47 protein-coding genes and 1 pseudogene (1 of these 48 only partly in view) are annotated in these 57,671 nt (G+C 43.4%); 21 read left to right on the plus strand and 27 right to left on the minus strand.

The genetic code is table 11. From position 1 onward, the window contains the following. Positions 1–175: the 3' end of a lactate oxidase gene (locus C5469_RS15605; RefSeq protein ID WP_166308528.1), read on the plus strand. Its footprint begins 1,016 nt before the window's first position; the window shows 175 of its 1,191 coding nt (coding positions 1,017–1,191); its start codon lies beyond the left edge, outside the window; its stop codon occupies positions 173–175. A 102-nt stretch (positions 176–277) separates the two neighbouring features. Beyond that, a complete protein-coding gene (locus C5469_RS15610; RefSeq protein WP_166308531.1) occupies positions 278–841 on the plus strand; it encodes a YceI family protein in 564 nt (187 codons plus the stop codon). 75 nt (positions 842–916) lie between these two features. Here the strand turns inward: C5469_RS15610 and C5469_RS15615 are convergent, their stop codons facing one another. Further along, positions 917–2,059: a DUF1266 domain-containing protein gene (locus C5469_RS15615; RefSeq protein WP_166308534.1), complete on the minus strand. Its 1,143-nt coding sequence runs from the start codon at positions 2,057–2,059 to the stop codon at positions 917–919. Between the two features lie 219 nt (positions 2,060–2,278). Between C5469_RS15615 and zur the strand changes: the two genes are divergently transcribed. Further along, complete coding sequence (gene zur, locus C5469_RS15620) at positions 2,279–2,788, plus strand: zinc uptake transcriptional repressor Zur (RefSeq protein ID WP_166308537.1); 510 nt, start codon at positions 2,279–2,281, stop codon at positions 2,786–2,788. 414 nt (positions 2,789–3,202) lie between these two features. Here zur and lexA read toward each other — a convergent pair whose 3' ends face one another. Continuing rightward, positions 3,203–3,808, minus strand: coding sequence for a transcriptional repressor LexA (gene lexA, locus C5469_RS15625; RefSeq protein WP_166308539.1), 606 nt, complete (start codon positions 3,806–3,808; stop codon positions 3,203–3,205). A gap of 119 nt (positions 3,809–3,927) precedes the next feature. Beyond that, complete coding sequence (locus C5469_RS15630; protein ID WP_166308541.1) at positions 3,928–4,299, minus strand: diacylglycerol kinase; 372 nt, start codon at positions 4,297–4,299, stop codon at positions 3,928–3,930. Positions 4,300–4,427: 128 nt separating this feature from the next. Here C5469_RS15630 and plsB point away from each other — a divergent pair, with 128 nt between their 5' ends. Further along, a complete protein-coding gene (gene plsB, locus C5469_RS15635) occupies positions 4,428–6,884 on the plus strand; it encodes a glycerol-3-phosphate 1-O-acyltransferase PlsB (RefSeq protein ID WP_166308543.1) in 2,457 nt (818 codons plus the stop codon). Positions 6,885–6,933: 49 nt separating this feature from the next. On the opposite strand, the gene ubiA is transcribed toward plsB, so the two are convergent. From ubiA to pgi, 3 genes are all read right to left on the minus strand, one after another. Next, on the minus strand, positions 6,934–7,788 hold the full coding sequence (gene ubiA / locus C5469_RS15640; RefSeq protein ID WP_166308545.1) for a 4-hydroxybenzoate octaprenyltransferase: 855 nt from the start codon (positions 7,786–7,788) through the stop codon (positions 6,934–6,936). A gap of 29 nt (positions 7,789–7,817) precedes the next feature. After that, complete coding sequence (gene ubiC / locus C5469_RS15645) at positions 7,818–8,330, minus strand: chorismate lyase (RefSeq protein WP_166308547.1); 513 nt, start codon at positions 8,328–8,330, stop codon at positions 7,818–7,820. Between the two features lie 193 nt (positions 8,331–8,523). Beyond that, positions 8,524–10,170, minus strand: coding sequence for a glucose-6-phosphate isomerase (pgi, locus tag C5469_RS15650; protein ID WP_166308549.1), 1,647 nt, complete (start codon positions 10,168–10,170; stop codon positions 8,524–8,526). Positions 10,171–10,471: 301 nt separating this feature from the next. Here pgi and lysC point away from each other — a divergent pair, with 301 nt between their 5' ends. Then, on the plus strand, positions 10,472–11,851 hold the full coding sequence (gene lysC / locus C5469_RS15655; RefSeq protein ID WP_166308551.1) for a lysine-sensitive aspartokinase 3: 1,380 nt from the start codon (positions 10,472–10,474) through the stop codon (positions 11,849–11,851). Between the two features lie 803 nt (positions 11,852–12,654). Here the strand turns inward: lysC and C5469_RS15660 are convergent. After that, positions 12,655–13,020, minus strand: coding sequence for a hypothetical protein (locus C5469_RS15660; RefSeq protein WP_166308553.1), 366 nt, complete (start codon positions 13,018–13,020; stop codon positions 12,655–12,657). Positions 13,021–13,305: 285 nt separating this feature from the next. On the opposite strand from C5469_RS15660, the gene C5469_RS15665 reads away from it, so the two are divergent. From C5469_RS15665 to C5469_RS15705, 9 genes are all read left to right on the plus strand, one after another. Beyond that, the gene (locus tag C5469_RS15665; protein WP_166308555.1) at positions 13,306–16,539 is read left to right on the plus strand and encodes a DEAD/DEAH box helicase; all 3,234 of its coding nucleotides are present in this window, start codon (positions 13,306–13,308) and stop codon (positions 16,537–16,539) included. A gap of 542 nt (positions 16,540–17,081) precedes the next feature. Further along, entirely contained in the window at positions 17,082–17,603 is a 522-nt protein-coding gene (gene fecI / locus C5469_RS15670; protein WP_166308557.1) for a ferric citrate uptake sigma factor FecI, read from the plus strand. Between the two features lie 2 nt (positions 17,604–17,605). Continuing rightward, positions 17,606–18,571, plus strand: coding sequence for a ferric citrate uptake sigma factor regulator FecR (gene fecR / locus C5469_RS15675; RefSeq protein ID WP_166308559.1), 966 nt, complete (start codon positions 17,606–17,608; stop codon positions 18,569–18,571). Between the two features lie 85 nt (positions 18,572–18,656). Next, positions 18,657–21,017, plus strand: a complete 2,361-nt coding sequence (fecA, locus tag C5469_RS15680) for a TonB-dependent Fe(3+) dicitrate receptor FecA (RefSeq protein ID WP_166308561.1) — start codon at positions 18,657–18,659, stop codon at positions 21,015–21,017. 59 nt (positions 21,018–21,076) lie between these two features. Next, a complete protein-coding gene (locus tag C5469_RS15685) occupies positions 21,077–21,985 on the plus strand; it encodes a Fe(3+) dicitrate ABC transporter substrate-binding protein FecB (protein ID WP_166308563.1) in 909 nt (302 codons plus the stop codon). After that, entirely contained in the window at positions 21,982–22,980 is a 999-nt protein-coding gene (gene fecC / locus C5469_RS15690) for an iron-dicitrate ABC transporter permease FecC (RefSeq protein ID WP_166308565.1), read from the plus strand. Before C5469_RS15685 ends, fecC begins: the two co-directional genes overlap by 4 nt. Then, the gene (fecD, locus tag C5469_RS15695; protein ID WP_166308567.1) at positions 22,977–23,933 is read left to right on the plus strand and encodes a Fe(3+) dicitrate ABC transporter permease subunit FecD; all 957 of its coding nucleotides are present in this window, start codon (positions 22,977–22,979) and stop codon (positions 23,931–23,933) included. Before fecC ends, fecD begins: the two co-directional genes overlap by 4 nt. Then, on the plus strand, positions 23,934–24,701 hold the full coding sequence (gene fecE, locus C5469_RS15700; protein WP_166308569.1) for a Fe(3+) dicitrate ABC transporter ATP-binding protein FecE: 768 nt from the start codon (positions 23,934–23,936) through the stop codon (positions 24,699–24,701). Positions 24,702–25,234: 533 nt separating this feature from the next. Further along, positions 25,235–27,250, plus strand: a complete 2,016-nt coding sequence (locus C5469_RS15705; protein ID WP_166308571.1) for an LTA synthase family protein — start codon at positions 25,235–25,237, stop codon at positions 27,248–27,250. A 66-nt stretch (positions 27,251–27,316) separates the two neighbouring features. On the opposite strand, the gene malG is transcribed toward C5469_RS15705, so the two are convergent. From malG to malE, 3 genes are all read right to left on the minus strand, one after another. Continuing rightward, on the minus strand, positions 27,317–28,207 hold the full coding sequence (gene malG / locus C5469_RS15710) for a maltose ABC transporter permease MalG (protein WP_166308573.1): 891 nt from the start codon (positions 28,205–28,207) through the stop codon (positions 27,317–27,319). A gap of 12 nt (positions 28,208–28,219) precedes the next feature. Further along, positions 28,220–29,776, minus strand: coding sequence for a maltose ABC transporter permease MalF (gene malF / locus C5469_RS15715; protein ID WP_166308575.1), 1,557 nt, complete (start codon positions 29,774–29,776; stop codon positions 28,220–28,222). Between the two features lie 124 nt (positions 29,777–29,900). Further along, the gene (malE, locus tag C5469_RS15720) at positions 29,901–31,100 is read right to left on the minus strand and encodes a maltose/maltodextrin ABC transporter substrate-binding protein MalE (RefSeq protein ID WP_166308577.1); all 1,200 of its coding nucleotides are present in this window, start codon (positions 31,098–31,100) and stop codon (positions 29,901–29,903) included. A gap of 382 nt (positions 31,101–31,482) precedes the next feature. Between malE and malK the strand changes: the two genes are divergently transcribed. From malK to C5469_RS15745, 5 genes are all read left to right on the plus strand, one after another. Continuing rightward, positions 31,483–32,592 (plus strand): maltose/maltodextrin ABC transporter ATP-binding protein MalK, encoded by a 1,110-nt coding sequence (gene malK / locus C5469_RS15725; RefSeq protein ID WP_166308579.1) that lies wholly within the window; start codon positions 31,483–31,485, stop codon positions 32,590–32,592. Positions 32,593–32,629: 37 nt separating this feature from the next. After that, positions 32,630–33,916 carry a maltoporin gene (locus C5469_RS15730; RefSeq protein WP_166308581.1) on the plus strand — a complete coding sequence of 429 codons (1,287 nt, stop codon included), beginning with the start codon at positions 32,630–32,632 and terminating at the stop codon, positions 33,914–33,916. 123 nt (positions 33,917–34,039) lie between these two features. Further along, a complete protein-coding gene (gene malM / locus C5469_RS15735) occupies positions 34,040–34,954 on the plus strand; it encodes a maltose operon protein MalM (RefSeq protein WP_166308583.1) in 915 nt (304 codons plus the stop codon). Positions 34,955–35,142: 188 nt separating this feature from the next. Then, the gene (abiEi, locus tag C5469_RS15740; RefSeq protein WP_112896560.1) at positions 35,143–35,676 is read left to right on the plus strand and encodes a type IV toxin-antitoxin system AbiEi family antitoxin; all 534 of its coding nucleotides are present in this window, start codon (positions 35,143–35,145) and stop codon (positions 35,674–35,676) included. Continuing rightward, positions 35,669–36,589, plus strand: coding sequence for a nucleotidyl transferase AbiEii/AbiGii toxin family protein (locus C5469_RS15745; RefSeq protein ID WP_166308585.1), 921 nt, complete (start codon positions 35,669–35,671; stop codon positions 36,587–36,589). Before abiEi ends, C5469_RS15745 begins: the two co-directional genes overlap by 8 nt. A 33-nt stretch (positions 36,590–36,622) precedes the next feature. On the opposite strand, the gene C5469_RS15750 is transcribed toward C5469_RS15745, so the two are convergent. From C5469_RS15750 to C5469_RS15790, 9 genes are all read right to left on the minus strand, one after another. After that, positions 36,623–36,826 carry a hypothetical protein gene (locus C5469_RS15750; RefSeq protein ID WP_112896548.1) on the minus strand — a complete coding sequence of 68 codons (204 nt, stop codon included), beginning with the start codon at positions 36,824–36,826 and terminating at the stop codon, positions 36,623–36,625. Between the two features lie 72 nt (positions 36,827–36,898). Continuing rightward, the gene (gene waaB, locus C5469_RS15755; RefSeq protein ID WP_166308587.1) at positions 36,899–37,978 is read right to left on the minus strand and encodes a lipopolysaccharide 1,6-galactosyltransferase; all 1,080 of its coding nucleotides are present in this window, start codon (positions 37,976–37,978) and stop codon (positions 36,899–36,901) included. 13 nt (positions 37,979–37,991) lie between these two features. After that, entirely contained in the window at positions 37,992–38,768 is a 777-nt protein-coding gene (locus C5469_RS15760; RefSeq protein ID WP_166308589.1) for a PIG-L family deacetylase, read from the minus strand. A 1-nt stretch (position 38,769) separates the two neighbouring features. Next, entirely contained in the window at positions 38,770–39,516 is a 747-nt protein-coding gene (locus C5469_RS15765; RefSeq protein ID WP_166308591.1) for a hypothetical protein, read from the minus strand. A 13-nt stretch (positions 39,517–39,529) separates the two neighbouring features. Beyond that, positions 39,530–40,153, minus strand: coding sequence for a nucleotidyl transferase family protein (locus tag C5469_RS15770; RefSeq protein ID WP_166308593.1), 624 nt, complete (start codon positions 40,151–40,153; stop codon positions 39,530–39,532). Between the two features lie 190 nt (positions 40,154–40,343). Then, positions 40,344–41,507: an aminotransferase class V-fold PLP-dependent enzyme gene (locus C5469_RS15775; RefSeq protein WP_166308595.1), complete on the minus strand. Its 1,164-nt coding sequence runs from the start codon at positions 41,505–41,507 to the stop codon at positions 40,344–40,346. Beyond that, positions 41,489–42,163: a hypothetical protein gene (locus C5469_RS15780; protein WP_166308597.1), complete on the minus strand. Its 675-nt coding sequence runs from the start codon at positions 42,161–42,163 to the stop codon at positions 41,489–41,491. Before C5469_RS15780 ends, C5469_RS15775 begins: the two co-directional genes overlap by 19 nt. 11 nt (positions 42,164–42,174) lie before the next feature. Then, a complete protein-coding gene (locus C5469_RS15785; protein ID WP_242689492.1) occupies positions 42,175–43,071 on the minus strand; it encodes a hypothetical protein in 897 nt (298 codons plus the stop codon). A 583-nt stretch (positions 43,072–43,654) separates the two neighbouring features. Beyond that, positions 43,655–43,954: a helix-turn-helix domain-containing protein gene (locus tag C5469_RS15790; protein WP_023043883.1), complete on the minus strand. Its 300-nt coding sequence runs from the start codon at positions 43,952–43,954 to the stop codon at positions 43,655–43,657. A gap of 378 nt (positions 43,955–44,332) precedes the next feature. Here C5469_RS15790 and C5469_RS15795 point away from each other — a divergent pair. Both C5469_RS15795 and C5469_RS15800 read left to right on the plus strand, forming a co-directional pair. Then, a pseudogene (locus tag C5469_RS15795) lies at positions 44,333–44,683 on the plus strand (type II toxin-antitoxin system RelE/ParE family toxin). 5 nt (positions 44,684–44,688) lie between these two features. Further along, the gene (locus C5469_RS15800) at positions 44,689–44,991 is read left to right on the plus strand and encodes a helix-turn-helix domain-containing protein (protein WP_036779924.1); all 303 of its coding nucleotides are present in this window, start codon (positions 44,689–44,691) and stop codon (positions 44,989–44,991) included. A gap of 274 nt (positions 44,992–45,265) precedes the next feature. Here C5469_RS15800 and rpoC read toward each other — a convergent pair whose 3' ends face one another. The 8 genes from rpoC to secE form a co-directional block, all read right to left on the minus strand. Beyond that, positions 45,266–49,486 carry a DNA-directed RNA polymerase subunit beta' gene (rpoC, locus tag C5469_RS15805; protein ID WP_166308599.1) on the minus strand — a complete coding sequence of 1,407 codons (4,221 nt, stop codon included), beginning with the start codon at positions 49,484–49,486 and terminating at the stop codon, positions 45,266–45,268. Positions 49,487–49,616: 130 nt separating this feature from the next. Next, entirely contained in the window at positions 49,617–53,645 is a 4,029-nt protein-coding gene (gene rpoB, locus C5469_RS15810) for a DNA-directed RNA polymerase subunit beta (protein ID WP_166308602.1), read from the minus strand. 339 nt (positions 53,646–53,984) lie between these two features. Further along, complete coding sequence (gene rplL / locus C5469_RS15815) at positions 53,985–54,353, minus strand: 50S ribosomal protein L7/L12 (protein WP_166308604.1); 369 nt, start codon at positions 54,351–54,353, stop codon at positions 53,985–53,987. Positions 54,354–54,416: 63 nt separating this feature from the next. Continuing rightward, positions 54,417–54,914 (minus strand): 50S ribosomal protein L10, encoded by a 498-nt coding sequence (rplJ, locus tag C5469_RS15820; RefSeq protein WP_166308606.1) that lies wholly within the window; start codon positions 54,912–54,914, stop codon positions 54,417–54,419. A 307-nt stretch (positions 54,915–55,221) separates the two neighbouring features. Beyond that, the gene (rplA, locus tag C5469_RS15825) at positions 55,222–55,923 is read right to left on the minus strand and encodes a 50S ribosomal protein L1 (protein WP_166308609.1); all 702 of its coding nucleotides are present in this window, start codon (positions 55,921–55,923) and stop codon (positions 55,222–55,224) included. Positions 55,924–55,926: 3 nt separating this feature from the next. Next, complete coding sequence (gene rplK / locus C5469_RS15830; RefSeq protein ID WP_166308611.1) at positions 55,927–56,355, minus strand: 50S ribosomal protein L11; 429 nt, start codon at positions 56,353–56,355, stop codon at positions 55,927–55,929. Between the two features lie 154 nt (positions 56,356–56,509). Beyond that, a complete protein-coding gene (gene nusG, locus C5469_RS15835) occupies positions 56,510–57,055 on the minus strand; it encodes a transcription termination/antitermination protein NusG (RefSeq protein ID WP_011144820.1) in 546 nt (181 codons plus the stop codon). Next, positions 57,056–57,439 (minus strand): preprotein translocase subunit SecE, encoded by a 384-nt coding sequence (gene secE / locus C5469_RS15840; protein ID WP_054478100.1) that lies wholly within the window; start codon positions 57,437–57,439, stop codon positions 57,056–57,058. Positions 57,440–57,671 lie beyond the last annotated feature (232 nt).

Genomic DNA, 57,671 nt, shown 5'->3' on the forward strand with positions numbered 1-57,671 from the left:
AGGTGCTAAAGCTGTCGCTATTGGCAGACCAATTTTGTATGGACTCGCATTAGGCGGAGCGCCAGGCGTTACATCCGTTTTAAATCTACTTAAGGATGAACTCAAACTTAGTATGAAACTAGCGGGATGTGCAGCCATTAAAGATATCGAGAGAAAATTTATCAGTCTAATTTAGTTCTTAACTCACTGATAAAAAACTCAGCCCCGTTTCATTTGAAATATGTGATTTCAGGAAATGGGGCAAATTACATTACCTTTATAAACGATGGATCTTATAATGAAAAAATCTTTTATTTTACTTGCTGCTACCCTCTTTACATCTGGAGTTCAAGCTGCGGAATATGTTATTGATCCTAATCACACCAACGCCCGTTTTCAGATAGATCACTTCGCTACTACCACTAACCACGGTGGTTTTTATAATTTAGAAGGCAAAATAGAATTCTCACCAGCAGAAAAAAGAGGTATCGTCGATATATCCATTCCAATAAAAAATATCAATAGCGGTTCAACATCATTTGATAATCATTTAAAAAGCTCTGATTTATTTGATGAAGTAAAATATCCAGTAATTCGTTTTATCTCAACAAAATGGAATTTCGAGGGAGATAAAGTTAAAAGTGTTGACGGAAATCTCACATTAATGGGTCAAACACATCCTATTACCCTGAATGCAACAAAGTTCAACTGTTACCAAAGCCCAATTATTAAGGCGGAAGTTTGTGGTGGAGATTTCCAAACTCAATTAGACCGTACTCAATGGGGAATGAATTACCAGGTTAAAAACGGCATTAGCAAACAAGTCGATTTGTATATTCAAGTCGAAGCCGCAAAAAAATAATGTGTCATTATCTTCTACATTAATTATTTATTTCCCCTTAAAGTTTTCTTTAAAGGGAAATGTTTCATATAAATATTAATGCAGTACACGAGACACAAGTGACTCATCGATATCTATCTCATAAATTCTCTGTTCTTCTATTCTACTACGTAAAGCTTCTTCAACTAATGTAGAGAAACCGGTCATCATTTGCCGTTCCATAATAATGCCTTTTGGTTCAGGCCATGGAAGATTAGCGATTGGCCAATCGCAATACAATTTATAATAATTAAATTGCTCTAACCTCCCTTTAGCTCTATCAAAATCATTATTCCAGTAAGCATTTCCCAACTGAAAGTTTATATAAAAATCATCAAAGCTACCGAAAATCTCATAAATATAATCAGCGGTTTTCAGCATCTTTTCCCATGCCATTTCTTCACTGATATAACCAGCACAAAAACAGTTACGACTTAAAACGATTGCAAGCCATAAATCGAATCCCCACACCAATGCAGGTGGACGTCCATTAACAGACTGAGAACATTTACGAATATAGTCAGGTGTTACCTCAGCTAATTTAGCAAGAATCTTAAACATTTTTCCATCACTAAGAGCCGTATCAACAACAAAATGTTTTGAATGTATCCCATCCCATAAGGTGGTTATCATTTTCATATAACCTTCTTCATCAATAATTCCCCAGTCGCTATATAATTGGGATTGGTGTTCCTGGGCAGCTGATAATGGTAACAGGTAATAACAATAATCGTCATGAGCAACACGTGATTGTAAAGGATAATGTTCCAAAGTTTCACTCCAAAAACCTAACCAATAGTCACTGACAATATTCAACCGCAATACCTGACGCTTCTCTTCCGGTAAAAGAGATAAACCCGCTTGTTGATAGTAACGCCGTTGCTCCCATTCAGGACGTTTAATAATACGGTAAATAATGACAGAGAGTAACATTACTACCAATAATGCTACACTTCCTACCTTAGCCAAAAGTAAATAGTCTTCATCTGGAAAAGATACATCACCTATTATTAATAATATAATTGCTACAGATAATATAGTCCCCATACATATCGCAATCAAAAATAGAATATTAATGACTGAATATAAAAAACGTAGAAAAGGAGACTTTCTTCTCTCACAGAGAATATTCTTTATTATCTGATAACCTTTAACAGGGAACTGTCTGTAATGAGGCTGATTTTGTAAAAGGTCTTTCATCACAAATGATTCCTTTTCGGAAATTATCTGTCATACATGATAATTCTTATCTGTGTTATCACAAACTTCAAAAAAACACTATTTTTGCCGCTAAGTATCAATTTAACCAAATTAACTCTATCAGGGGACAATCTCGATGAACTTTTCTGGATAATATTTTCTATCGTAGAAACATGATAACATCACAACATTGTCATCATGCTGGTTGTAAGGGGAGCAATGGAACTCGTTAATCAAAAAAAGTTAATGGAACAGGCGGAAGCTATTTGCCAGGCTCGGGGAGCCCGCTTTACTCCACAGAGGCTTGAAGTTTTACGTCTGATTTCAGAGCAACCTGGAGCAATCAGTGCTTATGATTTGCTAGATTTATTGCGGGCAGCAGAACCACAAGCTAAACCCCCAACCGTCTACCGAGCACTGGAATTTCTGCTAGAACAGGGATTTATTCATAAAATAGAATCTACCAACAGTTATGTGCTGTGCCACCATATTGAACAACCAAGCCACACCTCAGCGATGTTTATTTGCGACCACTGCGGTTCGGTTTCAGAACGGGATGGCGGCGCCGTTGAATCTGCTATTCAACAATTAGCAAAAACTGCCGGATTCAGTTTACGCCATACAGTAATTGAAGCTCACGGATTGTGTTCACCTTGTGAAGAGATTGAATCTTGCTCTGAACGGGATAAATGCCAACATGACCACAGCATTGAGGTAAAAAAGAAATAAGCAGTCAGTACTTAGAACTTATCCTAATAGGCTACTTTATTTGCCACTGGTTGCAAAAAGCGAACCCGGACAGTACTCAGACAAAAGCCTTAGTTTTTGCACGCACTTTAATACGGTCCGAAGGGTGAACGAAGCGAGTCATCCTCGCGTATTATTACTATGTGTATACTCCATTGTGTACGCTCCATTCTGCTGTGCTGCCTGTATTCACTGTTCATTCACAAGAACAGTCTGCAATAATTACACCTACTGAGTTAGATTCTTAATTTTGGTACAAGTCAGCTATCAAGATGAAAAGACAACCGCAGAATCACGTTTAAGACAATCGTAATGATACATTCAATAACATGATTCTGCCGGAATATTGCAATGTCCTGATCATCACCAAAAAAACAGTGACTTAATATATTACTATCAGAGCCAGCCACAGCTACGAATCACTCCGACCGCCAACCCTTCGATTGTCAAGTTTTGATCACGTAGATCAACAACTATTGGTTTAAACTCTGGGTTTTCTGCCAGCAATTCAACTTTATTCCCAGTCTGTCTAAAACGTTTTACAGTTACTTCATCTTCAATACGGGCAACAATAACCTGCCCATTATGAACATCCTGTGTTTTATGCACAGCCAGCAGGTCACCATCCATAATCCCAATATCTTTCATAGACATTCCGCTGACTCTTAACAGGAAATCTGCACTTGGTTTAAACAATGCAGGATCAACCTGATAATGGCTTTCAATATGCTCCTGTGCCAGCAGTGGTTCACCTGCAGCAACACGACCAATCAACGGTAAACCAGATTCTTCAAGCAGCAAACGGATACCCCTAGATGCCCCGGCAACAATCTCTATCACCCCTTTACGAGCCAGCGCTTTTAAATGCTCTTCTGCCGCATTCGGTGAACGAAAGCCAAGATGTGATGCAATTTCAGCACGCGTTGGCGGCATACCCGTTTGCGAAATGTGGTCACGCACTAAGTCATAAACTTGTTGCTGCCTTGCAGTAAGTGCTTTCACTTCGCCCCCTGTTTGTTTATACAGTCAAACTGTGAGTATATACAGGTAAATAGCAATTGGGAACCTGTCAGGACAGAAAATCAGCCAATTATAATACACTGATCAATTATTAAACGAAATTAACCCATAAAAAACTGCCAAAGAACTGTACTCCAGACAATTAATGCTAGAATAATCGTCAAAAAGACTGCCGCAGAACCCATATCCTTCGCCCGACCGGATAACTCATGGAACTCACTGCCAATACGATCAACAATCGCCTCAATAGCACTATTCAGAATTTCCATAATCAAGACCAACATAATTGAACCAATCAGTAAAATACGTTCAATTACGCTGACATCCAGATAAAAGGCAACAATCAGAGCCAATATTGCTACGATTATTTCCTCCCGGAAAGCGGCTTCATTCTGCCATGCAGCCTTAATACCTTTCACCGAATATCTTGTTGCTTTAATAATACGGGTCAGTCCCACGGATTGATTTTTCATAAATTACTCACATCCTATATGAAGTTGTTTGCCACTTTTCATGTTTATTATTGTCTTAACTCAACAGATCTCAACAACTGTTTCTGGTATGCTTGCGACCTATTGCTAACAAGAGGCTTTAGTTATTTATGTCAGGTTGGCGTAAAATATATTATAAATTATTGAATTTACCACTAAAAATACTGGTAAAGAGCAAACTTATTCCTACAGATCCCATCACTGAATTGCGGCTCGATACTACACGTCCAATCTTGTACGTGTTGCCGTATCACTCCAAAGCAGACTTACTGACATTACGTCAGCAATGCCTGGAGCAGGATCTGCCAGACCCTTTAAATCCACTGGAGGTAGGTGACACTGAACTTCCCGGTTATGTTTTTATTGATAATGGCCCACGCGTATTCCGTTATTACGCACCAAAGCAAGAATCTGTAAAAATTTTCCATGCTTATCTGGATTTGCATCGCAATAATCCAAACCTGGATATTCAGATGCTGCCAGTTTCTGTCATGTTTGGCCGTTCACCCGGACGTGAAGGGCAAAGCACCCCATACCTACGGTTGCTGAATGGTATCCAGAAATTCTTTGCCATTCTCTGGCTAGGCCGGGATAGTTTCGTACGTTTTTCAAACACAGTATCTCTGCGCTATATGGCGACTGAGCATGGTACTGACAAGACAATTGCCCATAAACTGGCTCGTGTGGCACGGATGCACTATTCTCGTCAGCGTCTGGCGGCAGTAGGTCCGCGCCTACCTGTCCGTCAAGAGCTGTTTAATAAGTTATTGGCGTCGAAAGCAATAGAAAAAGCCGTCTCCGATGAGGTTCGTACCAAGAAAATCTCACATGAGAAAGCTCAGCAGAATGCTATCAACATCATGGAAGAGATTGCTGCTAATTTTTCTTATGAAACTCTACGACTGTCAGGACGCGTACTCGGTTGGACCTGGAACCGTCTGTATCAGGGGATCAACGTTCACAATGCTGAGCGGGTCCGTCGTCTGGCACAGGACGGCCACGAATTGGTTTATGCCCCCTGCCACCGTAGCCATATGGATTATCTGCTACTTTCCTATGTACTCTATCATCAAGGCTTGGTGCCGCCACATATCGCCGCAGGCATCAACCTGAATTTCTGGCCGGCAGGACCAATATTCCGCCGTTTGGGTGCATTCTTTATCCGTCGTACTTTCAAAGGTAACAAACTCTACTCCACGATATTCCGTGAATATCTGGGTGAGTTATTTGCACGCGGTTATTCTGTCGAATACTTTATGGAAGGCGGTCGTTCCCGAACTGGTCGTTTGCTCGATCCCAAAACGGGTACCCTGACCATGACGTTACAAGCGTTGTTGAGAGGTGAATCACGCCCAATCACGATCATTCCAATTTATATCGGTTACGAACACGTGATGGAAGTTGCTACCTACGCTAAAGAACTGCGGGGCGCAACTAAAGAAAAAGAAGGCTTTTTCCAGATGATACGTGGTTTACGTAAACTTCGTAATCTGGGGCAAGGCTATGTGAACTTTGGCGAACCTATCCCGCTGATCCAATACCTTAATTACCATGTTCCTGACTGGCGCGACTCTATTGATCCAATAGAATTCCAGCGTCCAGAATGGGTTACCCCAACAGTCGGCAAACTGGCCGGGGAAATTATGGTGAACATCAACAATGCTGCTGCCGCTAATGCAATCAACCTGTGCGCAACCGCTCTGCTTTCGTCACGTCAGCGAGCACTTACTCGTGAGCAATTGATTGAGCAACTGGATTGTTATATACAATTCATGCGCAACTCGCCTTATGCTGCCGATGTCACTATACCAAATAAAACCGCAGAAGAATTGTTAGAACACGCTCTGCAAATGGATAAATTCGAGGTAGACAAAGATAGTATGGGCGATATCATCATTCTGCCACGTGACCGTGCAGTTTTGATGACCTACTACCGCAACAATATCCATCACTTATTGGTACTGCCAGCGCTGATTGCCAGCATTGTTATTCATCATCGCCGTATTAACCGTGAAGAATTGCTAAGCCAAGTTGCAATCATTTATCCACTGCTCAAAGCAGAGCTGTTTATGCGTTACGACAAAGCAGATCTGCAAGAAGTGGTTAATACTCTGATTAACGAACTTACCCGCCAATGCCTTATCTGCAACAAAGAGCAAGGTATGCTGGTACTGAACCCAGCACGTATCCGCTCATTGCAATTACTGGCGGCAGGTGTTCGTGAAACACTACAACGTTATGCCATCACCCTTTCTTTATTGAATGCCAATCCGGAAATCAGCCGGGGTATGCTGGAAAAAGAGAGTCGGATGCTAGCGCAACGTCTGTCTGTATTGCATGGCATTAACGCTCCTGAATTCTTCGATAAGGCAGTATTTACAACTTCGGTAAATACACTGCGTGAAGAAGGCTATATCAGTGATAGTGGTGATGTGATCACTGCCAATACCCAGGAGTTGTATCAGGTGTTGAGTGAACTGATGTCACCAGAAGTTCGTCTTACTATTGAGAGTGTCAGTTTGCCAGCAGAGCACAACGATACTGAAGAAATAACTAAAGAAGTGTAATTTTGGGAATACTGGTGATAATGGGGGTTTTCCATTATCACCAGATGTATCAGACGTAACTAAAGAAGATACCAAGGAATAACACTAGACCAACATAGTTATTATTGAGGAATGCCTGGAAACAGAGTGTTCTTTCCCGCTCTGAAATCAATTTCTGCTGATAAATAAATAAAGCACCAGCAAGCAATAGCGACCAATAATAGATGCCACCAAGGTTCATCATATAGCCCACCAACGTAAGAATCAGTAACATAGCTAATTGAAGTAAACCAATAATCAGCTTATCGAAGCGACCAAATAGGACAGCGGTAGACTTAACACCAATTTTTAGATCATCGTTACGATCGACCATTGCATACTGTGTATCATAAATAACTGACCACAAGATATTGGTCAGGAATAATAACCAGCATTCTAATGGTAAGGACTCACTAACCGCAGCAAATCCCATAGGAATAGACCAGCCATAAGCGGCCCCCAGTACAAACTGGGGAAGATGACTGAACCGTTTAACAAAGGGGTAAAACCAAGCCAAAGCCAACCCAGCGAATGACAGGTAAATAGTCATTTTATTGAGGGCCAGAACTAATCCGAAAGAAATCAACACCAATACAACAAATAGGATCTTACTCTCTTTTTCACTGATAGCACCACTAGGCAAGGGACGTGTCTTTGTGCGTTCTACATAGCCATCAAATTTTCTGTCAGCAAAATCATTAATTACACATCCTGCTGCACGCATCAGAAATACACCGGCAGTAAAGACTAATAATATGTGCATATCCGGGATACCTTTCCCAGCAATCCACAAGGCCCAAAACGTCGGCCATAACAACAATAATGAACCGATGGGTCTATCAATACGCACTAAACGGCAATAAGCCCACCATTTACTTTGCGCCATACTTCCCGCCACTTCTGTTTCCCCCTTCTTTAAATTTTACTTTTATACACAGGTGATTCAGGTAAAAAGACTTCCGTTAATAATAATGGCTTGCCTGATAACCTCAGCAATGATCGCCTTGCCCAACATTTTCCCTGTTGCCCCTTCTGAATATAATCCCGTGTTAATTTATTGCTACTAAAAAGATACCGTCCAAGTGGAACTGTTCCTAAATCAACCAATTTTTCATCAGGACCGGTTAATGTTGCCTCAGGAATTAATGTCCGACCTAATAGCCAGGGGATATTGTCACCATATAACACGATCTCACGCAGCCAATATCTTTGGCTAGTTGGTAAATGTTCACTTTCATCAGAAATTTCTTCCTCTGTGATAAAACATTCTCTAAATGGTACAACATGAACATGGTCACAATATTGTTCAAAACGTCGGGTCATCGAACCCAATTCCATCAACCAATCTAAAATCTCATCAGGAAAATCAGACGAGTTCATCGAAAGCCATTGAATAGGCATTGTTGTTAGTATTGAATCTGCTGACATACGCTCTTCCACTATGAACAAATTTCTTATTATTTGATTGTATAATTAACAGCCACGGAGAATACCACAGTGCAAGTATGCAGCATAAAAAGTTATAGCAAATTTTGTAAATAATGTTTGAGGAGAATGAGCGAATTATGATGAACATAATTCGCTTTATAAAGTGGTTAAATTTCTGATTCGGAATAAGTGACTAACGCCATGCTTTAAAACAGTTAATCAATCCATTCGTCGAGCTATCGTGGCTAGCAATCGCTTTATCATCTTCAAGCTCCGGCAAAATACGGTTAGCCAGCTGTTTACCCAGCTCCACCCCCCACTGATCAAATGTGAAGATGTTGAGAATCGCCCCCTGTACAAATATTTTGTGCTCATACATAGCAATCAAAGCTCCCAGACTGAATGGGGTAATTTCACGTAACAAAATGGAGTTAGTCGGGCGGTTTCCTTCAAACACTTTAAATGGTGCGACATGTTCAACCTCAGCAGCAGTTTTACCACTAGCAGCAAATTCAACATCCACTTGCTCACGAGTTTTACCGAATGCTAACGCTTCCGTTTGAGCAAAGAAGTTGGATAACAATTTGCGGTGATGGTCACTCAATGGGTTATGGCTGATCGCCGGAGCAATAAAATCGCAAGGGATCAGTTTAGTACCCTGATGAATAAGCTGATAGAAAGCGTGCTGACCATTGGTTCCAGGCTCCCCCCAGATGATTGGGCCTGTTTGGTAATCCACCGGATGACCATTGCGGTCAATATATTTACCATTGGATTCCATATTGCCCTGTTGAAAATATGCCGCAAAGCGATGCATATACTGATCGTATGGCAGAATCGCTTCAGTTTCTGAGCCAAAGAAATTGTTGTACCAAATTCCAATCAGCGCCAGCAATACCGGGATATTCAGCTCAAATGGGGTATTGGCAAAATGCTGATCCATAGCGTGTGCACCACTAAGCAATTGCTCAAAATTTTCAAACCCAACAAAAAGCGCAATAGACAGACCTATCGCGGACCACAATGAATAACGGCCACCAACCCAATCCCAGAACTCAAACATATTTTTGGTATCAATACCAAATTTCTGCACTTCCTGCTCATTTGTGGAAAGCGCAGCAAAATGCTTAGCAACATACGCTTCATCCCCGGCACTTCTCAGAAACCAGTGACGAGCAGAGTGGGCATTAGTCATCGTTTCCTGCGTGGTAAATGTCTTAGAAGCAATCAGGAACAGAGTTGTTTCCGGATTAAGTGCTTTTAGGGTCTCCGCGATATGAGTTCCATCAACATTAGAGACAAAATGCATATTCAGGTGATTTTTATAAGGTTTCAGCGCTTCCGTCACCATATAAGGACCGAGATCCGAACCACCGATACCGATATTCACCACATCAGTAATTTCCTTGCCGGTATAACCTTTCCACTCACCATTAATCACGCGTTCACTGAACTCTTTCATTTTTACCAACACAGCGTTGACCTGCTGCATAACATCTTCCCCATCAACAATAACAGGGATGTTGCTGCGGTTACGCAAGGCAATATGTAGTACCGCGCGATCTTCAGTACGGTTAATTTTCTCACCGGAGAACATGCTGCGAATAGCCTCGGCAACATCGGTCTCTTTAGCCAGTGCCTGTAACTTTTCCAATGTCTCAGTTGTGATGCGGTTTTTTGAAAAATCTACCAAAATCTGGTCATCAAACGTCGCGGAGAACTTAGCAAAACGATTTCTGTCCTGTTCAAACAACTCACGTATGTGAATATCTTTTATCTGCGCAAAATGCTGTTCTAATGCCTTCCAAGCTGGAGTTTGACTAGGATTGATATTTTTCATAGCTATGCTCTCTATCAATGACTGTAAATAAATGGAGGTAAAGATTGTAACCTGTAATTCAGTGATTAAAGTCTCTTTTCCTTTAATCACTGATATTGGTCAAAACAATTAATTTTTTCTAGCTCCATTTGCTGATTTATATAAAAAATAATTATTTTTCTCTGTCATACTCAAACCCTCAATTTCTTTTATAATTCTAATGTCATCATGAAAGATATTGATGTAGCCATTCACTAGATTGACTCAAATCCGTTAACCCGATATTTCTAAAAGCCTATTCAGTCAACAGAAGGTTATCGCAATGAGTGTTGTTTCATCTCCAGCGCCGGAAATCGGCGGATATGTAGTCGCAAAATTTGGTGGTACCAGCGTGGCAAATTTCGATGCCATGAATAGCAGTGCTGATATCGTACTGGCAAACAAAGAAGTACGTTTAGTTGTACTGTCCGCATCTGCCGGTATTACTAACTTATTAATCGCATTGGCGGAAGGCTGCGATGCAGATAAACGGGCTGACTACCTGAAACGAATCCACACCATTCAATACGCCATTGTTGACCGTTTACATGACTCTGATGTTGTTCATCAAGAAATCAACCACCTGCTGGAAAACATTAAAGCGCTTTCCGAAGCAGCCTCTTTGGCAACTTCAGATGCGCTGACAGATGAACTGGTCAGCCACGGTGAATTAATGTCTACATTGTTGTTTACTGAACTACTCCGTCAACGCGGTACAGATGTCGAATGGTTTGATATCCGTAAAATTATGCGTACCGATGATCATTTTGGCTACGCAGAACCAGACAATATACAGCTTCAATCGCTAGTAACTGAACATCTCTTACCACGCCTGCAAAACACCCTGATAATTACTCAAGGCTTTATTGGTCGTGAAGAGAAAGGGCGTACCACCACGCTAGGACGTGGTGGTAGTGACTATACTGCGGCCCTGTTGGGAGAGGCTCTTAACCTGAAACGCGTTGATATCTGGACAGATGTCCCGGGGATTTACACTACTGACCCACGAGTCGTTCCAACTGCCCAACGAATTGACAAAATTGCCTTTGATGAAGCTGCGGAGATGGCAACATTTGGTGCAAAAATTCTACATCCGGCCACACTACTGCCTGCTATCCGTTGTGACATTCCGGTATTTGTTGGTTCTAGTAAGGACCCACAAGCTGGCGGTACACTGGTTTGTGATACAACAACAGCGCCACCACAATTCCGTGCTATCGCCCTGCGTCGAAAACAAACGCTACTGACACTACATAGCTTGAAGATGTTGCATGCTCAAGGATTTCTAGCTGAAATATTTACCATTTTGTCACGTCATAACATCTCCGTGGATTTGATCACCACATCTGAAGTGAATGTGGCATTAACACTCGACACAACAGGCTCCACTAGCACTAATGGTTATCTGCTAACCAATGCACTTATGACTGAGCTTTCAACTCTATGCCGAGTTGAAGTAGAAGAAGATCTGGCTCTGGTAGCAATTATTGGTAACCAGCTTTCTCAGGTCAGCGGATTAGGAAAACAGATTTTTGATGCGCTAGAAGCATTCAATATCCGTATGATCAGCCATGGTGCCAGCAATCATAATCTATGCCTGCTTGTTCCTGGCAAAGATGCCGAGCAAATCGTTCAAACTCTTCATCAGAGTTTGTTTGAATGAATACGATCTTGTAGGTACTTGATATCCTTTCCGGATTAAAATTTGTCTCTTAATCCAATCCTTAGATTAAGAGACAAAGCAGAATGGTAGTCTTACGTGTATAGGAGAAAAAATGTGGCGCGGTTGATTGTTCTGAACATACCGGAATTATTAAGTCACTGTCACGACTGATGTAGGAAAAAGGAGAAAAGGAGAAAAGGAGAAAAGGCGAATAATCTATCTACTATATATAATTTCAAGTTATATTTACAATTCATCAATATAAATATATAACATTGGCAACTTAATGAATATAGAGTAAATTTTCTATTAAAATACCCAAAATAACTAATCTCTTTAAATAAAACCAAAAAACAACTTAATTTCTTTTTTTATGTTTCTTCCTTAATATAGCAATAAACTTAGCTCTTTCCATTTTGGCTTTTCTATTCCATAAATCCATATTCTGAGATATATTATCATAAAAATTACGTCCTGATTTTTACTCATAAAAGCCTCAATTAATACAGGTGACACTTCTATTCTTCCTTTTTTATAAAAAAACAAATTTGTTTGGTGAAAACTCAATAACCACCGACTTTAGTCGGTGGTTATTGAGTTAATAAAGACATGAAAAAACCATACAAGTAAATTAAACACATCGCCCACGTAAAAATAAGTGTCAAAAAGCATATCTCCGTTTTAGTACCCCCCAGACTATTATTCGTCATCCTCATATGACTCTAACTGCCCAATATCTCCCCGCACAAATTAATTGTAGATCCACATTAGTGAGAGTAATTCGGACATTTGAGAATCCTCTTTTACTCAATACACCCTTCTTTTTTTGAAGATTTTTTCAAACTCTTACATAACCAGCTAACGGTTTTATTGTGTATATCATAATCTCCGTCAACATAATATAGAGTGTAAGTGTATTCTACAGAATTTACTTGGTTGCTATTAACATAACCTATTATTGTTACTTCAAAAACATCAGGCGACTCTTCATTTGACCTCAACCATTTTTGTTTAATTTCAAAATCACTTGAAATATCAGTAAATCTTTCACCCAAATCAGAGATAACTACACCTGTAGGATATAATCTACCATTTGGCTCTAAATCCTTTTGATCACAGGCTGAAGACAATAAAGAAAACAATAAAACAAAGAAAAAATTACTCTTCATTTTCTCTCCTATTCATTTCATCTTTTAAAGACTTTTTCTGAAGTAATAATATTAACAATAATTGCATAAAACACAAATAAATTTATCGTAGGTTAGTACCACCATATCAGCATTCCTGGTTATGTTACCCTTTGAGCAAATTTCACCAATATACTACTGAGCCGATCTATACAACACCTTACAATTTAGTGATTTGTCTTCAAAATCTTCCGATTGAACATGATTCATTAGAGAGGTTAATATAATTGAAAAGCATAAATCATTAGGACAGGACATCTCCGCTAAATGGATTATAAAAATCAGAATAGTACCTTACACAGCAATAGTAGCCAGGCTCTCCGGGTGCTGGATTACTGGCACAAAATCGAATTCTTTGAATCCACAGATATAAAGGAACTAGAAGAGGAAGCCGAGGGGGTCATTAAGTTAACGCCAGAAGAGCTACAGGACCCCACTTGCCTGCCATGGATTAACCCTCAGCAAATAAGACGCGCAGGGAAAAACTTCTCTCCCACGAAGAAATATAATTACACGCTGTACTTCGGCATCTTCGATCGCTGTGAAATCTTTGAGCGCGCCAAATGTGCGTTTCCAGATATCATCGATGACAAAGAAGAACAAAATCAGGACGAAGGCCGGACATGCTCTATTACACTATATGTCGATCAGGATGGATGTGCTGACAAAAACAGTTTTGCATTCTCCACTGTAACCTGGGCTATAGGACAACTGGAAAAAAACGGACTCGACAACATTACGCTAAGCGCATATGAAAAAGATACGGAGAAATTGCGCCAGCGTTTTCTCGACGTCATGGCAGTAGCTGATAACCTGAAACAACAATATGGACTGCCTCCCAAACTGACAACTTATGAAATTATCGAATTTCTTAAATCGATGGCAGAGTGGACAGACTTTAGCCCCGAGATCTCAACTCCTGCCCTGTACATCAAGCTCACTCAGGAAAAAGGAAAAAACCGTACAAAAAATATTGAGCTGGACATCAATTTATTACCTTATCTATCAACCTTGCCAGAAAGGATGGTAAAAGCAGAGATCGATAAGCTAAAGATTGAAAGCTCAGCCCCCTCAATAAAAGAAACCAAAGAAATAACCATTCTCAATAGTTTTTATATCCGTGATATAGAACGAATCATGGAATGTATAAAACGGGATGGATTCACGCTTAATTCTCCTTTAGAACGTTATCTTTCTGACACGAGAGAAAGAAAACCGGATTTACTGAAACCTGATGGTAAGCCTTTACTCCTAGAAATGTTACGGTTAAATAAACTCCCCTTAGGTCGTTGGCCCACCGAAACCGCCCATTCTATGAGCTTGATGCAACAATTTGCCATCAATACTATTGAGGAAGAACTAACACTAAGTGGCCTCTATTCTGTCAACGGTCCGCCGGGAACAGGAAAAACAACCATGCTTCGTGACCTTATTGCCAACAATCTGGTGAAACGGGCAGAAGTACTGGCTGTTCTTAATAGTGCTGCGGATGCCTTTAGCCATGAAATTACTGTTACATCGGGTGACAAACAACGCACCATCAAATGCTTGTCACCATCACTCACTGGCTTTGAAATGATTGTTGTTTCTAGCAATAACGCAGCCGTTGAGAACATTTCTCAGGAATTACCCCAGATAAAAAGCCTGGGAAAATCCTGGCGGGATACCAGTTACCTTAAACCTGTCGCGCAAAAACTAGCCGCCTTTCATGAGATCCCTGACGGTCAGGATAAATATAAGATCACGCCCCTAACTGAAAAAACAGAGTGCTGGGGACTAATTGCTGCCGCGTTGGGTAAACAAAAAAACCGGGAGATATTTGGTACACGGGCGATCTTCCAGACAACAGAAAAGTGCATTGCCCCGCCTCCTACCGACCAATACCGTACACTGGCCGCTGCCATTAAACAGCTAGCAAATAGCTCTGATGCTACCTCTTCGTTTACTCAGGCGCAGAACGCGTTTCAACAAGCTCAAAAGGATCTTGAGGTACTTCTCAATGAGCTAAAAAAACTGGAGGGTCTGCCTATATTGGAAGAAAACTGCCGAGTTCAGAAACAGAAAGCAGAGCGTGAACGGTTTCGCATCCTTTGCCTGAATGCGCGCCTGGCAAAACTTCAGCAAAGGAAAATCAATTGGTGGGACCTGCGCATCAGGCATAGGTGCCGTTTACGGGCCATCATTACGGGTCTGACGCTACGCCGTAATAAAGCGGAAGCACAATATCAAAAAGATCAACATATATGGGAACAGCTGCTGGCAGAGCTGGAAATCGAGCAACAAACCTGCATGATTCTTAAAGAGAAATATGCCGGTGTACTTTTTGCCGGACAAGATACCGATCTGGAAGCTCCCACTATTCAACGCACTGCTTTTGGTCAATGCCCAGCATTGAATGAAGCCAGAAATCGCCTCACTGTAAAAGCCCTTGAGTTACATCAGGCATGGCTTGCCGCAGCTTACAAAGAGTGCCACTTCTCAGATTCCTTACTCGTTATTATGAATGTGATTAACGGCAGAATAGCGGACAAACAGGCCGCCAAAGCTTTGTGGCAATTGCTGTTTATGATAGTCCCGGTAGTATCCTCAACGTTTGCCTCTGTGGCTCGTCAGTTCAGCGCACTGGGTGACGGGGATATTGGCTGGCTGTTCATTGATGAAGCAGGCCAGGCAACTCCTCAGCAGGCTGTTGGATCTCTGTGGCGGGCGAAGCGAGCTGTAGTCGTAGGCGATCCACTACAGATTGAACCGGTATTTACCATTCCACCCGCTTTTGTTGAAGGTATTGCCAAGCGCGAACTCGGTGAACAATGGAAATTATGGTCTCCGACCATAACGTCAGTACAAAACCTGGCAGACAGAGTAAATCCTTACGGCACAGAGCAGATCGCTAAAAATACATGGTTGGGAAGCCCGTTACGCGTCCACCGCCGCTGTGATGAACCTATGTTCAGTATTGCTAATGAGATCGCCTACAACAACAAAATGCTGCACGGTCTGGATAATCCATGGAGTGATGAGACGTTTTTCTGGGGTCCAAGTTGTTGGTTTGATGTGCGGGGCTGCACTGAAGGCAAACATTTTGTTCCCGAGCAAGCCCAACATGTACTGATCATGCTACAAGCCTATATTGATCATTATAAAAAACTGCCGGATGCTTACATCATTTCCCCCTTTAAACACGTTAAAAAGGAACTAAACATCTTTCTAAAAGAAAAGCTATCCCCCATCGATGGACGAAATAAATGGCTAAATGAGCGAATCGGCACCGTCCATACTTTTCAGGGTAAAGAGGAGAAAAATGTCATCTTCGTACTCGGACTGGCTACTGAAAACCGTGGTGCAACTAAATGGGCATCTTCTAAACCTAACCTGTTGAATGTCGCCGTCACTCGTGCGCAGAAGAGAGTCTATATCGTCGGCAGCAAAGAAATCTGGTCTGGCTGCAAGTATTTCTCGGTTGCCAATGAATTGTTACAACAAACAACGCAGATTAATTGATTAGCTAATTCAGGAAACAGAGGCTTTGAAGAGCCAGAGTCAGAGCTAATTGTGTACAAAAAGGTGGTGTGCTGCATGATGTACACCACCAGAATACCAATTATGACAGCAACCCTGTTTAATAATTCTCTTCTACAAATTTATCAATTTCAGGAGCCTTACATACTGAGAATACTGGCCTGACGTGTAATGGCAAACAAATCTAGACTGAGAGAAAACACCTCCAAGTATCCCTGAAACAAACGAACATAAGTCAGCTCGAAAATTAACGGCTCCTCGATCACGGCGCCCAAAAACAATGGATAAATGAACCTAATATAACTGGAATCGGCGATCAAATTAGGTGTAATACACATAGATACCAAAATCTGGCAAAACAACGATTACACTCCAACATCTTAAGGAACAGAGAATAAACCTCACGACTACATCCACTTGACGCCACATTAAATTAAATAAAAAATCTTCAGGAAAGATTGTAATGATAACCATTCTCACATTAATATGATGCCGTAATTATTTACTTTTGATATTATAAAACTATGTCTAACTACATTGTTGTTTCTGCGGAGCTGACGATTGAATCGTTTTACGGCACACATCATGGCTGGCTGCAAAACTGGCTCACGCGCAAACTGCAATCGTCCTTTGATGCCGACGACGTAGCACAAGATACCTTCCTGCGTGTAATAACCAGTGACTCACTACAGACAATTCGCGACCCAAAATCCTTCCTCTGCACTATCGCCAAAAGGGTGATGATCGATCTGTTTCGCCGCAACGCACTGGAAAAGGCATATCTGGAACTGCTCGCGCAACAGCCCGAAGCACTTATGCCCTCGCCGGAAACTCGTCAGTGTCAGCTCGAGACGCTCCAGCAAATCGACCAGATGATCGATGGTCTGAGCAGCAAAACACGCCAAGCGTTTTTACTGTCTCAGCTCGAAAATCTGACCTACAGCGACATTGCTGCACGCCTCAATGTGTCCGTCAGTTCCGTGAAAAAATACATAGCCAAAGCCACTGAGCACTGTCTGCTGTTTCGCCTGGAGCATGGACTCTGATTATGAACACCACGTTGACCCATTCTCGTCGTCAGGCTTTAAAATCGGCATCACATTGGTATGCAGTACTGAGTAGTGATCAAGTAAGTCCGCTGCAAACTGAAAAATGGCAGCGTTGGTACGAACAGCATCAGGATAATCAGTGGGCATGGCAGCAAGTGGAGAACCTGCGTAACCAGATGCTAGTGGTGCCGGGCAATACGGCAAGCCACGCACTTCAAGAAACGCACCTGTCACGTCGCAAGGTGATGAAAGGCATACTGTTGCTACTAGGGGTTAGCGGTAGCTGGCAACTGTGGTGTTCGGAAGCCGGAGAGGGTCTGCGGGCCGATTACTGTACTGCTAAAGGAGATATTCAGCATCATCGACTGAGAGATGGCACACTGCTTACACTCAATACCGACAGTGCAGTAGATGTCCGTTTTGACCCTCTGCAACGTCTGGTGCATCTCTGGTATGGCGAAATTGCCATCACCACCGGGCACAATACCGAAGCAAGGCTGTTACGTGTACAAACTCGCCATGCACAACTGACCGCACTGGGTACCAAATTTACGGTTTGTCAGGAAGGCAACACCACGCTACTCAGCGTACAGCAGCATGCCGTAGAAGTGAGACTGACCGGTGCTGACCGTAAATGTATTGTGCATCAAGGTGAAAGCCTAAAATTCAGCGCCACCGATTTTGGCAAACTGACAACCACCACCACCGAAGACAACGCGTGGACGCAGGGGATGCTAAGCTTCAGCGATAAACCACTGAGTGAAGTGATAACGACCCTCGCCCGCTATCGCAATGGCGTATTACGCTGCGACCCGACTGTCGCTTCGCTACGGTTAAGCGGCACTTTCCCGATAAAAAATACCGATACAATATTAACTATCATAGAAAAGACACTTCCCGTTAAGATTCAATATATTACCCGTTATTGGGTGAATGTTCTGCCCGCCGAAAAATCGTTAACGTAAAAAATAATCATTTTCAATTGTCCCTTTTTACCTCCTCATTCGACTTAGTAAGTAGATACAGCAACAAAATGATTATGGAGACGTTATGATGCCTTTACGTGCACGGCCACTGCGCGCGCTTCACAAAGCAACACCGCTGGTAATGGCGATTCGTTTGAGCCTGTTACCGGTGGCTTGCCTAACCTCAGGGATCACGTATGCGGCAGTGGAACCCGCTAGCGCACACTATGACATTAATGCAGGAGAACTAGATAAAGTTCTCAATCAGTATTCCACCCGCGCTAGTATTACCCTTTCGGTAGATGCCAGCTTAACACGCGGCAAACAAAGCAGCGGCCTACACGGCACTTACACCATCACCGATGGGCTGAACACCTTGCTGGTTGGTACTGATTTGCAGGTGAAAACGTTGGGTGATAACACGTTCACGCTCGAACCCGCCCCTGTTGTGCAGAAAGACTTGCTAACCGTGGTAGGCGACTGGCTAGGCAGTGCGCGTGAAGCTGACGTGTTTGAACATGCCGGTGCACGTGATGTCATCCGCCGTGAAGATTTTGCTAAAACAGGCGCAACAACAATGCGTGAAGTGCTGAACCGCATTCCGGGCGTCAGCGCACCAGAAAACAACGGTACCGGCAGCCACGACCTGGCAATGAACTTCGGTATTCGTGGCCTGAACCCACGTCTTGCTAGCCGTTCTACAGTTCTGATGGATGGCGTTCCTGTACCCTTCGCGCCTTACGGCCAGCCACAGCTGTCGTTGGCGCCAGTCTCTCTCGGCAACATGGACGCCGTAGACGTGGTACGCGGTGGTGGCGCTGTGCGCTACGGGCCACAAAGCGTAGGTGGTGTGGTGAATTTCGTGACCCGCGCTATCCCGCAGGATTTTGGTATTGACGCAAGTGTGGAAGGCCAGCTTAGCCCCACATCTTCACAAAATAACCCAAAAGAAACTCATAATTTGATGATTGGCGGTACGGCAGATAACGGTTTCGGTACGGCGCTTCTCTACTCTGGCACACGCGGCAGTGATTGGCGCGAGCACAGTGCCACGCACATTGACGATGTGATGCTCAAAAGCCGCTATGCCCTTAATGAAGCGCACACCTTCAACAGCCTGCTGCAATATTACGATGGTAGTGCGGATATGCCCGGAGGACTTTCACGCGCCGATTACGATACCAATCGCTGGCAATCCACTCGCCCATATGATCGCTTCTGGGGCCGCCGTCAGCTCGCAAGCCTCAGCTATCAGTATCAGCCCGACCAGCAGCACAAATTCAATATTCAAAGCTTATATACCCATACCTTGCGCAGCGGTTATCTTGAGCAGGGCAAACGCATTACCCTTTCCCCACGCGAATACTGGGTGCGCAGCATCGAACCACGCTATAGCCAGCTCTTCAATTTAGGCCCTTCAGCCCATGAGGTTGGGATTGGCTACCGTTACGTGAATGAAGCCAGTCACGAAATGCGTTACTACACCGCCACCAGCAGCGGCGAATTACCCAGCACGTCAAGTCCTTATGATCGTAATACCCGTTCCAGCACCGAGGCACATGCCTGGTACATTGACGACCGTATTGATATCGGCAACTGGACCATTACGCCAGGGATACGATTCGAACATATCAAATCTATCCAAAACAACAACCTGAAAGGCACCCGCCAAGAAGTAAGCTACAATGCGCCGCTGCCTGCACTCAATGTTCTTTATCACGTCACTGACAGCTGGAATCTTTATGCCAATACGGAAGGCTCGTTCGGTACCGTACAGTACAGCCAAATTGGCAAGGCTGTGAAAAGCGGCAATGTAGAACCGGAAAAAGCGCGAACCTGGGAAGTCGGAACCCGCTACGACGACGGCGCTCTGACTGCGGAAATGGGGCTGTTCCTGATTAACTTCAACAATCAGTACGACTCCAACCAGACTAACGATACTGTTACGGCACGTGGAAAAACCCGACATACCGGGCTGGAAACTCAGGCACGTTACGATCTTTCCGAGCTTACGCCCAAACTGGAGAACGTTGCGGTTTACGCCAACTACACGTATGTAAACGCGCAAATTCGTGAAGAAGGCAATACCTACGGGAATCAAGTGCCGTTCTCACCGAAACATAAAGGTACATTTGGTATGGATTACAAACCTGGCAACTGGACCTTCAACCTCAACAGCGAATTCCAGTCTAGCCAGTTTGCTGATAACGCTAACACCATACAGGAAAGCGCCAATGGCAGCACCGGTCGCATTCCTGGCTTTATGTTGTGGGATGCGCGCGTGGCATATGACTTCGGCCCACAAATGGCTAACCTGACTCTGGCCTTTGGAGTGAAAAACATTTTCGACCACGAGTATTACACCCGTTCCTATGACGATAACAATAAAGGCATCTACGCCGGGCAACCGCGCACGCTCTATATGCAGGGTTCGCTGAAGTTCTGACGCTACGTTAATCCTTTTGCCGGGCCATTGCCCGGCTTTGCTATTTCTGGAGTTAAGTTATGTCTGCCCTGATTCGAGTTATGTTTATCGCTTTGCTCTTCTTCACCAACTTGACGCGCGTCTTCGCAGTTACGGTACAGGATGAGCAAGGCAGTTTTACCCTCAATACCGTTCCTCAGCGCGTGGTCGTGCTGGAACTGTCGTTTGTTGATGCGCTGGCCGCCATCAATATCAGCCCGGTGGGTATTGCCGATGACAACGATCCTCAACGCATCCTGGCAGATGTTCACCAACGTATTAAACCTTGGCAGTCAATAGGCACTCGCTCCCAGCCGAGCCTTGAAGTTATCAGCGCGCTGAAGCCCGATCTCATCATTGCAGATAGCCAACGCCACGCGGGGATTTATCAGACACTAAAGGGCATCGCCCCAGTGCTGCTGCTGAAGTCCCGCAACGAAACCTATGAAGAAAACCTGCAATCTGCCGCTATCATTGGCAAAGTGATGGGGAAAGATCGTGAGATGCAAAAACGGCTGGCAGAACATCATGAACGCATGAAAGACTATGCCAGCCAGTTGCCACAAGGTGTCAATGTGGTTTTTGGCACCTCGCGCGAACAACAATTTAACCTGCACTCCAGCGACACCTATACCGGCAGTGTCTTAACCGCATTAGGGTTGAAGGTTCCCGCGCCAGTTAACCACGCGGCAATGGTTTCTCTCAGCCTTGAACAATTATTGGCACTCAATCCTGACTGGCTGATCGTAGCCCACTATCGCCAGGAAAGCATCGTGAAACGCTGGCAGCAAGATGCGCTGTGGCAGATGATGACAGCACAGCACAAGCATCAGATAGCGGCGGTAGATAGTAACACTTGGGCACGTATGCGTGGGATATTTGCTGCTGAACGCATTGGCAGTGATGCGGTAAAAATCTTCCATCATCAGCCGGTTAACAAAACACCATGAGATGCCGCCATCATCCAGTTTGGCGCTGGGGATTACCGTTGATTGCACTGTTTAGCGCGTTCTGGTTAAGCCTGTTTTGCTATTCTGCTATTCCCATTTCCGCCATCAGCGCGCTCAAGGCGCTGGTGCCCGGTCATACACCGACGCTGCCTGAAGCACTGGTCATCAATCTGCGGCTACCACGCAGTTTGGTTGCCATTTTACTCGGCGCAGCTCTGGCGCTGGCTGGGGCACTACTCCAGACACTTACTCATAATCCTCTGGCCTCGCCTTCCTTACTAGGAATTAACAGTGGCGCAGCGCTGGCAATGGCGCTGGTCAGCGCTTTCAGCCCAGAACCACTAGCCGGATATTCCATTTCACTGGTAGCAGCCTGCGGCGGTGGGATCAGCTGGATGATGGTAATGGCCGCAAGTGGCAGTTGGCAGCAAAAACACGATCGCAACCAGCTGATTCTAGCGGGCATTGCCTTATCAGCCTTATGTATGGCACTGACACGTATTACGCTACTGCTTGCCGAAGATCATGCTTACGGCATTTTCTACTGGCTGGCGGGTGGAGTCTCCCATGTCCGTTGGCCAGAATTCTGGCAACTATTTCCTTTCGTGGTAGTCACCGCGCCCATGGTTTTGTTGTTGGCGAAATCGCTTAATCTGCTCAACGCCGGCGATATTAGTGCCCATACGCTTGGCGTGAACCTGACGCACCTGCGTATCTTCGTCAATCTGGCAGTACTGATTCTGGTAGGGGCCTGTGTCAGCGTTGCAGGCCCGATCGTATTTATTGGCCTGCTAATGCCGCATCTGGCGCGGTTCTGGGTTGGCTACGATCTGCGCCGCGCACTACCAATGTGTATGTTGCTGGGAGCGGTATTTATGCTACTTGCGGATTTACTGGCTCGTGCGCTGGCCTGGCCTGGAGAACTCCCGGCAGGTGCGGTGCTGGCTCTGCTTGGTGCCCCTTGCTTTGTCTGGCTGGCAAGGAGACGAGCATGAATCGTCAGGTTATCTCACTTTTGATGCTGCTGCTGGCAGTTACGCTGGTACTGGCGCTACGCATGGGTGCACAGCCGCTTCCCTGGGAAGCATTAATAAGCGGCTGGCAACCCAGTGACAAACACCACTTTGTGCTAACGCAGTACCGCCTACCGCGTATTTTTCTGGCCATCACTGTAGGCGCTGCATTGGCGCTGTCCGGCGTTCTGGTTCAAGGTATCGTTCGTAATCCACTGGCCTCACCCGATGTACTGGGGGTAAATCATGCAGCAAGCCTGGCATCCGTAAGCGCACTGATCCTTTTCCCTTCTCTGCCGGTGCAGTGGCTTCCGCTGCTCGCTTTTAGCGGCGGAATGGCCGCACTAATCCTGCTGCGGACAATTGCCGGACCTTCTTCGCCGCTGCGCCTTGCGTTGGTTGGGGTGGCACTTTCAGCTACCTGGACAAGCATCACCGACTACCTGATGCTCTCACGTCCACAGGATATCAACAATGCGCTTCTGTGGCTGACAGGTAGTCTATGGGGACGCGATTGGCAGTTTGTAGCTATAGCTCTACCGGTACTGATGATACTGATGCCGCTCAGCTTACGCTTTTGTCGCGATTTAGATTTACTGGCACTCGGTGATGACAGCGCCAGCACACTAGGCGTTTCGCTCCTACACGTACAATCCTGGGGACTAATGCTGGCAGTAGCACTTGCCGCAACAGGCGTCGCCGTTTGCGGGCCGATTGGCTTTATTAGCCTCGTGGTACCCCATCTCGCTCGCAGGCTTGTGGGAGGGCGGCATCGATGGCTTATACCAGCATCTATGCTTATGGGAGCACAGGTTCTGCTACTAGCCGATTTGCTGGCAAGAACCATAGATCCACCGATGGAGCTACCAGCGGGCGTACTGACCGCCATCATTGGCACCCCTTATTTTTTCTGGCTTTTAGTAAGGATGCGCTAAATGCAACTGACTACAGAAAAGTTATCCGCAGGCTACGGGGAGAAATGCATTCTGAATGACCTGTCGCTTACTCTTCCAACTGGGAGAATCACAGGGCTACTCGGCCCCAACGGTTGTGGGAAATCGACATTACTGAAATGCTTTTCGAGACTATTAACACCATTATCCGGAAAGTTAACAATAAATAGTGAACCTTTAGCTCACTTTTCCTCACGCAAGCTCGCCAGACATCTGGCACTTTTGCCGCAACACCCTCTCACACCTGAAGGGATCGCTGTTCGTGAACTGGTTGCATACGGACGCAGCCCCTGGCTTACGTTCTGGGGGCATTTAGCATCTCATGATCGTCATCTTGTACAACAAGCAATGGAAAAAACGCAGATTAGCCATCTTGCCGATAAACGCATTACTGACCTTTCTGGCGGGCAGCGCCAACGTGCTTTTCTGGCAATGGTTCTGGCCCAAGATACACCAGTGCTGCTGCTCGACGAACCTACTACGTACCTGGACATCAATCATCAGGTGGAATTGATGAAGCTGCTGCGTAAGCTAAACGACGAAGGAAAAACAGTCGTGACAGTACTGCATGACCTCAATCAGGCCAGCCGATACTGTGACCACCTGGTACTACTTTCACAAGGGCAGGTTATCGCTCAAGGCTCACCCGAGGAAGTTATGACACCAGAATTATTACAGCGGGTATTCAGCATTGAAGCGGAAATTCATCCCGAGCCAGTTTCAGGTAAACCAATGTGTGTGGTGTGCTAAGAGGGGAACTAGTGTAACTGTTGGCTCTCTTCTCCAGTACAGCTTAACTTTCACCAGTATCCAACTATAGAAGTGTGTCTACGGATGTGGGGCAATCCGGGTATAACAGAACTGTGAATACATCGTCTACGAGATGCGCAATCTGTTTTTCTGTCAGGGGTTAAAACCGCAGAAATCGAACATGTGTGATTATCGCTGATTTCACCCGCCAACTGGCGGGTAAACCAAACAAGTTTGGTAACAAAACCATTTTTACTTCCCCGACAGGGAAATAACCTAGATCTTTGTTAGTTGGTTAATTTTTAATGAACTTGATGTAACATTTGCAAAAGGAAGTACCCTTTCGAAGTAAAGAATTGTTTACAGTCTGCACTATCCTTCAATCGTCTATATCGGACCAATGACTTCTCTACTGCAAAAAATGTCAAATAAAATAACCTCATGGGATAAACAGTAACTTGCTGATATAAGATAGGATCTTTAACCAACCAAATATCAAATTATTCTTACCAATTTATTACTAAGAAGGCCCTATGTGGTTTTGCAGATTTAAACAGGCTTTTATCGCTCTTTTACTGCCCTGGCTGTTAGCTGTGGCAACACAAATGGCAGGAAGAATCTACCTTCTCTTCACTTATAGCAGTCATCAACTCTTTGCAGATTCCTTTCAGGATGTAGAAAGAATGTTTTGGATTGGCGGATTGTTTGATATCCGGATTGCCAGTCTGCTGTTCGTTCCCTGTCTGCTGATTGCCAGTTTATTGGCGATTAATAAAAGTAGCTTCAGCATATGGCAACGTTTTTGGCCATGGCTAGCAACCGTATTAAATACACTGATAGGGGCTTTGACTGTAGGTAATATTTACTACTATGCCACTTATGAACGGTCGATCGATATTTTCGTTTTCGGTTTGGTAGAAGATGACACAACAGCCGTGTTGCACACCCTGTGGAATGACTATCCCATTATCCGAGGCTTGCTTAGCTTAGCTCTGTTCGCAGCTTTCGTTTTCTGGCTTTGTCTCCGCTGGCAACGCCGCCTTTCCTCACGTACAGAGCGCAAAACCAACCTGCCAACTTCTGCTATAGCGACGCTAGCTATTCTAGCTATCTGCTTCGTTGGGATGCGCGGCTCCATAGGTACCTTCCCATTACGCCAATCCAATACACAGGTTTCAGAAGTTAAAATGCTTAACATGCTGACACCTAACGGCCCAATGGCACTAAACTGGGCCTTTAATGATCATTACAAAAACAGCTATTTCCCAGAAGCAACAGATGAACAAGGTGATAAATTATTAAGCCAGTTTCTGGATAAACCAACTCCCGCAAGTCTGTCACCGTTTATGGCTAAAACCGCCGACAACCCCACTGCTCAAAAAAATCCGCCTCACATAATATTTAACGTGATGGAGAGTATGGGTTATCACCTGCAAAGCCTCGATCGTCCAGATCTTGATGTTTTTGGTGCCCTGCGCCAACACTGGCAGAACGACTGGCGTTTTGAACGTTTCGTTTCCGAAGGAGATGGCACCATTGACAGTTTAAGCCGTTTCCTTATCCGCAGCCCGAACAGTGCAATCAGTCAGTCCACAGCCCAAAATCTCGACTTCACCAGTAATATGTTTAAGCCCTATCTGGCAAACGGTTATAAAATCATTTTCATTACATCAGGTAACGGCGCATGGCGTAATCTGAATCAATTCCTGCCAAATCTGGGTGTCAGTGAATTTATGGATCAGAATGGACTGAAAAAACGCTACCCAGAAGCCAAATTCGATACCTGGGGTGTACCTGATGAGTTTATGTTCCGTTATATTGAAGAGCGTTTAACTCAGGCAGAAAAGAACGGGGAACATGTTCTGATTATGTCACTGTCCACTACCCATCACCCGCCGTATAAATCACCAGAAGGCTATGAGAAAACAGATATTAAGCTGAATGATATAGAGAAGCAGCGCTTAAATCATCTGGCTAGTGGTGATGACTTACAAGAGGTTTTCCATACTCTGCGTTATGCCAACGATCAATTAGGTCAGTTTATCAGTTGGGTCAAATCTCAGTCACTTGCTACCCATACCATCATCGCAGCAACCGGTGACCATAATATACGAGGTATCGGCTATCCAGATGCTCATGAACTGGCAATCGGCCACGGTGTACCATTTTATCTCTACGTACCATCCGCTTATCGCCAGAATACAATTTTTGATGCGTCCAGAGTTGGCAGCCATAAAGATATCTGGCCCACTCTCTACCACTTAAGCCTGTCAGATACAGCTTATTACCGTACCGGCTGTAATTTACTGGCTGAACGTCTGGACCCTATCTGGTGCCAGGGATATAACCCGGAAGTGATTATTACCCCACAAGGCGGCTACATTATGATAGGCAAAGGCGAGTTTCGACCATGGGCAAACCAGAAAGGGTTATTGTTAGGTGAACCGCAGCCAATGACAGCGGAGCAGACCAAACAATTCCGTCGCTGGCAGGCATTTACCGATCTATTGTCATGGCAATTAAATCGCCAAGTTCACCACCAGCAATAATTGATACTTCCGTGAATCCCTTTAATCTCAATCTATTAAAGGGATTCATACGGATAAGTGTCACAATCAGCCTTTTACTCCCCCAGCGGTCAAACCACTGACCAACCAGCGCTGAGCAACCAAGAAAACAAAGGTAATCGGGAGTGCCGAGAGTACAGCGGCGGCGGCAAAATCTCCCCAAAGATAGTTCTGTGGGTTAAGGTATTGCTGCATCCCCACAGCCAAAGTGTAATTGTTCACATCTCTGAGAAGCAGCGAAGCAACAGGCACTTCCGTAATCACACCAATGAAGGAAAGAATGAACACTACGGCCAGAATCGGTACAGAAAGTGGTAGTAACACCATCCGGAAAGCTTGCCACGGCGTCGCTCCATCAAGCGCTGCGGCTTCTTCCAGAGAGCCATCAATGGTTTCAAAATAACCTTTAATTGTCCAGACATGCAACGCAATGCCACCCAAGTAAGCAAAGATCACACCACCATGGGTATTAAGGCCGATAAACGGTATATACTCCCCCAATCGGTCAAACAAGGCATATAACGCCACCAGGGAAAGTACAGCCGGGAACATCTGAAAAATTAACATGCCCTTCAGTAAAGTACTTTTACCGCGAAAACGCATACGGGCAAAGGCATAGGCACAGGTAGTCGATAATGTAACGATACCCACGGCGGTAATAAAGGCAACCTTAACAGAGTTCCAGAGCCATAGCATAACTGGGAAAGGGGGCGGTGTAACATGGCCATCCGGTGACACCACACTGTAGCCAAGTGCTAATTTCCAATGCTCCCAGGAGATGCTTTCCGGGATCAAACTACCCGTAGCAAAGTTCCCCGGTCTCAGGGAGATAGTAATAACCATCAGCAACGGGAATAAGATCATGGCAATAAAAGTTAACATCAACAAATGAGTCGCCAACAAACGCCATTTCTGCGATTTGGATTGAACCATCGCCATTGCATTCCCTCCTTAGTCAAATTTAATGCGGGTGGCTTTCAGGTTAATAATCGCCAATGCACCAACCAGCAAAAAGATAACTGTGGCAATTGCCGCAGCCAAGCCAAAGTCCTGACCACTACTACCGTCAAAAGCAATACGATAAGTGTAACTCACGAGTAAATCGGTATAACCTGCTGGTGCTGTGGTGCCAATACGATCTGGTCCGCCAAGAGTTAGCAACTGAATCAGAACAAAGTTGTTGAAGTTAAAAGCAAAACTGGCAATCATCAGCGGCGTCAACGGTTTAATCAACAACGGAAAAGTAATCTTTAAAAAGTTCTGAAATGGACTTGCTCCATCTATCGCCGATGCCTCATAGAGATCACCTGGTATTGCTTTCAATAACCCCATGCAGAGAATCATCATGTAGGGATATCCCAACCAAGTATTCACTACAATTAACATGGTTCGCGCCATCGTTGGATCGGCGAACCAAGCAGGCTTAATGCCGAATAGGCCACTAAGTAACAGATTGATCTCGCCAAAACTCTGGTTAAATAACCCCTTGAAGATCAAAATAGAAATAAATGATGGCACTGCATAAGGCAAAATCAACAATACGCGATAAATAGCACGACCTTTCAGTGTTTCCCACTGCACAACACAAGCCAGAATCATGCCAATAGCAACCGTAAGCACGACAGTGAACAGAGAAAAGACAATTGTCCAAACAAAAATGGCAAGGAACGGCTTCTGAATCCCCTCATCCTGTATCACACGCAGGAAATTTTTCCAACCGATGGAAATAGTAAATCCTGGCGTTAAAGTTTCATTCCCCCATTTTCCCTTTGCATCAACAGACTGATAGAAACCCGTATCCATGTTGGGGCGATAAAGCGTACCTGTTTGATTGTCGGTAAGGGCCTCACCATCTTCCCCAAGGGAGTATTGAGGGTGTACACCAGAGAACTGGCGTAACGAACTCATTTTCAACCGGTTACCATCCGGCAAAACAACAACTAACCGATTCAGTGCCTGTCGATTCTGGGTGATAATGCGCAATGTCGCTGCTTCACTATCCTGAATATTGTCCTGCTCATACACATGCAACGTAGTCTCTTCCGTTGCTGACAACGCAAACGGCTCAGACACCAGTTGCTTAGTCTGGTCTGGTACGCTCAGTGCCAAAACCCACAGCTCTGATTTTGGATAGAGCTTAAAAGTAAATGTTTGCCCTGACTGATACTGACGGCTCATCAGGACAGATTGCGCACGTTCAAAAGTCAGTTGATTGGTACCACTGTAGTTGGTAAAGGCGATGGCAATAGTGCAAATAAGCGGAAATAGTATAAATAATCCTATGCCTGCTATACCCGGATAGGTATAGCGCCAGGCATAAGTATTGCGGTTGGAAAAAACGTAAATACCCGTTCCTAACAATACTAGTGTCAGGATCGCGAATAGATATTCTCCCTGTGAGTACATCAATACCACCAAATAACCGGTAAAGAGTATACACAAGCTCACTGCAAACCATTTCAGAGCAGAATGCTGCCACCATGATGTTTTTTCGAGCGTCGCTGACATAATGCTCTTCCTTTTTACTACGACGTAACAACTTTGCGGATAGCTTAATCAAGCTTCCTGCAAGCAGGCATCCTTACTGGTTGCAGGAAAGAGGGTGCCTTCAAAAAAGAAAAGCGCCCACAATTTACTTAGTTATACGGGCTTCCGCATCACTTAATGCGGCATCAACAGTCTGGCGGCCAGTTAACACATTTACAACGGCATTGCGCATGGCATACCAAAAACTGCTCATTTGTGAGATGTTCGGCATGATTTCACCATTTTTAGCATTTTCCATCGTGGCAGAAATGCGTGGGTCTTTAGCCAGAATATCGTGATAAGATTTCAGTGCCACAGCCCCTAACGGTTTATCCTTATTCACCATCTCCAGACCATCGTTGGTCAGCAAATAGTTTTCCAGGAACTCCTTCGCCAGCTCTTTATTCGGGCTAGCAGCGTTGATACCTGCCGTCAATACACCGACAAATGGTTTAGATGGTTGACCGTTGAAAGTCGGCAACAACGCGACACCATAATTTATCTTGCTCTTATCGATGTTAGACCATGTCCACGGACCGTTAATGGTCATCGCCGTTTCACCTTTGTTAAACGCTGCTTCAGCAATAGAATAATCGGTATCTGCGTTCAGATACTTATTCTTCACTAAATCTAACATGAAATTCAGCCCTGCTTTGGAACCCGCATTATTAACCCCGGCGTTCTTCACATCATATGAGCCGTTTTCCATCTTGAAAGCATATCCCCCATCAGCAGCAATAAGCGGCCAAGAGAAATATGGCTCTTGCAGATTAAACATAATGGCACTTTTGCCTTTGCTCTTTAGTTCCTTATCCAGAGCTGGGATCTCTTCCCAAGTTTTTGGTGGTGTCTTCACCAAGTCTTTATTGTAGATAAGTGAGAGGGCTTCAACCGCGATAGGATAACCAACCAATTTACCGTCGTGGCTCACAGCATCCCAAGTGAACGGGAATAACTTATCTTTGAAGTTCTGATCCGGCGTGATTTCTGCCACCAAACCAGACTGTGCGTAACCACCAAAGCGATCATGAGCCCAGAAAATAATATCCGGCCCATCACCGGTTGCTGCAACCTGCGAATATTTCTCTGCAAGCTTGTCTGGATGTTCAACAGTAACATTGACACCGGTATCTTTTTCAAATTTCTCACCGACTTGTGCCAAGCCGTTATAACCTTTGTCGCCGTTGATCCAGATAACCAGCTTACCTTCCTCAATTTTTGCCAAAGCAGAGGCAGAAAGCACAAGAGTGGCTAAAACAGAAAGCGCCAGGGTACGGGCGCCCACTTTCAAGTTTCTTTTTGTCATCATTCCGTCCTTTACTTATAGTTTGAATAGGCTCAGGGTGAACTGTTTTGTTACATTAGCGGAGAGTGCGAAGCTAGTGTGCAACCGACAATAGAAATACTCATCCTCCCCCGCTCTACGCCCCAACTGAGATGGGTGTGATCTGCATTACAAAAACAGAGGAACCGTGTTGTTGACCACAAAAAGAGGCGTCTTTTTTTGTAGTAAAGATCACACTTTATCCAGTAGCTCATACCTAACCACCTCAGCAACGCTTATCTCATCCTCCTAACTCCTCCCCCATAAAAAACTTAGGTATGGAGGATTTACTCACCCGTTATCTTACACACACTCTGGTTTATTATTTTTCACCGCGGATTGCGGTGATAGCCCGGGGGAGCACATGTCGAGCGTCACACTACATAATGTATCGAAGGCTTATGGTGAAACTATTATTTCCAAGAACATCAACCTTGAGATACAGGAAGGAGAATTCGTCGTTTTTGTCGGTCCGTCAGGATGTGGAAAATCGACAATATTAAGAATGATTGCGGGTCTGGAAGATGTAACTTCCGGTGATTTGTTGTTCAATAACACACGAATGAACGATGTTCCACCCGCCAAGCGTGGCGTTGGGATGGTTTTTCAGTCTTATGCACTGTATCCCCACCTGTCTGTTGCCGACAATATGTCGTTCGGTATGAAGCTGGCTGGCGCCAAAAAAAGTGATATTCAGCAACGCGTAAAACAAATCGCGGAGATGTTGCAACTCGCTCACCTGCTTGATCGCCGTCCTAAAGCCTTATCAGGTGGGCAACGTCAACGTGTTGCTATTGGCCGTACTCTGGTTGCTGAGCCCAGTGTTTTTCTGTTGGATGAACCCCTTTCTAACTTAGATGCTGCGTTGCGCGTCCAAATGCGCATTGAAATCTCACGCCTGCACAAACGATTGCAACGTACGATGATTTATGTCACCCACGATCAGGTTGAAGCGATGACGCTGGCCGACAGAATCGTGGTACTGGATGGCGGGGATGTTGCTCAGATCGGCAAACCACTTGAGCTTTACCACTATCCCGTTAATCGTTTTGTTGCCAGCTTTATTGGTTCACCCAAAATGAATTTCCTGCCGGTTAAAGTCACCGCTACCGCTATCGATCAGGTGCAAATTACTCTGCCCAATCGCCAGCAAATCTGGCTACCCGTAGAAAGTCGGGGGGTAAAAGTAGGCAGTAATGTCTCTCTGGGAATACGTCCTGAACACCTCCTGCCAAGTGACATCGCCGACGTCACGCTGGAAGGCATAGTTCAGGTTGTTGAACAACTAGGAAATGAAACCCAGGTTCACATTGAAATCCCAGCCATTCATCAGAATCTGGTTTATCGCCAGACTGATGTTGTGCTCGTGAAAGAAGGATCGACCTTCACCATCGGATTGCCACCCCACCGCTGCCATTTATTCCGGGAAGATGGAACGGCATGTCAGCGTTTGCATAAAGAACCCGGTGTTTGAGCCTGAGCCAATTAAAAAAACGACAGGAGAATAATTGATGAAATCAATGCGTATCTTACCTATCTCACTAACAGTTATGGCTGGATTACTGTCCATTCAGGCATCAGCCGTAGAATTCCATGGCTACGCCCGTTCTGGTATTGGTTGGACCGGCAGCGGCGGAGAGCAACAGTGTTTCCAAAGCACCGGTGCACAAAGCAAATATCGTTTAGGTAATGAATGTGAAACCTATGCCGAACTTAAGCTAGGTCAAGAGCTGTGGAAAGACGGCGATAAGAGCTTTTACTTCGATACCAACGTAGCCTATTCCGTGGCGCAAAAAAATGACTGGGAATCTACCGACCCTGCCTTCCGTGAAGTCAATGTCCAGGCGAAGAACGTCATCGACTGGTTACCCGGCTCAACATTGTGGGCAGGTAAACGCTTCTACCAGCGCCATGACGTGCATATGATCGATTTCTACTACTGGGATATCTCTGGTCCGGGCGCTGGCCTGCAAGATATCGACCTCGGCTTTAGCAAGCTCTCTCTGGCTGTTACCCGCAATACCGAATCTGGTGGTTCTCATGGCTGGATTGCTGGTCAGCGTGACGAAATCCCCACATCCAATGATGTCTACGATATACGTCTATCTGGCTTGGAAGTTAACCCTGGCGGTAGTCTGGAACTTGGTTTTGACTATGGGCGCGCCAATGCACGAGACCACTACCACCTTGATCGTAATGCTTCCAAAGATGGTTTCATGTTTACCGCCGAGCATACACAGAGCATGTTAGGAGGCTTTAACAAATTTGTCGTTCAGTATGCAACCGATTCCATGACCTCCTCCAACAGTGGTCATTCTGAAGGTGCCAGCGTAAACAATGACGGTTATATGTTACGTATTCTAAATCACGGAGCCATTAATCTCGCAGAAAAATGGGATCTGATGTATGTAACGATGTATCAGGATACTGACCGTGATAACAACAATGGCAACACATGGTATACGGTCGGGGTACGTCCGATGTACAAGTGGACGCAGACGATGAGTACTCTGCTAGACATTGGCTACGATAATGTAAAATCCCAGCGTACCAATGACACCAATGATCAATACAAAATCACATTAGCCCAGCAATGGCAGGCGGGTGATAGCATCTGGTCTCGTCCAGCTATCCGCCTATTCGTTACCTATGCAAAATGGGATGAAAAATGGGGTTATGCGAGCAAAAAAGACGGTTACATTCATGGCGTTGCCTATCGTGATACAGCAATGCATAAATTCAGTCGTGGTGATGATGATGAATTTACCTTTGGTGCGCAATTCGAAGCTTGGTGGTAATGCTGTTAAAGCCCTTATATTTCAGATAATTATATTTATTTAGTCACTAATTAGCGCTTTGGACTGATACGCCTTTTGCCCATGGGTATCAGTCTCTTTTTTTCAACCGGACAAAGGTAAAAAATGAAAACCAAACTGCTCTCATTTTGTCTGAGTGCTGTACTCTGTAGCATGTTTCCTCTGACAGGATATGCAATATCCGTTACAACAACTCCGGCAACGACGACACAAGATATTGCTGCTCCTTCCCTATCAACAGCGGCATTACAAAAACTAAACTGGCAACCGATTAACACTAACGATACACAAACTATTATCCTCAATGCCAAATCGCAGCATCTTAATGAGGGAGAGATTCAGGGGCCGATAGCCGCATTCGCGTTGCCAGCAAACCGAGGCTCACTGGATATTACACTGAGCAGTTTGGTACAAGATAAACAAGTTTACGCACCAAATGTTTTAGTATTTGATCAAGGGTTACGCCCCGCTGCATTTTACCCAAATAGTTATTTCCCGTATGAACGTCCTGGTGTCATGTCCACAGATCGGCTAGAAGGCACGTTAAAATTGACGCCCGCATTAGGACAACAGCAAATTTATGTACTGGTCTATACCACGCGTACCGATTTACAGAAATCCACACAAATGATTGATCCAGCTAAAGCTTACGCTCAGGGAGTCGGTAATGCCGTTCCCGCTATTCCTGATCCCGTTGCCCGCCATACGCAAACAGGTACGTTGAAGTTGAAAGTAAAATCAGAACAAAACGCTGGCAACATTACGATTGGTCAAGTCTTCTCAGGTCCGGTACAAGAACCCGTCATTGTCGGGCCAACACAAACCACCATAACGCCGTCTACTCCGCAAAAAGTCAAACCGGTCCTGAGTGATACAGAACGTTATTTCAGTGATGCAATTAAAAAAGAAATTAATAACGGTAATATTGATAAGGCACTCAATCTACTGGATGAAGCGGAACGCCTTGGATCTGCAACTGCACGAGAAACGTTTATCAATAGTGTCAAAAACAAGGGGTAAACCATATAGTCAGTGACATTAATTTATTCAATGCAAAACAAATGCTCTCCAAAGAGGGGGGCATCAGGTTTAACTCCTTTTTACACACATCCCCCGGAAATGGGGTTTTTATGTATACAAATAATTGTTATGATGAATATCTATACACAAAACACCCTTTAAAGGGGTTTTAGAGTAGAGATAATAAAATGGATAGACTCACAGCAATTAACAAATTAGATGAGTTCAGCAAAATGGGAAGAGCCATTTTCCTTTTACAGGATTTGGAAGTCATCTTTGCTGACGAGACTTCTCGGACATTGCAAAAATCTATTGATCGCCTCATCAAAGCCGGACTGTTACTTCGCATTACCAAAGGAGTTTATGTCTATACGCGAGCCAGCATGGGAAGCTATCCCCTGGAGACTATCGCCAAAAATATCCGACGAGGCGAATATAATTACATCAGCCTAGAGTCAGCTTTATCTCAATATGGGTTCATCTCACAAATCCCAATCGACCGCCTGACAATCATGTCTACTGGCAGAGCTGGAGAGTTTAAAACACCGTGGGGAGTCATTGAAGTCACCCACACCAGCAGAGAGCCTAGCGAAATTCTGAAGGCAACGTTAGAAAGCCGTGGCCCCCTGCGTATCGCAAAAAAAGAGACTGCTCTGCGTGACCAAAAAAGAGTGGGGAGGAATATGCATTTAGTTCAACTGGAGGAGCTCAACTATGTCTAACCAAGTTAACTTTAACGCCATTGTCGATGAAGTCATTGAACAGGACAGACTGGCAAACTTAAGGCCAGTTGTAGAAAAAGAACTGTTGCATTATGACATCCTGTTTTGTCTTTCTAAGGACGGTTTACTCAAGGAGATTACCTTTCAGGGTGGTACATCGCTAAGGCTCTGCTACGGCTCTAACCGATTTAGCGAAGATCTGGATTTTGCTGGTGGCCGTGGTTTCTGTTCGGCTGATTTGAGTAGAATCAAAGAATGTATCGAGAAATACCTGGGTGTACGATATGGGCTTGAGGTCACGGTAAAGGAACCAAATGAACTACGAAACAAACCGGAGTATGCAGAAGTAAAAGTGGATAAATGGCAAATATCCGTCACTACTGCGCCTGAACGTAAAGACCTGCCAAAACAGCGCATAAAAATAGAAATCGCCAATATTCCTGCGTATACAAACACCCCCCGTTCATTGACGAGAAATTATTCGGTGTTACCCGACGGATATGCTGATGTCCTTGTGTCTGTCGAAACCCTGCCTGAAATCATGGCCGATAAGCTGATAGCATTCCCTGCTACTACATCTCAAATTCGATACCGCGATATGTGGGATTTATTATGGTTAAGTCAGCAAAATACAACACCAGACATAGAACTCATTAAAAGAAAAGTATCAGATTATCAGCTTGATAACTTTGAAGAATTGCTTCAAGCCAGAATCGACTCGATTGAAATTATTGTTGCTTCTGGTCACTTTCACAACGAGATGAGACGATTTATACCCGCACCTATATACGACAGAAGTGTAGGACAAGAGGCATTTTCCACCTATTTGACGACGAGCCTAAAAGCGTTGTTAACCACTGTGAAGAAGAGCCTGTATTCTTCAGGAAACAACACCGTTCCATTCAAGTTATAACGATTACATGTATTTTATGGCTGCTCTGGCACCCTAGATTAAAATACCGCATTGCTGCCACTGAGCCGTTTGCGATGAATGCGACTTAAGGGTTTCTTCTATTTCCTCTGTTTGTTGAATCAGTATCAGCCAGTCTTCATAGAGTTGTTTCAAAACCCTGCGTGCAATAGCAGTTAATCCATTATTTACATCCTCAAGTGCTTCAGGCAGCGGAGCGTTGCGGAAAAACGATGCCATATTCTGCTGCCAATCCTCCGATTTGACTAGAGATAGATAGCAATGCGTTTTTGAACTAATAACTGTCGTACATTAGATCTGAGCTAATACAGGTAAAGCTTTAGTGATTCTTAACAGGAAATTATCTTCGTAAAGAAAGGCAATAGAATTTTTTATTGCTTGATGATCCCTTATTTTACATTCATCAATAATGAGTTGTAATTTTTTAGATAATTCAAGAATACTACCTGATTTATAAAGTTCACCATTAAAATCATTGATAATATCACTCGGGCCACATTGACAATTTGAACTTATACAATAGATACCATAAGATATTGCTTCCGCTAATACCATACCAAAACCTTCATATTTTGATGTTAAAACAACAGCTGATACTTCTTTTATATTATCCATAACAAATTCCCACGGCTGATCTTTCCAACCATGCCAAATAATATTGTTATTTATATTAAGTTGTGAAGATAATTCTTTTAAATAATCCTCATCCTCACCAGAACCTATCATATGTAATTCCCAATGACCATGTAACTGTGAAAGAGCTAAAAATAGTTCAGTTAGATTTTTTGATTTATCGGCAAGAATTCTTCCAACATATAAGAATTTAGCTACATGTTTGGGTTGAGGAATTATAAAGGAGTTCATTTTGATCGGATTGAAAATAAGATGAAGCTTCTCTCTTTTTATCCCAAAGGATAACATTTGATCTCTTAAACCAGAACTAATTACAAGGTGCTCATCGGCACAGCATAAATCTTTAATTTTCTGCTGGGTAGGATTCCTAATGGAAGTATGCAGCCAAGAGTAAGTTCTTAGCGGGAAATTAATTTTTTCACAAGAAAGCCGAGCAATATTGCAAGATGTGGTGTCTAAACTTATTATAATTCCAGGATGAAATCTTTCTAATATCAAAGACAATTCACATATAATATCCTGACGAGATCCGTAACTTCTTGACTCTAAGGAGATATACTTAGCATTAGATAACCAAGCACGATTTTCAATTCTATTTTTCTTATTTAGGGATATTAAAATAAAATTAATTCCAATGTTAGCCCGGCCAATTAAATTCATTAAATTTGAACATACTGTTTCTACCCCACCATATCCATTCAGGAAAAGATCATGGTATATTATAAATATTTTTTTCATTGTAAATCCTCTACTAAATTAACCAAAAACGTTCTTGAATTTTGGCTTTGTTAATAGAGTGATGATATTTTTTCAATGATATTGAAAGATTTGACTTATTATAAAATAGAGGTTCTAATTGAGATTTATAAAAGAGAATGTTTTGCATTTTTTCTTTTAGATTAATATCCATCAATATGGCATACTTATCAAATTTGTTATTTCTTAATAAAGCACTTTCCAAACTATCGGGATTAATAATAGGATACTCTCCTAAAACATAGGGAAAGTCTTCATAAAGTAATATTTTGAATTTACCTGAACCTTTTATATTATATACCAGATTATTTATTATAATGTGATCTACATGTCGACCTATACCTAAAGGAGCATATATATAATCAGGTTGATAATTTAACAATGTTTTATTGATGAGATCTTGGGCCATATCAGATGCATTGTCTGATTTATGTACCTGTCCACTATAAATCATGGCAGAATCTTTATATATCAGCTCACCGCATTGATCGGTTCTATAAATACAATCCAAAATTTTACCATGTATTGGAATTGCTGATAACTTATTGCAAAAGGCGATATCCTCATTAACGCGCTTTGAATAAGATTTCATAAATGAATTCATATTATCATTACGTACATCACGTGAGTAATGATAAGTAAGATATTTGTCATATTCAGTAAAAAATGTTAAAACAACCACTTTTTTATTTTCTGAAACTAATTTATGTATTAAACCGCCAGCACTTAAAGCCACATCATCTAAATGAGGTGATAGAAATAAATGTATCATTTTAAATCTCCATACAAATGCTGTTATATTTTATTTCCATGAGTACAATATAAATAGCAGCTAAATCAATGCGTATCCCATCCCTGTTTTTTATAAAATCTGAGTTGTTAATATTTGGCTTTTCTTTGGATTGAACTCTTTCATCATCGGCATAAAATTCTTTCATTATATCAAACCAGCTAGCATGGATTCTCTTTGCTGCAATTTCTATTATGTTGTCATTGTGGCCTAATATTGTCATTAAATCAGAAAAAATAGCATCGTTTGTAGAAAGCAAGGTTTCATAATTAAAATTATCAGATACGATATTATCGTCATATAAATAAATATCTTTTATTACTCCTGATATAATACTCAAGTCACTCTTTATTAACCTTTTCTCAAACTTCTTTTCTTTTTCAGTGAATTCTTGATAAGGTTTTAAGAAATTGATTTGCAAGTTGTACTCAATTTCAAGTTTTGTTATTGAGTCTTGCATAGCCGTCTTATTATCAAACAAATATTTTGCACACCATAAGTCGTGTATACAAGAAGCAAGAATATCTAAATTACCATCCTGTTCCAGGAACGAATATATTCCATAAAACAATTTAACATGTGAACTATTTAACTGAAAATTTAAGGATCTATAATCAGGATTAAATATAAATGAGGCTTGCTTTAGTCTTCTCTGAATCTCTTTGGTTAAGTATGTTGAATTTAAATTCATTTTTCCACTCAACAGTTTTTTATTATTTTCTTTATTCATGTTCCTTCTCCTATCATTTGTTCATTAACCTTATTTCCGTTGATGATATATCTAAGCGAAATAGATTTTCTGGAATAGATTCAAATAAAAATCGGTGTTCATTTTTAATATTCACTAAATCATTAACTGTATGATATTTATTATTAAAAAAACGTCCAGCCACAAGAAATCTACAATCATTATTCTTAATTGTCATAAGAGATTTTTTTAATCCTTCTTCACCTCCATAATAAATAGGGTTATTAATTTCTTGACATAAATCAGCGCCAATGACGAAAATTGCTCCCTGATAAATATGCGATTTTTCAGTAAAAAATTTAGCATCACTTAAAATAACATCCCCTTTTTCCTTAAATTGTCTTATCCTATTGAAAACTTCATCGGTTGAAATGGTAAGTTTTACCGCATTCTTGATTGATAGTTCATAATAGGATTTTCTTTTAGTCACTGCTGTGGCGATTTCTTTTAATTGTTCGTGTCCTTTATGAAATGGATTGAAAGAACCAGATAAAATTAAAGCATTTTTCCAATCTATATTTGTATCGTTAAAGTCCCCGCTTCTATCAATATGTATATAATTCAACTTACCATCAATTAAATCGATTATGTAACTTTCATGCTTGTTCGGCATATTCATATTTATCCTCATATGCTATTGTTATTAATTAAATAGGTATTGCTTCCTTATGAACTTATATAATCTTGAATTTATGTCATTGTATTATTTACCAATAGTGATTAATGACACATTTTCATTATCTTGCGAAAAAAATACCGAATTGATTTCCCTGGAGATCACTAAATTGCCTAAGTTGCCTGAACAAATCTCATTCATTATAAGTATTTCCTGCATAACTTTCCTCAGTGATTTCAAGTAAAGCAGATTTTATTTTTAAAATATCTTCCATCGTATGAGATGTATCAAGGCTAACCCGAACCGCGCCATCAGGATAAGTTCCAAATTTTTTATGGGCTAACGGCGCGCATTGCAATCCGGGACGTGTAATAATATTATATTTGTTTTCTAGTATATAAGAGATTTCTCCGGGATGATAACCTTCTACTGTAAAAAGAATTGTTGGTACCCCAACGTTATATTTACAGATTAACTTGACCTTCTTCAATTGTGATAGCTCATCTATAAGATTTGTACGCAGAGTTTGTAATTGATTTTGAATATTTTCTATCCCGATTTTTTTTAAACGTCTTATAGACGCAAGCAATGAAAGTATGCCAATCGTGTTTTGTGTTCCTGATTCATATTTGTATGGTATTCCAACTGGTTGTGTTGTTAATCTTGATAATACACCTGTCCCACCTTGAATTAATTCACTATGAGAAAATTCATTATCAAGAATGAAATATCCCCCAATACCTGACACTCCTCCTAAACTTTTATGCCCGCTAAAAACAAGGTAATCAATATTACCTTTCAATAAATCAATTAGTTGTGAACCAAAAGATTGTGAACCATCAACTAAAACCATCGTGCCATATAAATGTGCCAGTTTTCCTACCTCATCTATATTACAAAATGTGCCAATAGTATTGGAACAACTATGAACCACTAATAGTTTAGTTCTCTTATTCTTTAATAAAAATTCCAAATGTGATATATCAATTTCACCCTCTGTCACATCGATCAATTGACTACTTACCCCAATATCTTTTAAATGGTTTATGGGTCTAAGTACGGAATTATGTTCTAAATGGGTAGTAATGACATTATCACCCGGCTTAAGAGTACCTTTTATACATTCATTGAGTGAGTACGTTGCTCCTGAGTTAAAAATGGCTGTCCCAAGACCATTTAGCCTTGTTTGTTCAATTAATTCATGCCTACACTCTTCAATAAGCTCCGTAACCTTTTTAGATTGTTGCGATAAAGATCGCCCTGGAGTTACCCCAAGAGTGTCTAAATACATATTTATTATATCTTTCACCTCTTGTGACTTTGGCCATGAGGTAGAAGCTATATCTGCATATAACATCCTTCAATCTCCATATGATTATTAATATATAATTTGAATTTTTTAGCAGTCGCATCCATTTCATTTATTCCTTCATTAACTCTCCAATCGGATCTTTCTGGCACATTCAAACTATTTGCTAATACCGTTCTTATCATTCCTCTCTCAATAAAATCTGATTCACCTATCGTAAAAATATATTTATTACCACTATCTTCAACGTAGATATAGGGGCCAGCCTCACCGAACATCTTAAGTTCATCCAATGAATCTATTGTATGCATTTTAAATTGATTTTTTAATTTATTATGAAGATCAATCTCGGTCGGGAAACAACATAAGTGCGCGTGGTAACAGTATTTTTGATTTGGGTCCATGACGATACAGCCACCAGCTCGTCCATTTTCATAACAAAGAGGATTGCTTATATTGTAATATTCGCGATAAAAATCATTTATTATATTCTTAAACTGTTCCAGTTCTTTTATTGCTTCATCATCGTATATTTCTGCAAAGCACCGGTATCCCCCTAAATCAGTATCACATTTGTTGATGGCAATTATTATATAGCCCTCAATTATCTGTCCTTTAGGTACGAACGCATAGAAATATTTTCCTTGTAAAAGTATTTTATCTTTTGCAAAGGAAGATTCTGGGTGACAAAAAATACATCCCATTTTAAACTCCTTTATCGTTTGTCGATTCTACTGATAAATATATCTTCATGACGCAAATTGAAATCTTCTTCGGTATGCCAGGCAATCATCATGCTAAACTTATTTATAATATTATGTTTTCTCAGTCCATATTGTAGTTCATAATAAATAGGATTTGGCAAGATTATTCTGCATTTTCTTCTAATAGCAAGACAAGAATCAATTATAGACATAATTGTATGAGGATCTGTGTTTGACAAACCTATCACTTCCACTGTGATATCATCAAAACCTAATATCGCTAATTCTTTTCCAAGAGTTAATAACTTAATATCGCTGTAGTAAGGACACTGTTTTGAATAAGCAATCCAATTGTTATTTACTTCTCTACCAAAAAAATTGATTCTATTAATATTATCTATTTCATGAAAATCATTCAGGTCTACATCGATTTTGGTAGATCCTTCTACTAATATTTCTGTAAAGTCAAATATGTTCACTCTATTACATATGTATTTTTCGAAAATCTTTGAATAACATTTTATTTTTCTTGCATCTGAATAACAAACTGTCGCGTCTACATCATTACGATGTGTTTGTTTGGCGCTTTCTATTATCAAAGTTCGTGATTTTACACTTTCATCTATGCCAAAATCGCTAAGTATATTAATCGATACTCGTCGGTGTTTAAGACTAAATTCACACTTTCTTGTTATAACAATTGACAAGTATATATCGTCTCTTTTAGACAAAAATGCTTTTATTTCACTAGAAAGATTATATTTCTTTTCTTTCATATTTTTCCAAATGAAATAATCTAAGCTTCCTATATAACGCTTATAAAAATTATTTATTAGAATATAGTTTTCATCCGTTATATCTTCGTAGACTAGGGTTATTCCATCTCCCATGGCTTTAAAATTTCCCATTATCTTGTCTCGTTATTTTATATTCGTTTTTATTGATTCTTATTCCCAAGTTTATATTCATTATCCGAATATATGATCATAAAATATTGTATTTTATGACATGCATCATGATTTTAAAGATCCAACCGGAGCATAAACTGCAATTCGTTATCTTGAAAAATTAAATTGAAGTCTCTCCCAGCCATGCTGGGATACGGGTGAAAATAGGTGTTTAAAAGAATAATCTTTCATAAATTCCATGTGGTAGGACTTTAAATGAAATAATCACATTGATCAGTCTCCTAAATTAAATACAATGAGCTATTTCTGTATACCAAATAATATCCCTTACACAACCAAGGTGATTTTGCCGGTACCAAATTCATAGAATACTTAATCATCAGTGTATATTCCGATGAGCATGAGCGCTGCTTGAATCACTGTACGATCAGCTATCCTGTGACTATTCCCCACCCTGCTGAATGCGAAGATTCCCACGTCATTGGCTGTCGCGCTCATTCTTGGCAAGTCTGACACAAACCTCAGTGGGCAGAAACGACGAGCTCCTCTGCTTTTACTGAGGTAACGCCGTAATATTCAAAGGTCAAATATGGACTACAATACGTTTACCATCAGGAAGTTGAACATCAAGGCTTAACTCTCCACCTAAAGCTGCAACGTAGCGTTTCAATGTTGAAAGTTTAGGGTTATTACCAGGCTGTTCTATTTTAGCAATAGTTGGTTGCTTGACCCCAAGCGCAGTTGCCAACTCAGTTTGTGAAACATCAAGAGCCTCGCGGATCTGATAAAGCCCTATCTCCCGTTTCATTTCATCAACTTTTTTAGCAATCCTACGGCGGCTTTCAGGGCTGCGTTTTTCAAGCAATTCATCAAGTGTGGCCATATTTATCTCTCCAGTTCTGCTGGATACTTCTTAAACTCAACATCAGCAAATTTGGATCATATCCTTAATATAACCGTTTTTCATTCAGCTCATTTCCATTCGGTGAACGAAACTTGATTAAAACAGAGTGCCGGATAAAAAATTAGCACCTTGTCAACAACCCGAAATGCTCACAAAAAAGCAGGCATTTTAGGACACTGGCAAACCTCGCTATTCCAAACAAGGTTTGTTTTTTCATTTAGCTGGACCTGATCATAACCAAATCAAGCTCAATATTTATACATGAGAAAGCTGACACCCTCGCGCAAGACACCAATTTTTCTTGACTATAGATTTTTACCTATATAGCATTTAACCTATATTAAGTAAGGAGTAGTTATGTGGGCTATAAAACGACGGACACCTTTGATGCATGGTTCGATGCTTTGGATGATACCGACAGGGCCAATATGTTAGCTTCAATAATAGCACTTCGGGAAAGAAGGCCCTATGTTGCCTAGGCCATACGCAGATACTGTGAACGGTTCATGCCACAGCAACATGAAAGAATTACGTGTCCAAAGCAAAGGCGACCCGCTCCGAGCATTCTTTGCGTTCGACCCCAAGCGGAGAGGAATTTTACTTTGCGCCGGTAACAAAACCGGAAACGAGAAACGGTTTTATGAAACGATGATTCCGATTGCTGACCGTGAGTTCACGGCACATCTGGAAAAGTTAAAAAAGGAGTAAATACTATGGCAAGAACGCTTGATCAAATATTAGCAAATGAAAAGCCCGAAGTTGTTGCCAATGCACAAGCTGCAGCAACAGAAATGTTGCTAAACATCCATCTGGCAGAACTTCGTGAGCGGGTACAAAAGACCCAAGGTGAAATAGCTCTGGCTCTTGGTATCAAACAACCCACGGTTTCTGACATGGAGAAGCTTGGCCGCGACTTGAAACTGTCTTCCCTCAAACGTTACGTTGAGGCAACAGGTAGCAAGCTGCGTCTCGATATCGAGTTACCCGACGGTACCCACTACGGATTTTCCGTTTAACCACAAACGCTCCGGTAACCCTCGCGGATATATTCAAGATCAATGTCCGCATCGACTTTTTTACGTGCCAGATGATTGTGAAGAACAAGGTCTTCAAGTTAACTCTTTTCGGAAAGAAAAATTTGAGGAGAGATTCTTAACGTGGAGGCAAACTCCATTTGGTGAATGGAACTCGATTAACACAAAGCACCAAGTAAAAAATTGGCACGTTATCAAAAAGTTGAAATGCCCTCCCAAAAGGAGGGCATTTGATTAGCTATTGTGTTCTACGAAATTACTTTTTATCGCCACCAAAACCAGCATTTAGCAGTTCTGCCAGGTTCGCAGTTGCTTCATCAACACTCACTTGTGGTGCTTCAGAAGCTTCGTTTAACTGACGACGACGTATACGAGCCTGATGGTAAGCATAACCCGTACCCGCAGGGATCAGACGACCGACGATGACGTTTTCTTTCAAGCCACGCAGTTCATCACGTTTACCCGCAACCGCTGCTTCAGTCAGTACGCGGGTTGTTTCCTGGAACGATGCCGCAGAGATGAAGGATTCAGTTGCCAGAGACGCTTTGGTGATACCCAACAGATCACGGCCATAAGTTGCAGGGACTTTACCATCCTGTTCCAGCTTACGGTTTGCTACTTTAACGCGGGCATATTCAACCTGTTCACCTTCCAGAAATTCGGAACTACCTGCACTTTCGATGGTTGCTTTACGCAGCATCTGACGAACGATAACCTCAATGTGTTTATCGTTAATCTTAACCCCTTGCAAGCGGTAAACTTCCTGAACTTCGTTGGTGATGTAACGGGTCACCGCATGAACACCACGCAGGCGCAGAATGTCATGTGGAGACTCTGGACCATCGGAGATCACGTCACCACGTTCAACAACCTCACCCTCAAACACGTTCAACTGACGCCATTTAGGGATCATCTCTTCGTAAGCATCACCACCATCTAATGGGGAGATGACCAAACGACGTTTGCCCTTAGTTTCTTTACCGAAGGAAACGATACCACTGACCTCAGCCAGGATGGCAGGCTCTTTCGGACGACGTGCTTCGAACAAGTCAGCAACGCGTGGCAGACCACCAGTAATATCTTTCGTACCACCGGATTCCTGAGGAATACGCGCCAACGTATCACCAGCAGAAATGCTCACGCCATCGTCCAATTGAACAATTGCTTTGCCTGGCAAGAAATATTGAGCAGGCATATCAGTACCTGGGATCAATACATCGTCACCATTGGCATCAACAATTTTCAGTGCCGGACGCAGGTCTTTACCACTACCAGTACGCTCTGCACTATCCAGAACAACCAATGAAGACAAACCGGTCAGTTCATCAGTCTGACGAGTAATAGTCTGACCATCTACCATATCAGCGAAACGGATGATACCGGATACTTCACTGACAACTGGCATGGTATGTGGGTCCCAGTTAGCAACGGTTTCGCCACCGTTAACTGCTTCTCCATCACCTTTACCCAGTACCGCACCGTAAGGGACTTTATAACTTTCTTTAGTACGGCCAAATTCGTCGATCAGACACAGTTCTGTGTTACGAGAAGTAATCACCAGTTTGCCAGCTGAGTTCGTCACGGATTTAGCGTTAAACAGCTTCAGACTACCTTTGTTACGAACCTGAATGCTGGATTCTGCTGCCGCACGAGATGCCGCACCACCGATGTGGAACGTACGCATCGTCAGCTGTGTACCCGGCTCACCGATGGACTGAGCTGCAATAACACCAACAGCTTCACCTTTATTGATGATATGTCCACGGGCAAGGTCACGACCATAACAGTTTGCACAAACACCGAAGTCAGTTTCACAGCTTACAACGGAGCGTACTTTAATGCTGTCAACAGAGCTCTCTTCTAACAGATCACACCATTTTTCGTTCAGCAATGTGTTACGTGGTACGAGAATGTCAGCAGTACCTGGTTTCAGCACATCTTCTGCCGTCACACGACCCAATACACGCTCACGCAGTGGTTCTTTAACATCACCACCTTCAATAACCGGCGTCATCAGGATACCATCGTGCGTGCCACAATCGTCTTCTGTAACAACCAGATCCTGTGCAACGTCAACCAGACGGCGAGTCAAGTAACCAGAGTTCGCCGTTTTCAGTGCGGTATCCGCAAGACCTTTACGAGCACCGTGGGTTGAGATGAAGTACTGGAGTACGTTCAAACCTTCACGGAAGTTCGCGGTAATTGGGGTTTCGATGATGGAGCCATCTGGTTTAGCCATCAAGCCACGCATACCCGCCAACTGACGGATCTGAGCAGCAGAACCACGCGCACCGGAGTCAGCCATCATAAAGATGCTGTTGAAAGAGACTTGTTGTTCTTCTTCACCGTCACGGTTAATCACTGTTTCAGTGGACAGGTTTTCCATCATTGCCTTAGCAACACGCTCGTTTGCTGCGGCCCAGATATCGATAACCTTGTTATAACGTTCACCGGCTGTTACCAGACCCGACTGGAACTGTTCCTGAATTTCAGCAACTTCAGCTTCCGCTTCTGCAATGATCCCCGCTTTTTTCTCTGGGATAACCATGTCGTCGATACCAACAGATGCCCCTGAACGTGCAGCGTAGGCAAAGCCGGTATACATGATCTGGTCAGCGAAGATAACTGTTGGTTTCAGGCCCATCACACGGTAGCAAGTGTTCAGCATTCTGGAGATAGCTTTTTTACCCAGTGGTTGGTTAACCAAAGAGTAAGGCAGACCTCTCGGTACGATCATCCACAGAATTGCTCGACCAATGGTAGTATCAACCAAACCAGTGCTGGTCGTGATGTTACCTTCACCATCTCTCACTTCTTCAGTAATACGAACTTTGACGCGGGCATGCAGAGAAGCCAGACCTGCGCGGTATACGCGTTCTGCTTCTTTAGGCCCAGTCAGCACCATGCCTTCGCCTTTAGCGTTAACACAGTCACGAGTCATGTAATACAGACCCAGAACAACGTCCTGAGATGGCACGATGATTGGCTCACCACTCGCAGGAGACAGGATGTTGTTGGTCGACATCATCAATGCACGCGCTTCCAGCTGGGCTTCCAGTGTCAGCGGTACGTGAACAGCCATCTGGTCACCGTCAAAGTCAGCGTTATATGCCGCACACACCAATGGGTGCAACTGAATCGCTTTACCTTCGATGAGAACCGGTTCGAATGCCTGAATACCCAAACGGTGAAGTGTCGGTGCACGGTTCAGCAGAACCGGGTGTTCACGAATAACTTCATCCAGGATATCCCATACCACCGCCTCTTCACGCTCAACCATCTTCTTGGCTGCTTTAATGGTGGTCGCCAAACCACGCAGTTCCAGCTTGCCGTAGATGAATGGCTTGAACAGCTCCAGTGCCATCTTTTTAGGCAGACCACACTGATGCAAACGCAGGTAAGGACCTACGGTGATTACAGAACGACCGGAATAGTCAACACGTTTACCTAACAGGTTTTGACGGAAACGGCCCTGTTTACCCTTAATCATATCTGCCAGGGATTTCAGAGGACGTTTGTTAGAACCAGTAATTGCACGACCGCGACGACCGTTATCCAGCAAAGCATCGACCGCTTCCTGCAACATACGTTTTTCGTTACGAACGATGATATCTGGTGCTGCCAGATCTAGCAGGCGTTTCAAACGGTTGTTACGGTTAATAACACGACGATACAGATCGTTCAGATCCGAAGTGGCAAAACGACCACCATCCAGTGGAACCAATGGACGTAGATCCGGTGGCAGAACTGGCAGAACCGTCAGCACCATCCATTCAGGTTTGTTACCAGACTGAATAAATGCTTCCAACAGCTTAATACGTTTGGTCAGCTTTTTACGTTTAGTTTCAGAGTTAGTTTCATTTAACTCTTCACGCAACTTTTCACACTCATTTTCCAGATCGAGATTTTTCAGCAAAGACTGGATAGCTTCTGCACCCATCTTCGCATCGAATTCATCACCAAACTCTTCCAGTGCATCCAAGTATTGCTCTTCTGTCAGGATCTGACTGCGTTCCAGACTAGTCATACCGCCTTCTACAACCACATAGGATTCGAAGTACAGTACGCGCTCAATATCACGCAGTGGCATATCCAGCAACAAACCGATGCGGGATGGCAATGATTTCAGGAACCAAATGTGTGCAGTCGGAGAAGCCAGTTCGATGTGCCCCATACGTTCACGACGAACTTTAGTCTGGGTGACTTCTACGCCACACTTCTCACAAATCACACCACGGTGTTTCAGACGCTTGTATTTACCACACAAGCACTCATAGTCTTTTACCGGTCCGAAAATACGGGCACAGAAAAGGCCGTCACGCTCAGGTTTGAACGTACGGTAGTTAATAGTTTCCGGCTTTTTCACTTCACCGAATGACCATGAACGGATCATATCTGGTGAGGCCAGAGCAATTTTGATCGCATCAAACTCTTCGGTCTTAGTTTGCGCTTTCAGAAACTTCAATAAGTCTTTCACGAAATGGCTCCTGTCGGAGTTAGACCTGTCAGGAGAGCGGCCCATGCCACTCCCCCCTATAACCAGTGCAACCACTGGCTGGTAAACTGCCCGTCATATCCATTCAGGGCAGTACCAGCGGGAATACGATTTACTCGTCTTCCAGCTCGATGTTGATACCCAGAGAGCGGATCTCTTTCAACAATACGTTAAAGGATTCCGGCATACCTGGTTCCATCTGGTGGTTACCATCCACGATGTTTTTATACATCTTGGTACGGCCGTTAACATCGTCGGACTTGACGGTGAGCATTTCCTGCAAGGTGTATGCAGCACCATATGCTTCCAATGCCCACACTTCCATCTCACCGAAGCGTTGACCACCGAACTGCGCCTTACCACCCAGCGGTTGCTGAGTAACCAGACTATACGAACCGGTTGAACGAGCATGCATTTTGTCATCCACCAAGTGGTTCAGTTTCAACATATACATGTAGCCAACTGTAACCTGGCGTTCGAATTGCTCACCGGTACGACCGTCAAACAGGGTAATCTGACCAGAAGTTGGTAAGTCACCCAATTTCAGCAGTTCTTTAATTTCTTTCTCTTTCGCACCATCAAACACTGGTGTCGCAATTGGCATACCTTTTTTCAGGTTTTCAGCCAGACGAAGAACTTCTTCATCAGAGAAAGTGTTCAGATCAACTTTCTGACGGGTTTCATCACCTAGGTCATAAGCTTTCTGGATAAATTCACGCAGTTTGGCAACTTCCTGCTGCTGTTTCAGCATCGCATTGATCTTGTCACCAATACCTTTCGCAGCCATGCCTAAGTGAGTTTCCAGGATCTGGCCAATGTTCATACGTGATGGTACGCCCAGTGGGTTCAATACGATATCTACCGGAGTACCGTTTTCATCGTAAGGCATATCCTCGATCGGGTTGATCTTGGAGATAACACCCTTGTTACCATGGCGACCTGCCATCTTATCACCAGGCTGAATCTGACGTTTAACTGCCAGGTAAACTTTAACGATTTTCAGTACGCCAGGTGCGAGATCATCGCCCTGCGTGATCTTACGGCGTTTAGCATCCAGTTTTTTCTCGAACTCAGCTTTCAGTTCGTCATACTGTTCAGCCAACTGTTCCAACTGATTCTGTTTTTCTTCATCAGCCAGACCCAATTCCAACCAACGCTCACGAGGGAGTTTGTCAAGTTTCTCAGCTTCTATACCGCCAGAAATCAGGACAGAACGGATACGCGCGAACAAACCAGCTTCAAAGATTTGCAGCTCTTCTGTCAGGTCTTTCTTAGCCTGACGCAATTGCATCTCTTCAATTTCCAGAGCGCGCTTGTCTTTTTCCACACCGTCACGGGTAAATACCTGTACATCGATAACCGTACCGGATACACCATTTGGTACGCGCAGAGAAGAGTCTTTAACATCGGACGCCTTCTCACCGAAGATAGCACGTAGTAGTTTTTCTTCTGGCGTCAGTTGGGTTTCACCTTTAGGTGTCACTTTACCAACCAGAATGTCACCGCCGGTAACTTCCGCACCGATATAAACGATACCGGATTCATCCAGTTTGGAGAGCGCAGCTTCACCCACGTTAGGGATGTCAGCAGTGATCTCTTCAGGCCCTAATTTGGTATCACGAGATACACAAGCCAATTCCTGAATATGAATGGTTGTAAAGCGATCTTCCTGAACAACACGCTCAGAAACTAAGATGGAGTCCTCGAAGTTATAACCATTCCACGGCATGAACGCTACGCGCATGTTCTGACCCAGCGCCAACTCACCCAAATCAGTGGATGGGCCGTCAGCCAGCACATCACCGCGTTCTACTGGTTCACCCAGAGAAACGCATGGCATTTGGTTAATACAAGTGTTCTGGTTAGAACGGGTGTATTTAGTCAGGTTATAGATATCAATACCTGCTTCACCCGAATACATTTCATCTTCGTTTACTTTGATAACGATACGAGACGCATCAACGTACTGAACCACACCACCGCGTTTAGCTACAGAAGTTACACCTGAGTCAACGGCTACAGCCCGTTCCATACCTGTACCTACCAACGGCTTATCAGCACGCAGAGTAGGAACAGCCTGACGTTGCATATTTGCACCCATCAATGCACGGTTTGCGTCATCGTGTTCCAAGAATGGGATCAAAGAAGCACCAACGGAAACCACCTGCTGGGTAGAAACATCCATATATTCAACCTGTTCACGGTTGAATAAGCTGGATTCGCCATAGTTACGACAGGTTATTAGATCTTCAACGAAATGGCCTTCATCATCTAATACGGTGTTTGCCTGTGCGATGACGAAGTTACCTTCTTCAATCGCAGACAGATAATGAATTTCATCAGTTACAACGCCGTCACGAACTAAACGGTATGGGGTTTCAAGGAAACCATACTCGTTAGTCTGTGCATAAACAGACAACGAGTTAATCAAACCGATGTTCGGACCTTCTGGGGTTTCAATTGGACATACACGACCGTAGTGAGTCGGATGTACGTCACGTACTTCGAAGCCTGCACGCTCACGAGTCAAACCACCTGGACCCAACGCAGAGATACGGCGTTTGTGGGTGATTTCAGAAAGCGGGTTGTTTTGGTCCATAAACTGAGACAGCTGGCTGGAACCAAAGAATTCTTTTACTGCGGCTGAAATCGGCTTAGCGTTGATCATGTCCTGAGGCATCAGAGTATCCAGATCACCCAGAGACAGACGCTCTTTAACTGCGCGTTCAACACGCACCAGACCAACACGGAACTGGTTCTCTGCCATTTCACCAACGGAGCGGATACGACGGTTACCTAAGTGGTCAATATCGTCGACTTCACCTTTACCATTACGGATATCAATAAGTTTCTTCATGACATCAATGATGTCATTTTTACTCAGAATACCGGAGCCTTCAACTTCTTCCCGACTCAGTGAACGGTTGAATTTCATACGACCAACCGCAGAAAGATCATAGCGATCTTCTGAGAAGAACAAGTTTTCAAACAGATTTTCTGCCGCTTCACGCGTTGGTGGCTCACCAGGACGCATCATGCGATAAATCTCAACCAAAGCACTCAAACGATCATTGGTTGGATCAACACGAAGTGTCTCAGAAATATATGCACCGTGATCTAAATCGTTGGTGAACAGTGTTTCGATAGATTTGTGACCAGCCTGGCTCAAACGTGCCAGCAAATCCAAAGAGAGCTCCATGTTAGCAGCACAGATAATTTCACCTGTATTGGCATCAATGTAGTCTCTTGCAACAACTTTACCCGCGATATATTCAACAGGAACCTCAATGCGGTTCACGTCGTCTTTTTCTAACTGGCGGATATGACGTGCGGTAATACGACGGCCTTTTTCAACATAAACTTTGCCGTTTGCTTCAATATCAAAAGAAGCGGTTTCACCGCGCAAACGTTCTGGTACCAGAGTCATTTGCAGTCTGTTGTCACGAATTTCGAAAATCGTTTTACTGAAGAATAGATTCAAGATCTCTTCAGTGCTGTAATTCATTGCACGCAGAATAATCGTTGCCGGCAATTTACGGCGACGGTCAATACGCACAAACAGGTTATCTTTTGGATCGAATTCGAAATCTAACCAAGAACCACGGTAAGGGATAATACGTGCGTTATACAGCACTTTACCGGATGAGTGAGTTTTACCCTTATCGCTGTCAAAGAATACACCAGGACTACGATGTAACTGGGAGACAATAACCCTCTCAGTACCATTGATAACAAAAGTACCGTTGTCAGTCATGAGCGGAATTTCACCCATGTAGACTTCTTGTTCTTTGATGTCTTTGACTGTGCCTTCCGGTGCTTCACGTTCATAGATGACCAGACGCAGTTTAACGCGCAGAGGTGCAGAATAAGTGACACCACGAATCTGGCACTCTTTAACATCAAACACTGGCTCACCAAGACGGTAGCTAACGTATTGCAGCTCCGAACTGCCACTGTAACTCTGAATTGGGAATACAGAACGGAATGCCGCTTCTAAACCATTCTGGCCTTCTGGATCTTGCTCGATAAACTTCTGGAACGAGTCAAGTTGGATAGAAAGGAGATAAGGTACATCCAACACTTGTGGACGCTTACCAAAATCCTTACGAATACGTTTTTTCTCGGTATAGGAGTAAACCATAGGGTTCCTCAGCTCGCTGATCAGTGACCCACTCTGTCCGCCCTAAAGGACAGCTCTTTACGACACTGTTTTTTCGAACAGAAAATTGAATTATTTTCCGTAATACTCATTGCTATTACTCTTAAATCATTTCATTGCGCTACTTTACTACCGAGCTACCCGAGTGGATCGTAGCTGAGAACGCAGTATATTAAGTCGTCAATAGGAAAAAGTATTTGGGGGTTAATTAGCAGCCAAACAGTGGAAATGCTACTAATGCCCTACAGCGCAAAAAGGCTGGTGATTAAAAAATCACCAGCCATCAGCCTTTAAAGTCAGGCTGCTAACTCAAAACTGAACTTACTTGATCTCAACAGAAGCACCAGCTTCTTCCAGAGATTTTTTCAGTGCTTCAGCGTCATTTTTGCTGATAGCTTCTTTCAGTGTAGCGTTTGGAGCGCTTTCAACCAGGTCTTTCGCTTCTTTCAGACCCAGGCCAGTTGCGCCACGTACTGCCTTGATAACTGCAACTTTGTTAGCGCCAATAGCAGACAGAACAACATCAAACTCAGTTTTCTCTTCAACAGCTTCAGCAGCACCAGCAACTACAGCTACAGCCGCAGCAGCAGAAACGCCGAATTTGTCTTCCATTGCAGTGATCAGTTCAACGACATCCATGACGGACATTGTTGCAACTTTGTCCAGAATTTGTTCTTTAGTGATAGACATAACAAGTGTTCCTAAAATTCAGAAATAATTTATACGTTAAAAAGCAACGAAGGAAATTGGCAATTAAACTGCTTCTCTCTGCTCGCGTAACGCAGCCAATGTACGAACCAATTTGCCTGCAACGGCTTCTTTCATGGTTGACATCAGGCGTGCGATTGCTTCTTCGTAAGTTGGGAGTGTTGCCAAACGGTCAATATTGGCCGCAGGAATAAACTCTCCTTCAAAGGCTGCTGCTTTAATCTCGAATGCTGGATTCGCTTTCGCGAACTCTTTGAACAGACGAGCAGCTGCGCCCGGATGTTCATTAGAGAAAGCAATCAAGGTTGGACCAATAAACGCTTCTTTCAGGCACTCATATTCAGTACCTTCAACAGCACGGCGGATCAGTGTGTTACGAACAACACGGATATAAACGCCAGCTTCGCGACCTGCTTTACGCAGTTCAGTCATTTTACCTACAGTAACGCCACGGGAATCCGCAACAACCGCAGACAGCGCGCCTTTGGCTACTTCGCTGACTTCAGCAACAATCGCTTGTTTGTCTTGAAGATTTAGTGCCATTAGCTTCTTGCTCCTGGATTAACCGGGAAGAACCCGGAACTCACATCACTCATAACACCAAAGGTGTCTGAGCTCTAAAACACGGCGAGCAGAATCCAGAAATGAATTTCATTTGGCTCTGTCACCGTCTACGCAGGGATATTAAGTAATTACTTACACCTGCGGTCTTGGACGGGGCTTGGATTAGGCCAAGCTCCAACCGAAAATTGTTTGTTTAGCTAATAAATAATCTATCAGCCAAACATGAGGCGCCAGATTTTAGACAAATCTAACGCCAAGGTAAAGCGATAATCACATTCAGTTTAAATTAAACTGAAGCGCTCAGACCAGATTGGTCAATCGCTACACCAGCGCCCATAGTAGTGGACAGGCTAACTTTCTTAATGAAAATACCTTTAGCAGAAGATGGTTTTGCTTTTTTCAGCGCAACCAGCAGAGCTTCCAGGTTTTCTTTCAGTTTGTCAGCGTCGAAGTCAACTTTACCGATGGTGGTGTGGATAATGCCGTTTTTATCGTTACGGTAACGAACCTGACCCGCTTTAGCGTTCTGAACAGCTTCAGCAACGTTAGGTGTTACAGTACCCACTTTAGGGTTTGGCATCAGACCACGTGGGCCTAGGATTTGACCTAATTGGCCAACAACGCGCATTGCATCTGGAGATGCAATCACAACGTCAAAATCCATTTCGCCTTTTTTGACCAGCTCAGCCAGGTCTTCCATACCTACCAGTTCAGCGCCAGCCGCTTTAGCAGCTTCAGCGTTTGCACCCTGGGTAAATACAGCTACACGAACAGAACGGCCAGTACCATGAGGCAATACAGTTGCACCACGTACGTTTTGATCAGATTTACGCGCGTCGATGCCGAGGTTAACAGCAACGTCAACGCTTTCTACGAATTTAGCGGTAGCCAATTCTTTCAGAAGAGCAACGGCTTCGTTAATGTCATATTGTTTAGTTGCATCAACTTTTTCACGGATTGTGCGCATGCGCTTGGTTAGTTTAGCCATCGATTAACCCTCCACTACCAGGCCCATGGAACGAGCAGTACCTTCGATTGAACGCATCATTGCGTCAACGCTAGCACCAGTCATATCCGCAGCTTTAGTTTCAGCAATTTCACGAATCTGAGCGCTGGTCACTTTACCAACTTTATCTTTGTTCGGTTTGCCGGAACCAGATTTAACACCCGCTGCTTTTTTCAGCAGAACAGCTGCCGGTGGGGTTTTAGTAACGAAAGTGAAAGAACGATCAGAATAAACAGTGATCACAACAGGAATTGGCAGACCTTTTTCAATGCTATCAGTTTTAGCATTGAAAGCCTTACAGAATTCCATGATGTTAACACCTTGCTGACCCAAAGCAGGACCTACTGGAGGGCTTGGGTTAGCCATACCAGCTGCAACCTGCAGCTTGACATAGGCTTGTACTTTCTTAGCCATTGATAATTTCCTCTATGTGGGTAATATCGCCTATTTAAAAGGCTCCCCTGTTATTTCAGCCCCGCCTTTTCAGGCCAAGCCACTAAAAACAAAAGGCGCGAAATTATATGTTAATTTCCCGCCTATTACAAGTCAGAGAATATACGGCTAAAAATTAAGCTTTCTCTACCTGACTGAAATCCAGCTCAACCGGTGTCGCACGACCAAAGATAGAAACCGATACCTTCAGGCGGCTTTTCTCGTAGTCGACTTCTTCCACAACACCATTGAAGTCTGCAAATGGACCATCGCTGACACGAACCATTTCGCCTGGCTCGAACAATGTTTTTGGCCGTGGTTTATCACCAACCTGTTGCAAACGATTCATAATCGCATCAACTTCTTTATCACTGATTGGTGCCGGGCGGTCAGATGTGCCACCGATAAAACCCATGACGCGTGGTACGCTGCGAACAAGATGCCATGTTGCATCGTTCATGATCATTTGTACCAGCACATACCCAGGGAAGAATTTGCGCTCACTTTTGCGACGCTGGCCGCTACGAATCTCAACAACTTCCTCTGTTGGCACCATCACTTCGCCAAAAGAATCTTCCATATCATGCAATTTGATATGTTCACGTAAAGATTGTGCAACACGACCTTCAAACCCGGAAAATGCCTGTATGACATACCAACGTTTTTTTGGGGAATCTGACATTTAGAACCTCAGGCCTGTAATAAATGAAACTAAACGCACCAGGATACCGTCAAGACCCCAGAGGATCAAAGACATCAATGCAGTGACTGCCGCAACAATCAAAGTCGTGTGCAGCGCTTCCTGGCGAGTTGGCCAAATGACTTTGCGCATTTCAATGCGGGCTTCACGAGCGAAAGCCAGCGTGGTTTTACCTTTTGCAGTCCAGAGCGCAGCCGCTCCTGCAAGAGCAACCATAACAACAACTGCTATCGCGCGCAGAGGAAGACTATACTCTCGATAAAGGTAGTTACCAACGATAGCAACCGTCAATAAAGCTGCTACTAATAGCCATTTCACTACCTCAAGACTGCGCCTGCTTCCTTGAGCATCGGTATTCGCACTCATAAACCAACCTGTAACTATGATTTAATATAGATAGCCAGCTTGCCTCGCAAGAGCAAAACAAATCAGACCGAACCAAAAAATTTGAGTGATTGTATCTGACTTGGCGCCATAATTCAGTATGGCATTACATATCTGAGAGATATATAGCCAATTCGTTGCATCAGAGCCTATCTCACCAATAATTAAAAACAACCATTGATGAGATAGGTTCTTTATAAAACAACGTGCAAAA

This window comes from Photorhabdus cinerea (genome assembly GCF_011189575.1).
GTDB classification, from domain to species: domain Bacteria; phylum Pseudomonadota; class Gammaproteobacteria; order Enterobacterales; family Enterobacteriaceae; genus Photorhabdus; species Photorhabdus cinerea.

Coding starts and splice junctions, on each gene's coding strand:
- rplA (WP_166308609.1), bottom strand. CDS start 55,923: ATGGCTAAACTAACCAAGCGCATGCGCACAATCCGTGAAAAAGTTGAT.
- zur (WP_166308537.1), top strand. CDS start 2,279: ATGGAACTCGTTAATCAAAAAAAGTTAATGGAACAGGCGGAAGCTATT.
- fecE (WP_166308569.1), top strand. CDS start 23,934: ATGCAACTGACTACAGAAAAGTTATCCGCAGGCTACGGGGAGAAATGC.
- secE (WP_054478100.1), bottom strand. CDS start 57,439: ATGAGTGCGAATACCGATGCTCAAGGAAGCAGGCGCAGTCTTGAGGTA.
- abiEi (WP_112896560.1), top strand. CDS start 35,143: ATGGATAGACTCACAGCAATTAACAAATTAGATGAGTTCAGCAAAATG.
- ubiC (WP_166308547.1), bottom strand. CDS start 8,330: ATGTCAGCAGATTCAATACTAACAACAATGCCTATTCAATGGCTTTCG.
- pgi (WP_166308549.1), bottom strand. CDS start 10,170: ATGAAAAATATCAATCCTAGTCAAACTCCAGCTTGGAAGGCATTAGAA.
- fecD (WP_166308567.1), top strand. CDS start 22,977: ATGAATCGTCAGGTTATCTCACTTTTGATGCTGCTGCTGGCAGTTACG.
- fecI (WP_166308557.1), top strand. CDS start 17,082: ATGTCTAACTACATTGTTGTTTCTGCGGAGCTGACGATTGAATCGTTT.
- C5469_RS15665 (WP_166308555.1), top strand. CDS start 13,306: ATGGATTATAAAAATCAGAATAGTACCTTACACAGCAATAGTAGCCAG.
- C5469_RS15770 (WP_166308593.1), bottom strand. CDS start 40,153: ATGAATATGCCGAACAAGCATGAAAGTTACATAATCGATTTAATTGAT.
- C5469_RS15775 (WP_166308595.1), bottom strand. CDS start 41,507: ATGTTATATGCAGATATAGCTTCTACCTCATGGCCAAAGTCACAAGAG.
- plsB (WP_166308543.1), top strand. CDS start 4,428: ATGTCAGGTTGGCGTAAAATATATTATAAATTATTGAATTTACCACTA.
- C5469_RS15750 (WP_112896548.1), bottom strand. CDS start 36,826: ATGGCATCGTTTTTCCGCAACGCTCCGCTGCCTGAAGCACTTGAGGAT.
- malK (WP_166308579.1), top strand. CDS start 31,483: ATGTCGAGCGTCACACTACATAATGTATCGAAGGCTTATGGTGAAACT.
- rplK (WP_166308611.1), bottom strand. CDS start 56,355: ATGGCTAAGAAAGTACAAGCCTATGTCAAGCTGCAGGTTGCAGCTGGT.
- rplL (WP_166308604.1), bottom strand. CDS start 54,353: ATGTCTATCACTAAAGAACAAATTCTGGACAAAGTTGCAACAATGTCC.
- C5469_RS15685 (WP_166308563.1), top strand. CDS start 21,077: ATGTCTGCCCTGATTCGAGTTATGTTTATCGCTTTGCTCTTCTTCACC.
- malM (WP_166308583.1), top strand. CDS start 34,040: ATGAAAACCAAACTGCTCTCATTTTGTCTGAGTGCTGTACTCTGTAGC.
- nusG (WP_011144820.1), bottom strand. CDS start 57,055: ATGTCAGATTCCCCAAAAAAACGTTGGTATGTCATACAGGCATTTTCC.
- C5469_RS15730 (WP_166308581.1), top strand. CDS start 32,630: ATGAAATCAATGCGTATCTTACCTATCTCACTAACAGTTATGGCTGGA.
- malF (WP_166308575.1), bottom strand. CDS start 29,776: ATGTCAGCGACGCTCGAAAAAACATCATGGTGGCAGCATTCTGCTCTG.
- fecA (WP_166308561.1), top strand. CDS start 18,657: ATGATGCCTTTACGTGCACGGCCACTGCGCGCGCTTCACAAAGCAACA.
- rpoB (WP_166308602.1), bottom strand. CDS start 53,645: ATGGTTTACTCCTATACCGAGAAAAAACGTATTCGTAAGGATTTTGGT.
- waaB (WP_166308587.1), bottom strand. CDS start 37,978: ATGAAAAAAATATTTATAATATACCATGATCTTTTCCTGAATGGATAT.
- C5469_RS15615 (WP_166308534.1), bottom strand. CDS start 2,059: ATGAAAGACCTTTTACAAAATCAGCCTCATTACAGACAGTTCCCTGTT.
- malG (WP_166308573.1), bottom strand. CDS start 28,207: ATGGCGATGGTTCAATCCAAATCGCAGAAATGGCGTTTGTTGGCGACT.
- C5469_RS15610 (WP_166308531.1), top strand. CDS start 278: ATGAAAAAATCTTTTATTTTACTTGCTGCTACCCTCTTTACATCTGGA.
- C5469_RS15630 (WP_166308541.1), bottom strand. CDS start 4,299: ATGAAAAATCAATCCGTGGGACTGACCCGTATTATTAAAGCAACAAGA.
- fecR (WP_166308559.1), top strand. CDS start 17,606: ATGAACACCACGTTGACCCATTCTCGTCGTCAGGCTTTAAAATCGGCA.
- lysC (WP_166308551.1), top strand. CDS start 10,472: ATGAGTGTTGTTTCATCTCCAGCGCCGGAAATCGGCGGATATGTAGTC.
- C5469_RS15765 (WP_166308591.1), bottom strand. CDS start 39,516: ATGAATAAAGAAAATAATAAAAAACTGTTGAGTGGAAAAATGAATTTA.
- ubiA (WP_166308545.1), bottom strand. CDS start 7,788: ATGGCGCAAAGTAAATGGTGGGCTTATTGCCGTTTAGTGCGTATTGAT.
- C5469_RS15760 (WP_166308589.1), bottom strand. CDS start 38,768: ATGATACATTTATTTCTATCACCTCATTTAGATGATGTGGCTTTAAGT.
- C5469_RS15705 (WP_166308571.1), top strand. CDS start 25,235: ATGTGGTTTTGCAGATTTAAACAGGCTTTTATCGCTCTTTTACTGCCC.
- fecC (WP_166308565.1), top strand. CDS start 21,982: ATGAGATGCCGCCATCATCCAGTTTGGCGCTGGGGATTACCGTTGATT.
- C5469_RS15800 (WP_036779924.1), top strand. CDS start 44,689: ATGGCAAGAACGCTTGATCAAATATTAGCAAATGAAAAGCCCGAAGTT.
- C5469_RS15790 (WP_023043883.1), bottom strand. CDS start 43,954: ATGGCCACACTTGATGAATTGCTTGAAAAACGCAGCCCTGAAAGCCGC.
- malE (WP_166308577.1), bottom strand. CDS start 31,100: ATGACAAAAAGAAACTTGAAAGTGGGCGCCCGTACCCTGGCGCTTTCT.
- rplJ (WP_166308606.1), bottom strand. CDS start 54,914: ATGGCACTAAATCTTCAAGACAAACAAGCGATTGTTGCTGAAGTCAGC.
- C5469_RS15780 (WP_166308597.1), bottom strand. CDS start 42,163: ATGGGATGTATTTTTTGTCACCCAGAATCTTCCTTTGCAAAAGATAAA.
- C5469_RS15785 (WP_242689492.1), bottom strand. CDS start 43,071: ATGGGAAATTTTAAAGCCATGGGAGATGGAATAACCCTAGTCTACGAA.
- C5469_RS15745 (WP_166308585.1), top strand. CDS start 35,669: ATGTCTAACCAAGTTAACTTTAACGCCATTGTCGATGAAGTCATTGAA.
- C5469_RS15660 (WP_166308553.1), bottom strand. CDS start 13,020: ATGAAGAGTAATTTTTTCTTTGTTTTATTGTTTTCTTTATTGTCTTCA.